This is a genomic window from Sporolactobacillus sp. THM19-2 (assembly GCF_004153195.1).
In the GTDB taxonomy this organism is placed as follows: Bacteria; Bacillota; Bacilli; order Bacillales; family Sporolactobacillaceae; genus Sporolactobacillus.
In genome coordinates this window covers 173015-230685 of record NZ_SEMC01000004.1, presented here as the reverse complement: position 1 = coordinate 230685, position 57671 = coordinate 173015, and the positions used below count along the sequence as shown (strand labels likewise).

The window sequence follows — 57671 nt, the reverse complement described above, 5'->3', positions numbered from 1 at the left end:
AAAAAAGAAGTGGTCGAATATGCCTGGGATGATAAAGATCTTAAGGATGCGATAAAACGGGTCGGTAAGGGCTACACCATTCAGCGCTACAAAGGTCTTGGTGAAATGAATCCCGATCAGCTCTGGGAAACGACCATGAATCCGGCTTCCCGTACGCTGATTCGAGTGAAAATTGATGATCAGGCCTATGCAGAAAGACGTGTCACCACCCTGATGGGAGATAAGGTCGAACCCAGGCGGAAATGGATCGAATCACATGTGGCTTTTGGTCTGGATGAGGAGACGAATATTCTTGAGAATGAGAACCTGACAGTTGTGAAAGGTGATGATCAATGATGCCGGAACGGGAAAAACTGCTTGATCTGCCGCTTGAAGAGATCATCGGCGATCGATTCGGTATATACAGCAAATATATTATTCAGGAACGGGCCCTTCCGGATGTGCGCGACGGTTTAAAACCTGTTCAGAGACGTATTTTATATGCTATGTTCCGTGAAGGTAACACCAGTGACAAACCCTTCCGTAAATCGGCGAAAACAGTCGGTAATGTGATCGGTAATTACCATCCGCACGGAGATTCTTCAGTTTACGAAGCCATGGTACGGATGAGTCAGGATTGGAAAGTCAGGATGCCGCTCATTGAGATGCATGGAAATAACGGAAGCGTTGACGGTGACCCTCCAGCAGCCATGCGTTATACTGAAGCACGCCTGTCAAAAATTTCAGCTGAACTGACTCGTGATCTTGATGCTAAGACTGTAGACTTTGTTCCAAACTTTGATGATTCACTCGAAGAGCCTATCGTTTTTCCAGCCAAATTTCCTAACCTGCTTGTCAACGGATCGACAGGTATTTCGGCAGGTTATGCGACGGAAATCCCGCCACATGCACTGGATGAAATTATTGATGCAACAATTATGCTGATGGAAAAACCATCCAGCACTGTCGAGGATCTGATGACGGTGGTGAAAGGACCGGATTTTCCTTCAGGAGGTATTGTACAGGGGATCGACGGTATCAAAAAAGCGTACCGCACCGGAAAAGGGAAAATCATGGTTCGTGCCCGCACCCGGATAGAGACCCTCCGTACGGGGAGAAAGCAGATTATCATCACCGAACTGCCCTATGAAGTCAACAAAGCGTTACTGATTAAAAAAATGGATGAGCTTCGTCTGGATCATAAAGTGGAAGGTGTCGCAGAAGTCCGTGATGAGACCGATCGAACCGGCATGCGGATGGTTATTGAGCTGAAGAAGGGAGCAGACGCCCAGGGTGTTCTGAATTACTATTACAAAAACACGGATCTGCAGATCTCATATAATTTCAATATGGTGGCCATCGATCACAAGACCCCGCGTCTGCTTGGCCTCAAGGAAATTCTTGAAGCTTATATCGAACATCAAAAAGAAGTGATCACCAGACGAAGTCAGTATGAACTTCAGAAGAGCAGAAACCGCCAGCATATTGTTCAGGGGCTGATCAAGGCGGTTTCCATCCTCGACGAAGTGATTCGTGTGATCCGGGCGTCAAAGGACAAGAAAAACGCCAAAGAAAATCTGATTGAATCATTCGGATTTACGGAGCCTCAGTCAGAGGCCATCGTCAATCTGCAGCTCTACCGGCTGACCAACACAGATGTTCTGACGCTCAGAAAAGAAGAAGAGGAACTGATGCGGACCATTAAGCGCCTGGAAGGGATCCTTTCATCAGAGAAGAAACTGATTGGTGTTATTCGCAGAGAATTAACAGAAATCAGGAAAAAATATTCGGATCACAGGCGAACCACTATTGAGGATAAAATTGAAGAAATTAAAATTGATCTGGAAGTCATGGTGGCATCAGAAGATGTGATGGTCTCATTAACCAAACATGGCTACATAAAGCGTTCAAGCCTCAGGTCGTACAACGCGAGCAGTGGTGATGATGTTGCAATGAAAGAAACAGATCATGTTTTATTTCAGCAGCGAATGAATACAACCGATACCTTACTGGTTTTCACTGATAAGGGGAGGTATTTGTATCTACCCGTTCATGAGATTCAGGATAAACGGTGGAAGGATCTGGGGCAGCACGTAGCCAGTCTTGTTCCGATTGATCCTGATGAAGAACTCATTGGCGCTGTCCCCGTTCATGATTTCGATCAGGAAGCACGTTTCCTCACCTTTATTACCCGGAAGGGCATGGTGAAAAGAACAGAACTTGCTGAATATCAGGCGCAGCGTCGATCCAAACCATTAAGTGCGCTCCGTTTAAAAAAGGAAGATGTCTGTCTGAAGGTCTTTCTCACAGGGGGAAAGACGGATATTCTGGTGGCGACCCGGGCCGGATACGGTCTCCGTTTCGCAGCAGAAGAGGCTGGATCAGTTGGTTTAAGAGCAACTGGTGTGAAAGCGATACAGCTGAAACCAGATGATGAGGTTGTTGGAGCAATCGCTGTGGATACCGATCGTTCACCGGATCTTTTCATCGCAACAGACAGAGGATCAGTGAAAAAAATGCGGATTGAACAGCAACTTGAACAAAGCACCCGTGCCAGACGTGGTCTTGTGATGCTTCGTGAGCTGAAGACAAAGCCGCATCGGATTGCCGGTATTGAGCAGGTCACAGACCAGGATATCATCTGGCTGTCTACAGATAAGGGAAAGGTCGTCTCTATAAAGTCATCAGATATTCGTGAATCGGATCGGTACAATAATGGTTCCTTTATATTTGATCAGGATGAAGATGGGACAGTTACCGAAATCTGGAAGGATCTTGCAGCCCGGCAGGAGGACCAGGATTAACCTCGCCTGCTCTGCTTTGGATGAAGCAGTAATGATACAGCATCGTCAGACTGAGCACAAAAAGATAGACGACCAGTGAGTAATACATTTGATAACCGTTCCGGTAGTGATACACTTTTGCGTGCCAGGACAGGGCTTCAGCAAACAATGAGAAAACAGCCCATACCAGAATATAGATCATCGCGGTCCACCGTCTTTTTTTAATCAGTGAATAACCATAATTAAAGAAATAAGCAAAGGGTGCGTACATCACATGTGAGAGAAAATCCCAAGGTCCATGCTGGCCTGAATCATTAACGTCGTAGTAATTGAACGGCTCAATACAAAGCGTGTAATCAAACAGGGACACGAAATAAACACTAATAAGGAGCATCACCAGTGTCTGAGGTCGCGTAAAGCGTTTGGGCAGAAGAAAGAAAATGAGATAAGCGGTTATACCGGTGATTAATATAAACCACTCGTTCGAAGTCAACAGGTGTCCCTTCATTTTACTGACTTCTTCCCGGTATTTGTATGGGCTCCGGTCTCAGAGTCAGACAGAACTCTGAAACTTTTCAGTAAGAAATAAAGCAGCAATAAATATGCTGAGAAAAAAAGGACCAGAATGACGACAGGAACATCGCGAATGACCGTATGCTCTTTTTCCATGAGTGTATACACAGTGAAACCAGCGACAGAGACGGCGTACCAGATAATCCGTGAGCGGAAACGAATCAGCAATTGGCTGATATTCAATATTAAAAGCGTTGACAGTGGATAAATCATATTTCGATTCAAAAAAAACGGGAAAAATTCCTGAAGTGAAAATGGCTTTTGGCGGATATCAAGGTATCTGTCATTGGCCATGGGTATTATGATCGTCATCAGCAAAAGAGAGCTTGTCAGAAATATAAAAAGTATCTCCTCTCTGGTCATTTTTTTGGGAATAAAAATGAATACATTGATGAGAAGCCATAAGAAACACAGGTTTGTCGCCAGAATCATGGTTGGATCATTCCTTATCACTAGATATAGCCTTTTTTATCATGGTCTATTTTTGTGAAATTAATCATCGTACAGACGGGTACCTGGTTCACCGATATGTGATTGTTGTTGTTGCCTCTTTTGAATATAAGGCAGTACAGTGGTATCCACCTGTAAACTTGTTTAAAATGTAAATGAGATAAATTAAACGAAATGAAGGTTTCATTTCCAGTGGAGGGGTCATATTGTCAGAACGTGATGATCTTTTTGATATAACAATAATCGGAGGAGGACCAACCGGCCTGTTTGCCGCTTTTTATGCCGGGCTGAGACAGATGAAAGTCAAAATTATCGAAAGCCTCCCTCAGCTTGGCGGACAATTGGGCACACTCTATCCTGAAAAAGATATATTTGATGTTGCCGGCTTTCCAAAAATAAAAGCAAAGGAACTCGTGAAAAAACTTGAAGTTCAGGTACGCCATTTTCATCCGGAAATTGTTCTGGATGAACGGGTAACCGATCTGAAACGTCAGAGTGACGGGACACTTGTTCTCGAGACGGAGTCGGGAACCCCTCATTTATCGCGTACGGTGCTGATAACGGCAGGCGTCGGTGCCTTTGCACCCAGACCGCTCAAAGTGAATGGGGCAGATAAATATGTTGATAAAAATCTCCATTATTATGTGAATGATATACAGATCTTTAAGGATAAGCGTGTGGTCATCCTTGGTGGTGGAGATTCAGCTGTAGATTGGGCGAATACACTCGAACCGGTTGCAAAAAAAATTACCATAGTTCACCGGAGAAACCAGTTTCGTGCGCATGAAACCAGCGTAAAGCAGATGAAACAGTCTTCTGTTCAAATTGTGACTCCTTTTACTGCAAAGTCACTGGTCGGCAACGAGCATGCCATTGAAAAGCTGGTTGTTCAGGAAGTCAGAGGGGATCGTGAACTCGAATTGCCTCTGGATGACTTGATTGTCAATTATGGTTTTATTTCTAATATTGGCCCCATTAAAAACTGGGGAATGGAGCTGGAAAAGAATTCGATTGTGGTCAATACGAAGATGGAGACAAGCATTCCCGGTGTTTATGCTGCAGGTGATATCAGCTCTTATCCTGGAAAAATTAAATTAATTGCAACGGGATTTGGTGAAGCGCCAACAGCAGTAAATAATGCGAAACACTTCATTGACCCGGATGCCCGAACTCAGCCAATGCACAGTTCGAGTTCCGGAGAACTGTTCTCAAAATAACCGGTCATTGATTTTTGATCCGATATGGCCCGACATTTGTTAACAAAAAATAATGCCGGGCCATTTTTATTTTTATTGAGAATAAACATGATGCCGAGCTGGCATTGTTCTAATTATGGCTGCTAAACATGAGCGGCGTTGATATGCCTCTGTTATCGGTCATCAGCTTATTTGAATGAGAAGGAGACTCACTAATGTGTAACCGGGAACAATTATATTCACAGACATGGGACAATGCGCTGCTGACCGTTGTTCATCTCATCGAACAAGAGAAAGTGGCTTATACTCTGATTGGTGAAAGTGCACTGGTTATTCAGGGGATCCGTCCCGATCCGATCTGTGGTAAGATTGAAGTTTCAGTACAGTGGGATGCTTTTGCAAGAATTCGTGAAGTTTTTACGGCTTATATGCCTGAAACGACAGTAAAGCGAAAAAGAACAGCTTCTTTTACGTTCACAATCGATGCTGTTCAAATAGAGATCAGCTGTCATTTTGGGACTGTGATCCGTACTGATCCTGACCGTATATTCATATTACGGGGGGATCAGAAGATTTTTGTGAAATCACCGGATGCCTATCTTCGCAGTTTCAGTCCGACACACCGTTTTTACAAGGCAACAAAAAAATATTTATGTAAACTTCAAAATTCTGATTCGGGATTAAATCGTCAGGCGTGGAACGAGGAAGCCTACCAGGCATGGATAGGCCGTTTTGGAACACCGGAAGAAGCAGCTGCCAGGATTCGCAGAGATCCGGAAGGACGTCTGCTGCGTCTTATCCCATATTTTGATTCAAAAAGGATCAAAGGTAAAAAGGTGATGAACCTGCTGGGTTCGCATGGAGAAAAGGCGCTGGCACTGACGCTTCTTGGAGCTGAAGTGACTGTGGCAGACATTTCTCAGGAAAACGCCACATATGCCAGACGGACTGCTGAAGCACTCGGCGTTACCATTCAGTATGTGGTTTCTGATGTATTACGTCTTCCGGAACAAATCAGACGTCCTGTATACGACATCGTACTTATGGAATTTGGGGTTCTTCATTATTTTGTTGATCTTGCCCCGCTTGCACAGCTCGTTTATGACCTGCTAAAGCCGGGAGGACGTCTGATTCTGCAGGAGTTCCATCCGATATCAACAAAACTTGTAACCACCAGGGGAAAGCGTCAGATTGTATTTGGTAATTATTTTGACAAGTCCTTCAGGGAGAGAGAAGTTGCCTATGGGAAACACCTGCCCTCGGACGATCAGGTGACCTTACGAAAAAGAGTGACCCTGAGAGAATGGACACTGGGGGAAACAGTCACAGCATTTGCCTCGACCGGACTGCGTGTGGAGCGTCTGGATGAAGCGCCAAATACGAAGATCAGTGATATTGGCCTCCCCAAAACATTTACTCTGCTTTGTTCAAAAAATGTTGAATAAAAAGTTCAGCTCACGGAACTATGAAAGTGCATGATGCCTGCAGTAACAGCCGGTACATGGATACGAGGAAGTACAATCCTCAAAAACTTTGGTATGCTTAAGTCTTATAATTCTTGGTAAGCGCTGTCACCACCTTAACTGGGCGGATTTGAATTTAGAAAGGTAAACGGTGAGAAAAGAGTACGTGTATCGGATGCTCCTGGGCTACGGTTATTTCAGAAAATTCATCATATCATTGATTAACTGACATTTTTACACGAAATGGATCATGAAGAAGGTGAAACTGTGAAGGAAAAGTCAGCGGATCATTATTCTGAAAAACGGAAAAAGACCGGACTGGAACTGTGGATGACGTTATCACAGATCTACCATATTCAGGCAAATGCTTATGGCAGATTTCTTCAGAAATGGGGAATATCACTCCCTCAATACGAACTTCTGGTTCAGATTGAGAGGAAACAGCGCCTGTCCCAGAAAGAACTTGCCGCACAACTGTCTGTATCAAAAGGGAATATTACACAGCTACTTGGCCGACTGGAGAAATTGGGTTATGTCACACGTGAAAAGGAATGGAAAACAAAATATGTTTCACTGACTGAAAAAGGCCATGCACTGTATGCATCAATTATTCCCGAACAACGGGTTTTCCTTGCCTCTCAATTTCATACCCTGTCAAGAAAAGATCAAAAAGCACTGATAAAATTATTAAAAAATATTAAAGGGGCCAGCGATGAGGATACAATAAAATAAGGAGAATATATGTGTTAAATAAACGTATGTTTAATGTATAAGTTCTCCTTTTTTAACGGGATTCCTCTATGTTCTGAAAATGGACTGGATTTATTTACAGATTTCTAAATGATGAACCAGGTTTTGTACCTGGTTTTTTGTGCTGTCCGGACTGGAAGGGAGATGAATCTTTCTGGCTGGCAGTGGCAGGAAAGGTCAAATTTGTCTGTCAAATGATCACGGAATGAGTTCTTATTTTGAGACAGTGACTCATTTGACTGCTTTACTTTGCCCTTTTTTTCTGTTGATATTTTTCAGGCAGGCACCCACCAATGTAAGGGAATCATCGATTTAAAAAGTTTGTTCTACCGATTTTTTCAGTGATTCAGACAACTCGAACCCCGTTCATAAACTTCCCTTCAGGGTGAGTGTGTTCACTCTATTACAGAAATCTGATCAGGTGACCGGCTTTTCCCCCGATCTATAAATCTCTTAAATATCCCCGGATTTAAAATCTAAGTGCAACACATCAAGATTACACAAATAGGCCATGGAGACCTAAACTTAAAGTGCCAAAACTCTAAAGACAGGAAATCTCCATGAGAAAATCTCCATGACCCAATCTAAGAATAGCACTGCCGAGCATTACCAACAACTCACACCAGAAGAAAGAGGCGTAATTGAAGCGTATTTGAACGCTGGTCAGTCAAAAGCCGAAATCAGCCGTCTGCTTCATCGCAGTCGCAGTAGCATCTCTCGCGAAATCAGACGGGGCAGGGTTCAACAGCGTAATTATGACTACCTCTTTGTTTATCGATACTACGCTGACACCAGCCAGCTCTTTCATGAACGGGCCCGTCAAAAGTGCCATTCTAAGGGCTTAGAAGAACGCTGCTGGTTGTTCTTCAAGATGTTCACAAAGGCGCTCGGCTATGCTAGCGCCGCCGAGCTTATTGTGACCGCGCTGGCGAGCTAGCTCACGGCCTGACTCCATGGTTGTTGCGTTTGATTTGGCATTCCGGGTCTCTTAAATCTCAATCATGATACGCATTTAAAGCTTAAGCCATATTATATATTCATAAAATGCTTATATATAATGAATAAATATATGTAGAACATACATGTATATTATTTTGTTTATACGTAGAAATCGTGTATATTTATATGTATAAGTTGAATATAACATTCTCGTGATGATAGGGGAGGGGCGATTCTTTTGCCAAATAAAACCATTTATGTACCCGATGTGGATTTACCTGTTTTTGATCAGGCACAGAATGTTTCTGGAAAGAATTTATCAGCAACAATTGTTCAGGCCCTTCGTTATTTTGTAAAAATTGAAGAGGGAAAAGGTTTTGTACAAGTAGAAGTGTCAGAAGGAGAAAATGGATTTTACACCCGAAAGCGTTTTATTGGCAGAGAGCTGGCATCATCCTGTGTCAGTGATCAGAATGCATTAATCACGACGAATTATGTCGTTTATGAAACGGTTCACGGTCGGTATGCCGTACTGATCACTACTGAAAAGAAACTGCCGCTTGAACAATCCATTGAAAGAGAACTGGAAAGAAGAATCATGGAGCGTCTTACAGGAAGAAATAAAGGAAATTTGCAGCTTTTGGCTGAAGAGGAGGATGTACCGACTACGAAAAGGCTTGAAATCTATGATTCAATTGACAGACTTTCCGGCCATATTCCCGGGGATCTGTTCCGTGCACTTCATGAAGTGCGTGACAGTGAATTTCTGGATATTTAATGTCCGGATCTGGTTTTGAAAAATGGAAGAAGGTATTTTATGATACGTATTTTAGCCAAAAAGAAGGACAGCATCACTGATCAAGTCACCCTGCCTGAATTAAGAAAAGAAGCAGCGTGGTATTGGCTGGATATCTGCGAACCGGATGATAAAGAACGTGAAACCATCAGCAGATATTATCCGTTTATGCATCAGCAATTAAAAGATGAACATCGTTATAGAAAACGTCCGCATATAAAAATCTATCAGGATTACTTTATTCTGTCGATGCAGGCTGTGAACCCCAGTACCCTAAAACCTCATGAACTGCACTTGTTTTGCGGGAAAAGTTTTCTGATTACCCGTCATTCAGATAATCTGAAATCGATTAATGATGTCTGGCATGACTGCCGGAAAGATGGAAATCTATCATCGTCGGATTCGCAAAGAGTTATTCTGCGTCGTCTAATCGAGCGGCTGATTGAACAATATTATATGGTTGGTAATCTGCTGGAGGATCAGGTTGACGCATTAAACGTAAAATCGAAACGGGTTTCTGTAAATAAATTAAACAGCCGCGTGTATCAGATTCGCAGTGAATTGCTTGGTTTCCGCCGTGCTGTCATGCCTCTTCAGGACATTTTCGAACGGATAATTAGTTCGACTTATATCAGGACAGACGATGAAGAAGAGATTTACCTGCATAATATCAATGAAAGCCTGGACAGATTGACACATATGATTGAATCTAATATGGAAATGACATCAGACATTCGTGACAGTTATCTTGCACTGACGACATATCGAACAAACAGCATTATGCAGACTCTGACCGTTATCACCACTATTTTTATGCCACTTAGCTTTATAGCAGGCATTTACGGAATGAATTTTCAGTATATGCCTGAACTGAAATGGCGGGGTGGCTATTTTCTTGTTCTCGGTTTAATGCTCGGTATTGCCATCATTATGACTTTCTGGTTCAGAAAAAAAGGGTGGTTTGAAAAATAAAAGTGTGGCAAGATGTTATTATAAACATGCTAAGCTGCTGACCAGGGAGTGGAGAAAAAGAAATGGAAGAGTTGAAAAACAGGATTCGAAAGGAAGGGAAGGTGATTGACGAAGAAATTCTAAAAGTCGATCACTTTCTTAATCACCAGATTGATCCCATATTGATGTGTAAGATAGGGGAACAATTTGCCCGTATTTTCAAAGAAACAGAGGTAACAAAAGTCATTACACTCGAATCTTCCGGAATTGCACCTGCCCTGATGACAGGATTCATTATGAAACTTCCGGTTATTTTTGCAAGAAAGAAAAAGCCGGTGACCGCAAATGAGGATATGCTGAGCACGGAGGTCTATTCTTTTACAAAAAAAGTAACGAATACGATCAGCCTTGAAAAAAGCCTGCTCAGTCCAGAAGACCGGGTGCTAGTTATTGATGACTTTCTGGCCAATGGTGCTGCCTCGCTCGGCTTGACGAAACTGATAAAAACAGCCGGGGCTAAGGTAGCAGGTATTGGCATTGTTATTGAAAAGTCGTTCCAGGAAGGGCGCAGACGACTGGAAGAAGCCGGCTATTCTGTCTGCTCACTTGCACGTATCGCGTCACTGAAAGAAAATCATGTCTCATTTCTGGATGAATGAGAATAAAGTGTACATAACAAATATTATGTAAACATACATGTCATGCCTTATTCTTTGTTCTTTTCAAAATGATCATCCATATGGTCAACCGCCCGTTTTAATTCATCATTGGATAGATGGGTATAAATCATGGTTGTCTGAATAGAAGAATGACCAAGCTGTCGTCTCAGTTTAGGAATATCATTATTTTCCGCCTGATAACGGGTCGCAAATGAGTGCCTGAGTTTATGGACGGAGAGAGAGGGTTTTCCGAAGGCGACAGCATATTTTTTTACGAGATTCTCGACAGCCCGTGGACTCAGTCTTCTTGTCGTTCCTTTGGGTCCCATCGGTGCAGATACAAACAGGGCTTTAACAGAGGGCTCCAGACCATATCTCTTTACCCGAACATGGATATAATCTTCAAGATCCAGTCCTGCCTGTTCACTGAAAAAGACATATTGTTCTTTGTTGCCTTTACGAATGACACGAACCATTCGTTTTTTAAAATCAATATCACTTAGATCCAGCCCGACGACTTCGGAAAGACGCAGTCCGGAACCGAGAATCAGTGAAACAATTGCCGTATCCCGTTCAGCGTTCTGTTTATGGAAATTAAGCAGTTTCTTGTTATCTTTAACGGTCTGACAATAATCTTTGGCAACGAACTGTCGGAACTGTTCATATTCATCATTCCAGAGAATCTTACCTGACATTTTCTGAGCAATAGTCTCTTGATCCTCTTTAATCTTATTTAATGCAATTTTTGCCATCACATTGCGGATAAGATATGGTTTTAATTCATCGGTTTCAGCGACATTCGTCAAATAATGAAATAACGATTTCAGAGAAGAAAGCTTCCGGTTAATCGTGAATTTGTCATTACGCAGTCTGACCTGGAGATACGAAAGAAAATTTTCAATAGTCTGTGGTTTCAGGGATTCCAGACAGCTGAGGGGGACATCCTGAGCTTTTCCGTTAAAAAGACCTTCTGCTGTCAGCCAGTTGAAGAAGATCAGGTAGTCATGACAATAATTCAGGAGCGAACGGGGCGACATGGTTCGCATTTTTTTATCAACAAATTCCCGGACATACCAGGGCAGCTGTTCAGTTTTATCATCAATCCGGTCGTAAAGATGCTGTCTGCGTTCATCCATAGCAGGGAAGCCTCCATTTAGCTATCTAGTGGGATGGATAATTTTTACATTTATAAGTATATACCCGCACGGGGAGGATGTCAAATATTTTACGAAGTATTCATGATCCGGATTTAAAATGAATAAAGTTTGTCGTATGTGATGTGTGATTTATGTTATACTAAGAAAGGAATGTGACATGTTCGTGAAAAATTAACTTTATCATGTGTAACTGGCGTAACATGGGAAACCATGGGGGAGCGCATGAATGATAAACAGCCGTACGCCTGGGCAAAGTATTTGGGAGATGACATCAACCAAGTACTTTTTTATTTACGACAACCCGATACGGAGGCGGTTTTGTTGGGTAAATTATTGAAAACAAAAGAACTGGCCGGTCAGATTGAAGCCGAGATTAAGGGTGATGTGAGACATTTAAAGGAGAGGGGGATCTATCCGGCCATTTCCGTCCTCCTTGTGAAGGGAGATCCTGCTTCAGCATACTATGCGAAGGCAAAGGAGAAATTAGCTCGAAAACTGGGTATTCGCTTTCTCTTAACTTCATTTCACCAATCAGTGACTGAAAGGGAACTCTTAGAAAAAATAAACGGGCTGAATCATTGCCCCTCAGTTCACGGAATCATGCTTGAATTGCCCCTTCCAAAACATCTTGATGCGAATAAATTATCTTCTGCAGTATCTCCGGAAAAAGATGTTGACGGACTGACCCCATCAAATCAATTTTCCTGTATGAACGGCACCCGGGGTCTGTATCCGGCAACGCCTCAATCATGTATTCGTATACTGAAATATTTTGGCTATTCTCTGAAAGGAAAACGGGTTGTTCTGATCGGTCATGGAAAAACAGTCGGCAGGCCCCTTGTGCACATGTTACTGCGTGAAAATGCGACACTGACAGTCTGCGATGAGTTTACGACTAAATTGAAACCACATATCGATCAGGCGGATATTTTGATTTCCGCAGTTGGCAAAGCAAATCTGATTATGCCGGAGATGGTGCACCCGGAACTGGTGATTATTGATGCCGGGATCAATGATACACCTGATGGTATTACCGGAGATGTGAATGCAGAGGTAGCAGAAAGCATCCGGGCCATGACGCCTGTTCCAGGCGGTGTAGGGAAAATCACAACAATGGTTTTGTTTCAGAACCTGATACGAGCAGTATCACTTCAAACCAATGAAAGTGTGGTCGGTTATTATGAAAGTCTTTGATCAGACTTTAAGACAGTTTATTGAAGCTTCAGGATCAAAATCACCTGTTCCAGGCGGTGGAAGTGTTGCAGCGGTCAGTGCCGCATTAGGTGCATCGATGGGGGCGATGGTTGCCCGTTTGACGTCTGGTCTGAAGTATCATTCAGTTTCAGAGCGGATGAATGAGATCATCCGGCAGATGGAGGCAGCCATTCAAACTTTTGAGCATTTCGCAGCCGAGGATATGGATTCTTTTAAGGCGTTCATGGATGCTCTGCATCTGCCAAAGGTAACAGATGAACAACGTGCCGATCGAACTTCAGCATTGCAAAAGGCCGCCATTCATGCGGCTGAAATCCCGATCAGCCTGATGACAGAGTGTCGGGATACGGCGCAGATACTTGCAGCATCAGCAGAACTGTTCAATAAAAATGTGAAATCAGATCTTGGAGTTGCAGTGATTCTATTGGAAGCTTCGGCACAATCTGCCTGGCTGACGGCTCAAATTAACTTTAAATATATAAAAGATCTGTCTTTACGAAATAAATTACAGGAACAGGGAAACGGAACATTAAAACACATTCAGAAAACGAAAGAGCAGATTCTGAATATCATCAGCTAAAAAAGAGAGGCTGATAAGCTTTAAAAATAAATTTTAGACATTACTTCGTCAAAATTATATTTTACGCAGTAATCTACAGATCCATAACAGCCCTTCTCTTTTTCATTTTATCCTTAAAATGACGGTCAATTCTCTTATTAAAAATACTTGTTGTTCAGTCTTAAGGTCGACTCCCTGTCTTTGCGTCACAAAATTGAAGTAAATGAAACGACACATGCGGGAACCTTCCTTATTGTAAAACAAGCATTCTTCTTGTCCCTGTGTTTGTGCCGTCAGACAATATAACAGCTGCGTGTTCCTTGATTCCATATGCAACTTTACAGGGATAAGTCAGGATGCACAGACTGTTGATCGGGTGCTTTTTTTTCTGTAGTACCGGATTTCGTCTGATGAAACCACCACGAATGATCGGAACGTTTTTTTATTTTTTCCCGTTTCCATTCCGAAAGTTTCTCCAGTTCATATGGGTTGATCATATCTTATCCCCTCTCCTTCTTGTTTACAGTTACAGCTTACTCTATAAACAATGGAAACGAATCCACAGGGAGAATGATCTTTTACTCATACCCTGGTCTGATTTGTTGTCAGACACACTTCAGTACAACCCTGATATTCGATGGATCTCTGACCAGAAAGGATTGTCCGAATTTAACAGCAGAATAACCCATGACCCCAATTCGGGTTATTGTTTCAGTACGTGCACTTCCATTTGGAAACTTCAGAACAAAGTTTTTTTCATGCCAACTACAGTGTTATCCGGGGGCGGCTTCCCTTTACCTGTCCATTATGTAAAAAATATATAAGCTGTACATGAGAATGTCCAATAGTTATTCCTGTAAACAAATATAAAATACCGGATTCATCCGGTATTCTGAGGATTTAGAACCAATAACCCCACATCAGGACGACACCGGCATAAACCAGGCCGACCCACAGCATGGGAATAACGAGATAGCCCATAATGTCCTTGAGCCTTAATTTAGACAGGGCAAGCGCCGGGAGAATCCAAAAGGGCTGAATCAGGTCATTCCAGGCGCATCCGAGCATCACGCTCATGGACGTCTGACTCAGTGAAGCGTTTAACGCTTTGGCAGCATCAATCATAAATGGGCCCTGAACTACCCAGTGTCCTCCTCCGGAAGGCACGAAAAAATTTATTACAAACGAGCTGATCAGCCCCCAGAAAGGTAAAGATTCGACTGAAGACAGGTTTACAAACACCATGGCGATTGTGGTCACGAGCCCGGATCCGATCATGATTGCCATGATACCGGCATAAAACGGGAACTGAAGAAGAATTCCGGATATTGTTTTAATACCCTGAGAAAGGCTTGAGACGTAACGGGCCGGGGTACCAAGCAGCAGAATACCGAGAAAAAGAATAATAAAGTTAACGATGTTAAGATTCAATGCGTTGCCATGGAAAAAGTAGATGAATATATAGACGAGTCCGGCAATCCCAATAGTATAAGAAAGCAGATGACTGTTATTCAGCCGGCTGGCCGGAGTATGTTCTTCCCCTCCTGCCTCTACGTGTTTTTTCTCGTGCAGTGATCGGTCAATTTCAATAATATCTGATTTCTTTTTTGGATGCAGAATCGCATTTAATAGAGGCAAAGTGATCAATAAAATGCCGGTTGTAATTAGGATTGGCGGTGCAAAGATGGTGTCATTGAGTGAAACCAGTCCCATTGCTTTTTCAAGTGGATGACCGGGGGTAGAAATTAACAGTGGGATACTTGCAGAAAGTCCGAGTCCGTAAAACGTGAAACCGCTGTAAGCGGCAGCAATAATCAGTGGATAATGAATCCCCTTCACATGCAGTGCCAGCTTCTTTGCAATCACCCCGCCAATAACAAGACCAAACCCCCAGTTCAGATAACAGCCGATACTCCCGGCCACTGTTGCGATGATCACCGCGGTTTTGGGTGTTTTGATCCGCATCACGATTTTATCCAGAAGCCTGTCGACTGCAGGAGCTGACGCCAGAACGTAGCCCATGGCCAGAATAACAGCCATCTGAGTTGTAAACTCCAGCAGGCTCCAGAATCCACTTCCCCAGTGATTAATCATGGAAACCGGGCTCTGCTTTTCAACAACGACAGCCAGCAACATGGTCAGAAGTGTCAGGCCGATTGCAAAGACAAACGGATCCGGCAGGTAACGCTTCATCAGTTTTGTAAAAAAACGTGTGGCGTGATCCACTTTACATCCACCTCTCATAATCAGGTCAGGCGATCACGTCCAATCAACCCGTTGCCAGTGATCGCCTGATAAATGGTTGAAATCAGCTGTTAGAAAGAAGCCCGGGATCTATCTGAAAGTGTGCCTCGGTCTTCTCTGTGATTTCTTCTACTGTAGATCCAGGTTGAAGCTCAACCAGTCGCAATCCCTGATCGCTCAAATGAAAGACGGCTAAATCGGTTATCAGGCAGTCAACGACACCTTTTCCGGTCAGTGGAAGGGTGCATGTTCTTTTCACTTTTGATTCACCATGTTTATTGACATGATCCATAATCACAACTATTCGTTTCGCTCCCTGGACCAGATCCATCGCCCCGCCCATCCCCTTAACCATTTTTCCGGGGATCATCCAGTTGGCAAGATCACCCTCTTCTGACACTTCCATACCGCCCAGTATAGCCAGGTCGATGTGACCGCCACGAATCATGGCAAATGACTCGGAACTGTCGAAATAAGCAGCCCCCTGGATTGCCGTAACGGTTTCTTTTCCGGCATTTATCAAATCGGGATCCACCTTTTCCGGTGCAGGGTAGGCACCGATACCCAGGAGCCCGTTTTCCGACTGCAGCATCACATGGATATCATCCGGAATCCTGTCGGCAATCAGGGTCGGCATTCCGATCCCGAGGTTGACATACATCCCGTCCCGCATCTCCTTCAGAGCGCGATCAAGAATGAACTGTCTGTTTACTCGCATATGGCCCCCTCCTATCAGTTTTTAGCAATAATCAGTCGCTCGATCCGTTTTTCATAATTCGTTCCCTGATAAACAGACTGGACATAGAGACTCGGCGTGTGGACCAGATCCGGATCAAGTGCACCGGTCGGCACTAGTTCTTCAACTTCAGCAAATGTGATTTTTCCAGCCTGAGCGGCGATCGGGTTAAAATTGCGGGCTGTTTTTCTGTAAATCAGATTACCGTAAGGATCCGCTTTCCACGCTTTGATCAGGGCAAAGTCACCGGTAATGGCTTCTTCCATGATATAGGTCTTTCCGTTGAAGACCTTCTCTTCTTTGCCTTCGGCGATAACCGTGCCAACGCCTGTAGCTGTATAGAATGCCGGAATACCCGCCCCTCCCGCTCTCAGGCGCTCAGCAAGTGTCCCCTGAGGAACCAGCTCAACTTCGAGTTCGCCGTTGAGAAATTGCTGTTCAAACCGCTTATTCTCCCCTACATAAGAGGCAATCATTTTCCTGATTTGTTTGTTTTCCAGAAGAAGCCCCAGTCCCCAGTCATCTATGCCGCAATTATTACTGACAACTGTCAGATCTTTCACCCCGCTCTCACGCAAGGCATAGATCATTTTTTCTGGTATGCCGCAAAGACCAAAACCACCAACAATCAGCGTTGCACCGTCGTGAATTTGATCAGTCATTGCTTCAACAGACGATAGAACCTTGTTCATGACCTCATACCTCCTGTTCAGATAATGAATATTTGCCGCCGACCGACAGGCTACAGGCACCGCCAGAGGAAAGCAGCAAACGTTTACGTTATATTTCTGAAATCATTCTCCACGATCATCGAAGCCCCCTGCCGATGCAGAACGAGGCCAGGCAATGAACCTGGTTCACTTTAATCCATACAGCATGCATCCCGTACAGGACTCCGGCAAATAAACTAATCAGCGTCCAGGCTGTTCCAACAATCATGGCTTCAATCATCGCGTTCTCTCCCTTTACCACCAGTCTGTATGCGTAGGAATGTTCTTCCTGCCTACCGGCCTGCGGGCAGATGACGGGATGTACAGGATGATACATTGTATTTCCCCGCAAAGACGATTATGTAACTATTTTTTGTACTAATTCTATTTTCTTTCTCTATACATTTAGTAAGCCCATTCCGCTTTGAGCGTGAATGGGTGACAGCATTTCTGTAAATGCATGCTGATACTGAAAGGAAAGCACAGGTGACTCTGTCAGGCAGGGACGGAACAGCCATCTGACAAGCCGCAGACACCCTCTTCCTGGCAAGTGATGCGGCGCGTGGTGTTACAGGACAGGCGGTCGTTCTGGACGGAGGGTATACTCGCGTCACCTGTCCCCCGGCTCGTGCGGCCCGGTCACTTTTTCACATCCATAGCCTCAAAACCTTCTAAGGAAATGACCTGGCAGCCAGTTAATTTTTTGTAAATAGTGTAACCCCCCCTGTTATTTATCAACTGTAACTTTTTCTATGAAAAACAGGAAAAAATGTCTAACTTCTCCCCCCTCGTTCATAGATTAATAGAGTAGCAGGATATTTCGATAACAGGAGGGACAAGTTTGATAAAATTTCCTACCCCGCAGCCCATACAACCTTCATCCCAGATCCTTTCACGCTATATCTTCCTGATGGTTCTCACCTACGGACTTGCCATCCTGATTGTTCTGGGACATGTAAAAGCAGGATTTATTGAACGAGTGATGCAGGAATCGAACCTTCCGGCAGAAATGCTTCTTCCGGAGACATTCGGTAATGAAAATGTGATCTATAATCATGCCATAAAAGCGAAAGATCGACCGAAGAATGCGTATCATTTTCTCTTTGAAATGCTGACGGACCTGCGATTTGATGATATGCGAAGCCTTTTCGGCTCAGAACTTCCTGGATTTACGATTTACAATACGAAAATCTTTGTTGCCGGCGAAGGGATGGATTATACCAGCCTTCCTCAGGACAATCCTCCTCCCCCGGAAATCAGTCTTGAGACGCCTGAACCACTTCCGCCGGCGAAACCATCTGAGAAAAATGAAAAATTGAAAAAGACTGTCCTGATTTATCATACACATTACTGGGAAGCCTATAAACCTGCAAATAAAGGGAAAGACGCCACTATGGATCCGGGAGTGAGTGTACTTAAGGGCGGTGAGAAAATCAGCCGGATTCTGGAAGACAATGGCATAGGCTCCGTTCATGATCGGCAAAGAGACTGGAACGCCGGAGATGACGCGTATCAAAAATCACGTATCGCTGTAAAAAATGCCTTAAAAAAAGAGCCTTCACTTGATTACCTGATCGATATTCACCGTGATTCCCTTGGTCGATCAAAGACAACCCTGGAGCGGGACGGCGTCTCCTACGCCCGGATCAGCTTCATCATTGGTGAAGAAAATCCCAATTATTCAGCAAACCTCTATCTGGCGAAACAATTAAAGAACCGGATAGATAGAAAGCAGCCTGGTCTCGTCAGAGGTATTGTTGGAAAAACGAAATTTGTCGGTAACGGTGTTTATAATCAGGACTTATCAGAGAAGGCGATACTGATCGAACTCGGCGGCGTGGATAATACCCTTGATGAGGTCGAACGAAGCGCAACAATCTTAGCTGAAGCACTCAGTGATTATATTGATCAGCAGAAAAAATAAGTTGCATAATTTAGGACCTGATATTAATATGTAGTTATAAATCGGTCTGAGGTTCTGCCCTTCGAATCCGAAATGATTTTAAAGGAGACGTGATCGTTTGAATTTAAAAGATCTGATTGCACCGGAGCGATACAATCTGACGAGCGAAATTGACCAGTACGATTCTGATAAAACAGCCTTGCTCTGGGAGAATGATTCAGGTGAAAAAGAATCGATCAGCTACCACGATCTGATTGAACGATCAAAACAATTTGCCCATGCCCTTTCGAAACTTGGCATTGGCAAGGGTGACAAGATCATGGCTGTGGTGCCGAGAATCATTGATGCCTATGTTATCTATCTTGGTGCCCTGAGGTCCGGAGTTGCCGTTATACCCGGATCGGAAATGCTCCGTTCCGCAGACATCAGTTATCGAATCAACCAGGGTGAAGCGAAGGCCATTATTGCCTATTTTGAATACAGCGGGCAGATTGACCAGATTCAGGAGGAAATGCCTACTCTGAAATATAAAATTTCTGCTGGAGGACAGACAAAAGGATGGCTGTCCATGGATGAACTGATCTGTCACGCCTCATCGGATTTTACGACTGTTCCTACACACCGTGACGACATGGCCTTTCTGACCTACACATCAGGGACAACGGGGACACCAAAAGGAGTGGTGCATACTCATGCATGGGCATATGCTCATCTGAGAATTGCTCCGTCCCGCTGGCTTGATGTGCATGCAGGGGACACAGTCTGGGCAACAGCCGGACCAGGCTGGCAGAAATGGGTTTGGAGTCCTTTTCTCTCTGTGCTTGGTAAAGGGGTAACCGGATTTATTTATTTCGGACGTTTTCACCCGGAGAAGCAGCTGCAGTTACTGCAGGATTATCAGATTAATGTGCTTTGCTGTACACCAACCGAGTACAGACTGATGGCTAAAGTCGACCATCTCGGGGATTATGATCTTTCTCACCTGCGTGCTGCATGTTCAGCCGGCGAAGCCTTGAATCGCGGTGTTATGGATACCTTCAAACAAACGTTTCATATCCAGCTGAGAGACGGCTACGGACAGACGGAAAGTACATTACTGATCGGAACCATGGTTGACACCGAGATCCGTCCGGGATCTATGGGGCAGCCTGTAATCAATGATTTTATTACAGTTGTTGATGAAGACGGCGATCCGGTTCCCAAAGGCGTTATTGGTAATATTGCCGTTCGACGTGACTTTCCAGCCCTTTCCAAAGGTTATTATAAACAGCCGGATCTTTATAAATCATCAGTTGTCGGCAATTATTTTCTTACCGGGGACCGCGCGGCAAGAGACAAGGATAATTACTTCTGGTTTCACGGACGGCGCGATGATGTGATTATCAGCTCCGGGTACACCATCGGACCCGTTGAAGTCGAGGATGCCCTGCTGAAGCATCCAGCTGTCAAAGACTGCGCGGTCGTCGCAAGCCCCCATCCGGTTCGCGGTAATATTGTAAAAGCTTTTATTATCCTGAAAGAGGGCTTCACGGGTAATCGGGAAAGAGTAAAAGAACTTCAGGACTTCGTTAAAAATGAAACGGCGCCCTATAAATATCCGCGGGAAATTGAATTTGTAAAAGACCTGCCGAAGACCGTTTCCGGAAAAATCAAACGCTCAGCATTGCGTGATCTGGAAATAGAGCGTGCAAAAGAAAAAGGACTGGTTGTTAACGAAACAAGATGAAAAAACGCTTCTCCGGCTGGAGAGGCGTTTTTTCATATGAACCAGGCCTTGTGCGTCTCTTCAATGATCAGACTGCTCAATACCCTTCCATCACATCCGTATACGGCGTCAGGGGCAGCCACTGAGAAAAAAAGAAGCCGGAACCCACTGCGACGACCAAAATGATAGCGAAGATTACATCATACCGGCTCCAGCCGATCTCGTAATAAAACGTTCGTTTTCCTTTCAGCGAAAATCTCTTTGCTTCCATCGCCACTGCGGTACGTTGCGCTCTTCGAATAGACTGGACCAGCATAGTCAGTGCATATCTCTTCATTCTTTCGTAGACTGCCCTGACTCCCTTCTGATTCGTCATTCCCCGGACCTTCATGGCCTGACGGATATGGATAAATTCCTCACCCATCATCGGCAGCATACGAAAGGCTGCCAGGCAGCCATATGCGTATCGGACAGGCATGCGCAGCTGCTGCATTAACGAATAGAAAAAGCGGACGGGTTCAGTGGTTGAAGCAAAGATCAGACCAATCATGCTGAATGTAAAAGAACGGAGTCCAAGTAAAACGCCTTTTGTCAGGCTCTCTACACTGATCGATACAAGTCCCCAGCGGAAAAGCACCTGATTCCCTTCACTGAAAAAGATGATCGCAGAGGCACTGAAGAAGGATACGATAAAAGTAAAAAGAATAAACCAGAAGGAAAATCTGGCTGAAAACCCGCCGACACACAGATAAATCACGGTAAAAATCAGGGTGGCCCAGATCATGGTGTTCAGGTTTTGTACAAAAAGATACACAATAAATAGTGAGGCAATACCCGTAAATTTAAGTGCAGGATTAATCTTAAAAAACCATTTGTCCGTGTCCGTCCAGATATGGTCCATCCGCTTCACCTTCCCTCCCCCGTGGTTTATCGGTCTGCAGCCGGTCGCTGACCAGCCGGCCCTCGTGAATCTCCAGCACACGCGTCGCAAAATGGCGGACGATTTCCATCTCATGGGTGACCATGATAATCGTTGTACCTGATTCCCTGAGTTTCTGAAAGACATCAAGCAGGGCAAATGTATTTCTGGCGTCCTGTCCGAATGTCGGTTCATCCAAAATGACCACTTTTGGACGCGTGATCAGAGCTGAAGCAACGCTCAGCCGCTTTTTCTGCCCCACAGAGAGCTGAAAGGGATTCTGCCTGCGCTGGTCTGTCAGAGAAAACCGGTCCAGGGAGTCGTTGACGGATTCTTCTACGACTTCCGGAGGAGTTCCCCTCAGGACCAGACTGAATCCCATCTCATCATCCGTCCGGTCAGTGACAAACTGATATTCCGGATTCTGAAAGACGAAGGCAATCTCGTCTTCCGGATGATCCAAATGCCAGCGAACATGGCCGCTGCAGGGTATCAGACCCATTATGCCTTCGACCATAGTACTCTTTCCGGCCCCGTTCTCACCAATTATGGCAATCCATTCCCCTTGCCGGATCTTCAATTCTGCAAGAGAAAAAGTCACCGCTTTATTCCGATAGACACAAAACTGATCAAGATCGAGAAGCGGATCATGAAACTTGCTTCTGGCGGCATGACCTGACCGTTCTTTTTCATATGACGGCCAGGCTCCCGGGTACCAGATACCATCGTCATCCAGTTCTTTTTCATGATTCCGAATCACTTCGGATTTCGGTCCATCGGCAATAATTTCTCCGGAAGTATTGAATAAAACGACACGGTCAATAAAATCCAGGACGTGATTAATTTTGTGTTCCACAATGATCAGTGTCCTCTTATGACTGACTTCTCTTACCGTTTCCCAGAGCGCTCTTGTTCCATCCGGATCAAGCAGAGCAGTTGGCTCATCAAGAAACAGGACTTCAGGCTCAAGTGCCAGCACACTTGCGATCGCAAGCCTTTGTTTCATACCCCCTGACAGGGTTCGGATCAGGCGATGTGAATCGGGAAAAAAGAGTCCGACCATTCTGAGATAATGGTTGATCAGATCCGGCATTTTGCTGCGTTCAATCTGCTGATTCTCCAGGACGAAAGCGATTTCTTCATCTACATAGGGCATACAGAACTGTGTCTCCGGGTCCTGAAAGATGAATCCCCAGTTATCCGGAAGGCTGATTCTGTCGGTACGCATGGGAAGTTCGACGCTGCCTGGAATCAGACCTGAAAGCACCTGCAGAAGAGTGGATTTCCCGCATCCGGAAGGACCAAGGAACAGAATTTTTTCACCTTCCTGATAATGAAAAGTAAGATCTTTGAAAAACATTGATTCTTTTTTCGGGAAAGCAAGCCTCAGATTGGTAACCCCCCAGGTCCTTTGCTCATTTTTTGAGGACATCATAGTCTTCCTTCGAAACAGGACGCAGAATTTGTGTAACCCCCGTCTTCTCAAGCGCTTTAACAAGAACGTAAGCAAATCCACCGGCAATCAATGCGGAACTGATTAAACGGAATATCACATATAGTGTCAGATTCCATCCGGCAAGACCGGTCATATAGCCATAGGCATAATCCAGAATAAATGATCCGATGGCAGCAGAAAATCCGGACAGCATAGCAACAGAAACAGTAAAACGCCGGTAGAGCCAGAGGGCAAAGATCAGTTCAGAAAAACCTCCCTGTATCAATCCATAATAAAGATTCTGTATGCCGCCGCTTCCTGCAAAAAGCACTTCGGCAAGCGCTGCTGCTGTTTCAGCCAGTAGAGCAACACCCGGTTTCCGTATCAAGAGTGCTGCAAACGGCCCGGCGATATACCAGATACCGTAAATCAGTTGCTCCAGATGCATACCGAATGGCTGAAGTAAATCATAAACCGGTCCCATGAGTCTGAAGACAAGTCCGAAGGCGAGTGCGACAACAATGGTCACGAGAATATCCGTAAGATTGAGTGCATATTTCTTTTTTTCTGTTTCCATTCTGATTTCCCCCTAAAATCATTTGTTGACCAGGGTGTAAATAAAAAAACCGCTTTCCCAGGGAACGGAGAAGCGGTATGGCATCTTCAGCAACATCAGCCACTTCCCTACGCTGGTATTATCCAGATCAGGTCCGAGGGTCAGAGTCAAAGCTCTTCTCAGCAAAAGCACCCCTAGTGTTCAAATGATTATTTTATTTTCATGATAAACATACTACAGCTGGGGTAAATGTTCAACAATTTTTAACATAAATCGTTTTCAATAATGACGGATCCGCCAGAATGGAGTGTTTATATGTTTCCTGCACCTCAATCACTGATTGTTCTTCTCCTGTTTATTTTGGGACCTTTTTCAGAAACGGATCAGGCGTTCCTCCGGCAAGACTCTCCTGACCAGATTATTCGATCACAACGGCCGGAGAACACCGCCGCACTTATTCAGTCTTCAGATCTTGTCATACAGGTTCATATTGATGGCCGAATCAGGCGCTGGGAAACCGGCTGGAAGCTGTCATCCGGACGCAGATTGGTCAATGCTTCACAGAAACTCTACCCGGTCAGTGTGCTGAAGGGAACCTTCTCAGCCCCTCCCCTGCTCCTGACAACGGGTATCGAACCCTTGCCGGTACCCGATGATCCCCTGAACCGGATATATACCGGGCCGCTGGCAGATGGTGAGTATCTTCTTTTCCTCCGAAGTTCTGCTGCTCCCCCTTTCTTCATATTAAATGGCGGGTTCAGCGGCGTGTATCCGATCTATTCGGGAAGTACGATTGCTCTTGATACAGACGGGTTCCCGGACCTTGGAAGGAAAACGATGGATCAGATTGCAACCATGATCCGGCGCATGGAATCCCGCACGCAGCGTTTTTTTAGCATAAGTGCTGTGGACAGGCCATATATTTTAATTAGAAACGAGAAAAAAACCGGAGGCAGAAATTATGGAAAAATTCATTACAGCCACAAATAAAAGACCCACAGCGCTAAATGATCGCTTTCAGAATGGGATCCGCCGAATTGAACAGCTGTCTGTCGAAGACTGCTTTGAAGCCATGACCCGGATCATGTACCGGATCATTATTTTTTGCGGCATTCCCTATTTTTTATTCGTCCTTTGGTCCTTTATCAGAATGCAGGGCGAATAGTGAGAAACAAGTTAACCCTGATCCACTCGCAGGTCTTCGAGTATATTATCCAGAACGTAATCGATGGATTTGATCATCTCCAGAAAACGTCGCCGGCGCGTGTCCTTTTGAAAAGCGGTAACGCATATAATCGAAAGGTTATCATACGTATCCTTTATTTGAATGGGATAAACATATTCCGGATGGTCTTCACGCACCCATGTTTCTGCAAGCGGGCGCCAGCTGTCAATCAGGTGCTGGACGTGATCTGCAAAGGGTTTGACTTCACCGAAGAAATCAACGGAATAGTCAGGCCGGCGGGTCCGGTCTGTAAATTGCGCTTTTGCCTTTCTATTATATAATTTCAGTTCGCAGGTCATCTCTTTCAACCTTGCTTTTTCATTCTCTGCCATGAAACACACCTCTAAAGTCCTGTTCATATCCAGTTTAACATGAATCATGAAGGGAGCGCATGAAAACGATGTTTGAGCATGTGCTCCCCTGCCACCTCCTCTTGTTGCGTGCTGGCCGGACCGGTCGGGTGGATCACAGATTCATTGATCATGATCATCTCTTTTTCTTCGTACAGCAGTTTTTCCCGACACTCAGATAATTGATGATCAATGAGGTCAGACGTTCGTCGCATCACTTTATTTTCCAGCTGTTCCATCATCAGAAAAAGCCTGTCCATTTTATTTTCAAGGGACTGGAGCGACAGACCATTTTTTTTATTATCCGCAGCCAGTGTGTGCAAAATATCCCTTCTTCCCTTTTCATGTTTACTCTTAAACTTCTATAGAGCAGCTGCTTTCCCCTCTGCAGGCGACAAAACTGGTACCCGTGCGACAAAACTCGTATTTTAAACCCATGTGTCTTTAAATAGCTTCATAAATGCTGTTCTTTTGTGAAACAGTCACAAAGGATGCGCCATTTTATTTCCGAGCATGGCTCATTTTGGTATACTGTGGTATGTTAATAGCAATCTGTCAAAGAGAGGCTACGAGATATGACCATCTATTATCCAAACGGACAGCCTTACAGGAAAAAAGGAGAAGAAGCACCTCATGAGGATCAGCGGCAGGTGAAATACGGTCATCGGGGGATGACGCTGGAGGAAGATCTTAATGTCAGCAATCAGTATTACCTCCATTCCGACCAGGCAGTGATTTATAAAAAGCCGACGCCGGTTCAGATTGTCCATGTTGATTATCCGCGGCGAAGTGCTGCAAAAATTACTGAAGCTTATTTCCGTAAAGCTTCCACGACAGATTATAATGGTGTATTCAAGGGGAAATATGTTGATTTTGAGGCAAAGGAGACGACACATGCCAATTATATTCCTTTGAAGAACTTCCATGAACATCAGGTGACGCACATGGACCGGATCAGAAGGCACGGCGGCATCGGATTTATCATTGTTAAATTTAAAAAAAGCAATGAGGTCTTTTTGCTTGACGCGTCTGTTCTTTCTGAATGCTGGCGAGCCTCTCTGAAACATGGCGGAAGAAAATCCATGTCCCGAACTTTATTTCTGAAAAAGGGGCATTTGATTCCGCAGCATTTTATGCCGCGGCTGGATTATCTTCGCGTGGTCCGGGATGTTTACTTTAATTAGTCATAATCCGCAGAGAAAAGCGAATAGTATTAGGAAGTAAACCATGGGCAGGCTGTTGAGAAAGGTAGGATAGAATCATGGTTGAATATCATACGAGAATGGAGAGGCGCCGTGCCGCAGAACTTGAGCGGAAACGTGCGAACGACTCCCCTTCTCATAAACACAGAAAACCTTCCGGAGGTGGCGGTAAAAAAAGAGGCTGGTTTAAACGAGTAATGATCATTCTTTCTCTGATTATCCTCTTCATGATACTCGCAGGTGCGGTAACCGTATTTGCAATAATAAAAAATGCTCCGGCTTTAAATGAACAAGAACTGAAGAACCCGGCATCCTCTGTTATATATGATCAGAACGATAAAGAAGCGATGATAATAGATGCCGGAGAGAATCGTGAATATATGCCGATAGAATCGATTCCGGCAGTTGTTCAGGACGCGTATATTTCAACCGAGGATGTTCGATTTTACCGGCATTTCGGAGTTGATCCAATACGTATTATGGGTGCAGGGGTTGCTCAGTTCACGAAGGGTTTTAAATCTGAAGGTGCGAGTACCATTACGCAGCAGGTGGTCCGCAATGCTATGCTGAGTCAGAATAAGACGTTTACCCGAAAAATACAGGAAGCGTATCTGGCGATTCAGCTTGAGAAGCAGTACACAAAAAAACAGATACTTGAAATGTACCTGAATCAGATTTACCTGGGTTCAGGTCCGACTTATGGTGTTGCCGCAGCTTCTCAGCACTATTTTGGTACGGAGCTGAAAAATATTACACTCCCTCAGGCGGCGATGCTGGCTGCGATGACGCGAAATCCGGGTTACTACGATCCGATTACCCACCCGGATCGGGCAAAGCAGCGTCGTGATCTGGTACTGGATCTCATGGTGAGCAATAAAGCGATTACCCCTGAGCAGGCAGCCCATGCCAAGAGCGTTTCGATGAAGGAAATGACTGCTAAGCATAAAGAGAATAAACCCGTTAATCGAAAGTACGGTGCGTTTCTTGACTACATTCGCCGCGTCCTGGTGGATCAGGAAAAAGTCATCAGCGAACAGGAATTCACTTCAGGCGGACTGAAAATATATACAACTCTTGATCCGAAGATACAGAAACGTACTGAAGATATTCTCAACAATGAAAAGAATTATCCTAATGTACAAAAAAACTTCAACGGTGCCGTGTCGGTCATTGACACCCAGACCGGTGCGATTCGTGCGCTGGGAGGCGGGAGAAATTATCAGTACTCGAATACAAACAGAGCCTTCATGGATGGACGAAGTATTGGATCCACTTCCAAACCGTTAATGGATTACGGCCCGGCGATTGAATACTTGAAATGGCCGACGGATTATATGGTTGATGACAAGCAAGGAACGACCTATTCCGGTTCGAATCAAGAAGTCGGCAACTGGGACGGCAAGTTTATGGGTCCCATGACGATTCGTAAAGCTCTGTATCTGTCACGAAATGTTCCTGCTTTACGGACGATGCAGGAATTCATTCAAACTAAAGGATCATCGAAACCCATTCGGACATTTGCCCGTAATCTGGGCATTCGTGGCGAAGTTGTGGATCCGACACAGCCCTTCCAGGAATCTTACGCTATTGGCTCCTTCTCATCTACACCGCTGCAAATGGCCGGTGCATATGCGGCTTTTGGCAACAATGGTGTATATAATGAGCCCTATGGTGTGCGAAAGATTGTCAAACCGGACGGAGAAATTATTCAACTTGATCACCAGAGACGTGTCGCCATGCATGACTATACGGCATATATGATTACTGATATGCTGAAGGATGTCATGACTAAGGGAACGGGTACATGGGCCAATATTCCGGGTACAGCTCTGGCAGGGAAAACGGGCACCCAAAATATTGATGATGATTTTGCAGCACAGCATCACATTTCTAAATATGATCAGGATCACGGTGCTACCGCAGCGTGGTTTGTCGGGTATACCAGCCGTCTGACAACAGCAGTATGGACGGGCTATTCAGGCGTTAAGAGTGATTCAGTCAGTTCAAAGGATTTCGGAACTTTTCTTGGCACCGGTGAACAGCGCTACTCCATGACGATCTTTAAAAATATCATGACACCGTTCATGCCGGGAGCACCCGATTTTGTTCAGCCCGATTCAGTGATCCATATTGGCGGAGGAGAACTGGCGGTAAAAAATGCAGATGTAAAGAATCATTCTAATCAGGAGAAGGATGAAGGAAATCAGCAGGGCGATAACTCCAGTTCGAGCATGCCGTCTTCTTCAAGCTCGTCCGCTCCTGCCAGCAGTTCGCAGCCACCGGCGACAGGCAGTTCAGTTTCTTCCTCTTCGTCACAAAGTTCTTCCTCTTCTTCAGCATCAACAGGAGGAGGACAAGGAAACGGTAACGGTAATAACGGTAACGGTAATAATGGTTCACCGGATAATAGCTCGAATAGTGGCACAACCAATTCTGCGACCACACCGGATCAGCCATCTTCTCCTTCCTCATCCTCATCAACTTCAACTCCAACTTCTTCAACTTCGACTTCGACTTCAACCCCATAATACAGACGTACAAAAAGAAAACGGGCAAATGCCCGTTTTCTTTTTGTGATCTAATGAAGACTAAATAAATGTTTCAGAATAACTAAGCTTCTGGTGGTGTCAAAGGCTTGCCGGCCGGCAGGCTTTTTTTCATCCGATGGTACACGGCAAGTTTTTTTGTCAGTTCTTCCTGAAGGCTGTCCAGCTGAATAAATGATATATAGCGGTCGGGCTGCCGGAAAATATACTTGAGTCTCTCCTGAAGATTAAGCGGCGCAAAGGGCAGCGCCTGAAGTTCTGAAGTCAACTCTACCGGAGACAGTGTTCGTACAGGACGATTCGCTGTCCAGACCATGTGATCAATAAATGCAGATACAGCATGTAACATCAGCCCTTTTGCCTGTTCAGATTGCCTGCGATGAAAAGCTGTTCTGATCTGCTGGCGCTCTTCCCATAAGTATGGAAGAACGGGATCCTTTTCCTGCCATGGCCAGGTCGCCAGTAACGAAGAATCACCCTTAAATAACATGTCGTAGAAGAAAGGAATGCGCATCCTTTCTTCCCTATTTTTCGGCATGGATAGTTCAGATCTGTGCTGATAAAAAGGAGCTTGTCGGAATTCTTCCGGAATTCTAAGCATGACCGATCACATCGTTCTTTGCCTGATTTGTCCTTTTCATCCGTTTTCTGCCTTCCCGGCACAGGTCGAGAAGCGGGCATTCGGGACAGTTCGGGTGTTGTGCTTTACAGTGATAACGTCCGAAAAAAATCAACCGGTGATGCGTTTCTGACCATTTCTCTTTCGGAACCCGCTTCATCAGAGTTTTCTCTACCTCAAAGACACTGTCCTTCCATCTGCAGATGCCAAGTCTCTTGGTCACCCGTTCGACATGCGTATCGACAGCGATTGCAGGTACACCGAATGCCACGGAGAGAATCACATTTGCGGTTTTTCTCCCGATCCCCGGAAGTTTGATCAACTCTTCCATTGAATCCGGGATCCTGCCGTCATATTCCTCAATCAGTCGGGCACACATCTGACGGATATGTCGGGCTTTATTCCGATAAAGGCCGATTGAGCGGATGTCATGCTGCAGTTCTTCCAGTGGAACAGCCAGATAGTCTTCCGGCTCATGATACTTATGAAATAATGACGGAGTAACCCGATTTACAAGAGCATCTGTACACTGTGCCGAAAGCATGACGGCAATGGTCAGTTCAAAAGGATTACGGTGATTGAGTTCACAATGTGCGTTGGGAAACATCTGACCGATTGTCTCCAGAACATAATTAATCTGTTTCTGGTTTAATATGACCGCCAGCTCCTTTCATTCATGATCCAGCCAGTCATATGCCGGCTTCTGCGGTGCCTTGCCCCTTACGCTTCCCTTATTGGCATGATGGGACTGCTGAAGATGCCGGATCTGGTCTCCATGTTCTTTTGCCTGATCCAAAGTCTTTATACCGTTCTTCTTCCACTCAAATAAAATTCGGTCTATATAACGGAAATTCAGCTTTCCTGAAACAACAGCTTCACGCAAAGCGGCTTTGATCATCGCCGGAGACTGGTGATCTTCGTCAATCCACATCGCGAGTGTTTCACATTCAATCGGAGACAACGGTCTGCTGAATTCATTCTCAAAGAGTGTATACAGCGCTTCTTCATTTCCCTGAAGTGCCGCCTTACTTTCCTGACGAACAGCATATTGCAGCAACTTTTCCCATAAGGGTGTAAGTGAGTAAGCTTCAGAATAGACATCGTTCTCCGTCTTCTGAACAATGGACAGAAATCCACGCTGAACCAGCGTTCGCAGCATATCGGCACACGCCGTCTCATCGAGCGTCATTCTCCGGGACAGATCAGTAAACGTCGGAAAGTCATCCCCTTTTATGATAAACGAATGAACCTGAATCAAGAGCATACATTCCTGTTCATTCAGACCAATGTCATGATAATGTTTGATCAGTAAAGAGGGAATACTGACACTGCTATCTGTCATCAGATGCAACATAAATTTTGTATCCATATTTTTGACACCTCATGAGTTATTATAACATTGCCTGTCTGGACGAACGGTCCTGAATCAATAATAAAAAGGACAGGCATCCTGAGAAATGCCCGTCCATCTGCTTCTATCATCTGATTTGACCGTTACGGATAAATCCTGTTCAGGAGTCTTGGGAACGGGATTGTCTCACGGATATGGTCAAGTCCGCAGATCCATGCCACTGCGCGTTCCAGACCGAGACCAAAACCGGAATGCGGAACGGATCCGTATTGACGAAGTTCCAGATACCATTTATAGGATGGGTCTGTCAGATGATACTGCTGATATCGTTTCTTCATCAATTCGAGATCATCAATTCGCTGACTCCCGCCTATAATTTCTCCATACCCTTCGGGGGCAAGCAGATCAGCACACAGAACAACTTCCTCCCTGCCCGGGACAGGTTTCATATAGAAAGCCTTTGCTTTTGTCGGATATTCCGTAACAAAAACAGGTACATCAAAATGTTCAGCGATGGCTGTTTCATGCGGTGAACCGAAATCATCACCCCATTCTATATCATCAAATCCCTGCTGTTTTAAAAAGTCAACGGCCTGATCATAAGTTATTCTCGGAAACGGGGGTTTAATTTTTTCCAGTTTTGAAGTATCCCTTCCAATGGTCTTCAACTCATTCTGACAGTTTTTCAGTACCCGGCGGACAAGGAAGGTTATGTAGTCTTCCTGAATCTTCAGGTTTTGCTCATGATCACAGAATGCCATTTCGGGTTCAATCATCCAAAATTCAATCAGATGGCGTCTGGTCTTTGATTTTTCTGCCCGAAAGGCCGGACCAAAAGAGAATACATTTCTGAATGCCATGGCCGCCGCTTCCATGTACAGCTGACCGCTCTGGGATAGATAGGCGTCCTGATTAAAATATTTTGTGTGGAACAGATCTGTTGTTCCTTCTGCTGAACTCCCTGTCAGTATCGGCGGATCCACTTTAATAAAACCATTATTGTTAAAGAAATCATATGTTGCCTTAATTAACTCGTTACGGATTCTGAGGATGGCATGCTGACGGCTGGAACGCAGCCATAAATGACGATGATCCATTAGAAATTCCACACCGTGTTCTTTATTTGTGATGGGGTAGTCCTGAGCAATCTGAATGATTTCAATTGAAGAAACCGTCAGTTCGAAACCGGATGGCGCGCGTTTGTCCTCTCTTACGGTACCGGAAACATACAGTGAACTTTCCTGAGTGAGTTCTTTAGCTTCCTCCCAGCTTTTATCGTCGACCGCATTTTTCAGAACAACCCCCTGAATATAACCGGTACCATCTCTTAATTCAAGGAATTGTATCTTGCCGCTTGATCGTTTATTTGCCAGCCACGCTCCAATGGTGACTTCTTCTCCAACATGTTGATTAATTTCTGAAACGGTTGCTTTCATGTTTCAAAGACCCCCAATAATAAAGTGAAACGTCAATCAGTGGGAGTTTGCCTTGTCCCCCACTGACTGTTCGTTGAACCCATCGGGCTGATATCCCCCACCTGGGTCTGTTCGTTTACCCTCATGACCCTGAGGTAGTATAAGCCCGTTCATGTGGGATAAACCTCATCTGTTTATTTTGTGTGTTTGCGAATAAAATGCTCTATTCTGTCCAGAGCAGTTTCAAATTTCTCGAGCGAAGTCGCATATGAAAGTCGGATATGTTCCGGGGCACCGAATCCTGCACCGGGAACAACGGCTACTTTTTCTTCGTCAAGTAATGCGGCAACCCAGTCTGAAACTGAGCTGAATCCGCAAGAAACAGCTGCTTTACTGATATCAGGAAATAAGTAAAATGCCCCCTGAGGCTTCAGACAGTCAACACCCGGCAGTGCGATCAGCCGGTTATAAACGGTATTAAGCCGTTTCTCGAATGCCTGGCGCATCTGTTCCACGCTTTCCTGCGGACCATTATAGGCAGCAATTGCTGCATACTGAGAAGCAGAAGCAGGGTTAGAGGTACTGTGACTCGCTACATTGGTCATCGCTTTAATCAATTTCGCGTCACCTGCTGCGTAACCTATTCGCCAGCCGGTCATCGCATGCGATTTAGAAACTCCGTTGATGACGATGGTGTTTGCTTTCACCTCATCTGAGATCTGAGCGATGGAAAAAAAGGCATTCCCGTTATAGATCAGCTTCTCATAGATCTCATCTGATACGATCAGTATGCCATGTTTAAGACAATATTCAGCAACAGGTTCCAGCTCCTCCCGACGATAAATCATGCCAGTCGGATTACTTGGCGAATTGAGAATCAAAGCCTTCGTTTTATTAGTCGCTGTTTTTTCCAGATCATCGACCGAGATTTTAAAAGCCCGGTCTTGCGTTGTCTTTATGGGTACCGGGACCCCTCCGGCAAGTTTAACTTGTTCCGGATAGCTGACCCAGTAAGGTGCGGGAATAAGGACTTCATCTCCAGGATTAAGAAGTGCCTGAAAAAGCAGGTACAGAACGTGCTTTGCTCCGTTACCGACAATGATCTGTGAGGGATCATACAAAAATCCCTGATCACGCTTTAGTTTTCCGATAATTGCCTGCTTCAGTTCAGGAAGCCCGGCTGTCGGTGTATATTTTGTATGTCCGGCTTTCAGCGCTTTTGTAGCCGCATCAATAATAAAATCCGGTGTGTTGAAATCAGGCTGTCCGGCACCGAGGCCAATAACGTCGTAGCCCTGAGCAGCCAGTTCACCGGCTTTCGCAGTTATTGCCAAAGTACTTGAAGGTGTAATTGTTGCAACACGATCTGCTAATTGCATGATATTTCCTCCCTGTAATCGAAAAGGATATGTGACCGAAATTCAGACATTCAGAATCCTCTGGGCTTCTTTGCCGTTATCAAAGTATATGGCAACATAATTATAGTTGTTTCTGCTGTTCAGAAAAGTAATCATCCAGACCGGCTGGTTATGAATGGCACCCAGCCGGACAGACTGGATCTTCTTTACATCAAGTTTCATGTCTGAAAGTGCATGGAGAGCCTGTTTTTCTGTAATTCCCTTATTGGCATCTCTGACGATAAAGTCAGCCTGCCCAGGCTGGTCCGGTACCCAGATATAAATTCTTCGGCCGTTTCTTGTCCCGTTGACGACCTGGTAGGCGTCGCTCCCATGATAGTAGGTGACGGATAAAACGTTTTGAATCCCGTACTGCTGTTTTGCTTTTTCAGCTGCGGTACCGGCAGCATGATCCAAGTCATTCATATTATGACTGTAAATCTGATAGAAGCCCAGGACGGGCAGAACGAGAATGCACAGGATGCCTGCTATAATCCAGTTTTTCAAAGGATCACCTTTTGCTTTATTATGTAGGTGCGGCAAAATCCGGGAAGGAATTTGTCACATAATTACCATTTAACGGTAGATTAAGCGTAAGCATTCTCTGACCGTAATGCAAGGTTTCTTCACAGACAGGGGCAGCAGGTTCTATCATCTGTCCGGCAAGTTCTCCGCTGATGATCATCCGGATCATCTGATTTTGCTGGTGAGCAGCAGGACGACAGTCTTCAGCACCATGCCGGACCCGGGTTTATGACAGATCCGCGGTATTCGCCGTGATATTATCAATCAGGCGGGCCTGGCGATAGTTAATGGCACACGCAAGAATGAACGGGCCGGAAATGGGATCCTTCCTTCTGGTCAGTTCCGGATAACTCAGGAGATCAACATAGTCCACAGTACCCAGAACGAGATGACTCGAGTAATAGGACATCACCGCGTCGATAATCTGATCCCTCCGGCGCTCTCCATTCTTCATGGATAAAAGTCCGGCCTGAAGTCCGCGATACACTTCCGGAGCTTCCTGACGTTCATCGGGCGTCAGGCGAAGGTTCCTGGAACTGCGGGCGAGCCCGTCAGACTCTCTATTGATCGGACACAAATGCATCTGAATTGAATAATGAAATGAATGGATCAGACTGGAAATGATCGCTGCCTGCTGGGCATCTTTCATACCAAAATAGACATGATCCGGCTGAATGATATTAAATAATTTTGTCAGCACGGTGGCGACGCCTTCAAAATGACCAGGCCGACTGACACCGCAGAGTACATCCGTTTTTGTATGGACACGGACAGTGAAATCCATCCCACTCGGATAGATCGATTGTTCATCAGGCGTAAAAAGTGCATGAACACCTGCTTTCTCCGCTATCATGAAGTCTTGATCCAGATGATGAGGGTAATGCTCGAAATCCTCACGATCACCAAACTGCGCCGGGTTCACAAAAATACTGGCAATCACACAATCACTGGTTTCGACTGCTTTTCTGAACAGAGACGCGTGACCTTCATGAAGTGAGCCCATGGTTGGAACGAATCCAACTGTTTTCCCTACGGCCTTCTGTTCCCGTACATAACGGGATATAGAGGCAGGATCGGAAAAAATCTTCAGAATCCCTTTTTTTACCCTTACCATTCTTTTATTTCCTCCTATTGTCCATAGGAAGATTGAGCCACCGGCCGGTTGATAAGAAACCTCACCGGAGGCTTTCCTCCGTCCACGTCCAGTGCGGATCGTGGCAGACTGTTTGTGATAAAAGATTGCGGGTGCTGTTTTCCCTTCAGAAAATATAGCCCGTCATCGCAACCCGTATGCAATATTTATTATAGCAAAATCAACCGGCCTTTTCGCCTTGAAAGGCTAAAAGTTTTCTGAGTTATCCTGCCTAGTTCCATTCAATATCAGCGGAGTAAACCGGTACAATCTGCTGATCGTCCTGCTGAAGAAGTAAAATTCCTTCATCATTAATACCAAGCGCCTTACCACAGAGTACCACTCCGCCCGGGCGGCGGATCCGAATGGGTTTTCCAAGACTGATTGCCCTTTTTTCCCACAATGGTTTGATCGCAATGAATCCCTCACTGAGAAATAACTGGTATAAAGATTCAAAGATCTCCCAGAATATTCTGGTGAACCGAGACAAATCATATTTCCTGCCTGTGATTGAAAAGAGGGAACCTGCCTGTCCACGCAAGTCTTCCGGGAAGGCATCAGCTTCAGTATTGACATTGATCCCTATGCCCATCACAACCGCTTTGACGAAATTTGCCTCAGCCTGAAGCTCTGTCAGAATCCCGACCAGTTTTTGTCCCTGCCAGAGTATATCGTTCGGCCATTTAATGCCGCAGGAGAAACCCGCCTCTTTCTCGATTGTCTCTGCCGCGGCAACGGCTGCAACAAGTGTCAGCTGCGGCGTTTTTTCAATGGAAAGACCGGGTCTGAGTATCAGGCTCATGGCGATATTTTTACCACGCTGTGACTGCCAGTTGTGACCAAGACGTCCTCTTCCGGCAGTCTGTTCATTAGTGATCACAACAGTTCCGTCTTCTGCTCCTTCATCTGCCAGACGGAGTGCCTCTTTTTGTGTGGATCCGATTGAATCATAAAATCGAATATGACGGCCAATTTTCCGGGTATGGAGATCGACAGACAGGGCCGCCTCATTCAGGCCTTCAGGAGCTCCGGCCAGTTTGTATCCGCTCTTCTGAACAGCTTCAATGGTATATCCCTCATGGATCAGTTCGCGAATATGTTTCCATATTGCTGTACGTGAACAGCCAATCTCTTCTGATATACGCTGACCGGACAGAAAGCGGTTACGGTTTTTATACAGCATCATCAGAATCGCTTTTTTAGTTTTGCCTGCCATGTTCTGAACCATGATTCGATCGCCTCCCGATCATTCGCTATTCTACCGGTCACGACATTTTGCTCAATTTGATCGAGCGCTTCTTTCATCCAGGGCCCCTGCCTGGCATCCGACCAGGTGAGCAGGTCTCTGCCATTTACAGCGAGTTCACTCCTGCTGTGAATCCGGCAGGAAGCCCAGATCCTGTTGATACGGTCCAGACTTTCACTGAGCCTGTCTCTCCTGATTCGCCCGAAAGCACACAGTAAGCGTTCAACCGACTGGGCATTTCTGAGACCGGCAATGTAAATGGATAACTGGCTCCAGGGTTCTCTTTTTCGCTGCTCAAAATAGTACTGCAGCCGGGCTACCGCTTTCCGTCGTGCGCCCGGCCATTTCCACTCCCGGGCAAATTCTGCAATATCCCTGAACCCAAGCACAAGAAGGAAAGCGGTCCATCGCTCATCATTTGTCGCAAGTACTGAGAAATCAACCTGATTCGGCTCCACAGCGGCAGTTTTGTTTTTTATGAGTGGTAAGGCATACAGGCACCCGGTCGTAAACAGAAGTTTTATCGCTTTTGCTCTTGCCGGTCCGTCAAGCAGTCTGGTCATTTCCTGTTCAATTCGTTCGACAGAGATCTTCCGGAGAAGCGTGGCCTTTTCGGAAAAGGCGGCTTGTTCATCTGAGCCCAAATTGAAATTGAGTTCAGAGACAAAACGGATGCCACGCATGATACGCAGCGGGTCTTCTGTGATACGTTCGGCAGGACTGCCGACCATCCGAATTCTTTTTAAAGACATATCTTCTGTCCCGCCAAAAAGATCAATGATGCGTCCTGTCCGTTCCATAGCCAGTGCATTGATCGTGAAATCACGGCGCATCAGATCCTTGTCCAGAGAAGTTTCAAATGTTACCTTGCCTGGATGACGAAAATCGTAATAATCAGCTTCTGACCGAAACGTCGTGACTTCATAACTGCGCTTTCTGTAAATCACAGTGATGGTTCCGTGCCTGATTCCTGTCGGTACCGTCCTTTTAAACAGTGAGATGACATCATCCGGATGAGCTGAGGTGGCTATATCAACATCATGAACCGGCCGGCCAAGCAGGTAATCACGAACCGCTCCTCCGACCACGTATGCTTCATATCCATGTGAAGTCAGTGTATCCAGAAGGAAGGCGGCGTCAGTAAATGGAAATTCCAAGTCAACACCTCATTCAATTGCCATGGGTTAATTTAAGATCAGTTACGCACCCTGTCCGTTATTTTTTGCATGAACCAGTTCACGCCAGTGAAATTCGCCACGTCTGAGTGCATGCATCATAATCTCAGCGGATGCCATATTTGTTGCAAGAGGAATTCTATAGACATCACTGAGCCTCAGCAACGCATTGACATCGGGTTCATGCGGTTGTGCTGTCAGGGGATCGCGCAGAAAAATCACTAAATCCATTTCGTTGGAAGCGATCATTGCGCCGATCTGCTGATCACCTCCGAGAGGACCGGACTGAAAGCGATGTACCTGAAGCCCGGTGGCTTCCATGACTTTCGTACCGGTTGTACCTGTTGCAAAGAGCTTATGCTGTTCAAGCACCGGTTTGTAAGCCATAGTGAATTGGATCATTTCCGGCTTCTTTTTGTCATGCGCAATTAAAGCAATATTCATCATGTCACCTTCTCTCTTAAGCCCTTCTGTGCAGAGCCTGTTAATCCAGCAGATTTTCCAGACCATAAACCAGTGTGTTGAGCGACATGACGGTACGGACAGCATAGGTGACACCGGTCATGAATGAAGCCCGGTCCATGGAGTCATGACGCAGCGTGAGCAGTTCGCCTTTGCTGCCGAAGAGCACTTCCTGATGGGCTACAAGACCAGGCAGGCGAACACTGTGAATGCGCATGCCATCAAAATCGGCTCCCCTTGCCCCTTTTAACGTTTCACGTTCATCAGGTGCACCCTGTTTCTTCGGTTTCCTGCTTTTTTCAATCAGCTCGGCTGTTTTAACCGCAGTTCCCGACGGTGCATCTTTCTTTTCGTCATGATGCAGTTCAATAATTTCTACATCAGGAAAATACTTTGCCGCCATCTGGCTGAATTTCATGACCAGGACGGCACCAATGGCGAAATTGGGAGCAATGATCCCGCCAAGCTTTTTTTCATCCATTTGTCTCCTGTAATCAGAGACTTCTTCATTGGAAAAACCGGATGTCCCGATTACTGGCCGTACGCCAAAATCAATTGCCGCCTGAAGATTTCTTTTTCCCGCCTCCGGATTGGTAAAATCAATCAGGACATCGGGTTGCTCGGCAGACAGACACTTTTCTATATCATCATACACCCGTGCATGCAAGTCCGGAATACCAAGAAGATGTCCCGCATCCTCTCCGTCATGCCCGTCATCCGCCCCTGCGATCAGTTCAAATTCGGGCGTGTTGGAGATCATCCGTACGGTTTCTGAACCCATTCTGCCTCTCAGTCCTGCAACAACAATTCGAATCTTTTTTTCTTCCACCATGATTTATCGTTTCCCTTCATCACTGATTCGTGTCCAGCGATTTTTATCACGTGTGTTGAATTTAGTCAGCACACGCTCTAAAGCTGTATCCAGACCAATATGTAAACGGTTAGCCATACAAATGACAACAAACATCAGATCGCCAAGTTCTTCTTCGACCGTTTTCTCCGGTTCCGACGGCTTTTTCTTCTTCTCACCGTAATAATGGTTCACTTCCCGTGCCAGTTCGCCAAGTTCTTCTGTCAGCCGCGCCAGAAGAGCTAGCGGTGAGAAATAACCTTCTTTAAACTGTCTGATGTATCCGTCCACATCCTGCTGTAATTCTTTCATCGATTTATCCGGCAATCCGCATCCCCACTCTCTATAATCTCACTATATTCTATCGAATTGTTCGTCCGGAATCAAAGAACTTTACGGGAGAAGCAGAAAAAAGGTACAATATTCTGACCTGATCGTTCAGCTTTCAAAGATGATGTTGAACGTAAACGCTCTTACGATTATGATTATAGAGGTTATATGTACGGAAAGGTGTGACCTCATTGAATCTACAGTTAAAAACAAAAAATATCCTTTTCATCCTGGCAGGTGCAGCGATTTATGCTTTCGGACTCGTGAACTTTAACATGAAAAACCAGCTGGCCGAAGGTGGCGTCACTGGTGTGACGCTCATTTTGTATAATTTATTTTCCATTGACCCCGGCATCAGTAACATTGTTCTTAACCTGCCTCTGTTTCTTGCAGGATGGAAGTTTTTCAGACGGGATGAATTTATCTATACATTGATTGGAACATTTTCACTGTCTTTTTTTCTATTTGTCTTTCAGTACTGGATCACATTTGATTTCTCACTGAAGCACGATTTGTTTCTCGCTGCACTTTTTGCCGGTGCATTCATTGGCGGTGGACTGGGCATCATTTTCCGATATGGAGGCACAACAGGCGGTTCAGACATTGTCGCCCGGGTCACCCACAAGAAATTTGGCTGGACCATGAGTAAAACGATGCTGGTCATTGATGTTTCCGTCATCATTCTCTCACTTATTTATCTCGATTACCGGCAAATGATGTATACACTCGTCGGTGTTTTTGTTGGTGCACGGATGATTGATGTGATTCAGCGCGGCGCGTACGCAGGAAAAGCCATGTTGATTTTTTCGCGGAAGAGTGATGACATTGCCGGCAAAATCATTTCTCAGCTGAACCGCAGTGTGACGCTGCTTTATGGAAAGGGAGGTTATACCAGGCAACACATCAGGGTCCTCTATTGTGTCGTCAGCCGCAACGAAGTGTTTCGTTTAAAAAATCTGATTCTGGAAGTGGACCCGGACGCTTTTGTTACAATAAATGATGTTCACGAGGTCTTCGGTGAAGGATTTACGCTTGATAAATCAAATCTTGATCAGTTTCTCGGAAAAGATGAATTAAACAAAGACTAATTTAGATCTGCAGATTATTCCACAGTCTAACTTTCTGTCTGATTCAATGACCGCTGCATCAGAAGAGCGCCAACCGCGCCGCTGAACTGGCCGTTTTCCGGGATAATCGGTTCTGCATGACAAAATCTGCTATAGTTCCTGACCAACCTGTGGAGAAGCGGGTTCCCGCTGAACGCCCCGCCGATATAGACAATCCGGTGTACCTGCTCTTTTTCAGCCGCCAGCACGCTCAGTGTTGTGATCGTTTCGGCTACAAGCCCGATTACAGAAGCGATAAGATCTGCGTTTGCGGTTGCAGATTTTTTCACTTTTTCACTGACATTTCCAAAATTACTGGCTGTCAGATCCCCCGGAATCGGAGGCGTGTGCCCTCTGTAAACAGTCGCCACAGTCAGGTCAATATGTGCCCGCTTCCCCTGGAGGGACAGCTCCATCAGCCTGGAAAAGTCATGTATCCCTGTCAAAAGTGCAGACAGGCCGAGAATGGTGCCCCCGCCAACACCGGTTCCAGTCAGCCGTTGATTTTTCTCACCTTTAACCAGATGCAGTGAAGTCCCAGTCCCCACGTTAGTAAGGATAAACGGATCTGCCCTGCCTCGCTCCTGGTGCAGCAGATATTGCACGCCGGTACAGGATGCCTGAAATTCCGGGACGATCTGTATCTGTCGTTCCGGCAGCTGAGCTGCGAGGCAGGACGCGCCGCCTCCCGTCATGCTGATGAATCCTTCAGGGTAATTTCTGTGCAGCCACTCAAGAAAGTGCTCTTTTTCCCTCTCAGGGAAAGCTTTCAGGGTCAGCTTTTTCCCATCGCTGATCGCAATTTTAATCATTGTTCCGCCAGCATCTATTCCGGCAATTTGTTGAACTGTCACATAAATCCCTTCACTTTCTGCCATCATTCTATCCGGTGCCGGATTTACATTAAAAAATACTTTTGTTCAAAAGCCACGATACCCTGTGTTCACTGCACTTACATTCACTGCGTAAAGATGAAACCTTCTTCATGGTGCCTGTTGCCTTTTGTCTGTCTTATGTATATTCAGGATGACGTAACGGCCGCTTGAACAATCAGGATCGCCTGCAACGCCCTGCTGCTGACCGAAAGCGGTGTTTTAACAACTGTCTCCCTGCCGTTCTTGTACAGGGGCACAGTGTAATGATCATGACCGACTTTATTCAGTATATCACACCGGCCTGATCACGTATCATCGGAATCCGGCCAGCAGTGCACCGTTTACATCTGCTCCGTTCATTGCCTTTCATTTCGTCTGGCCTGCCCTTCTTTTCTTCACGTGCTTCGGCACATCACGATCCGTCTGCATGACAGGTGAACAACCGAAAGTATTGAAAAAAGCGCTGCTAGGCGCTTCTTCAATACCTCCTGTTAAGATTCAGAAAATAGAGGAACCAGACCGCATGCAGCTGTTCATCTCTGGAAAAATTGCATTCCATTCACCGGTGATCGCAGACCGGAGCCGATCAGGCGACTGCTCATCACTTTCGGCCGACATGCCCGGCGTCTCCCTGAAGCTGTTCACGATGATCACTCTCTTTCTTCATGTTCTCATGCCACTTTATGTGGAACATCAGAAGAGGTACCCAAAAAAATCGTGTTTACAGCCCGGGAGCCATGCGATGCTTTGTTGCCTGTTCAAATGCAAAGGCGAGTTCAATCAGTCTGGGTTCACTGAATGCGAGTCCGGTAAAAGTGATGCCGACCGGTTCGCCATCGTGTGTATAACCGGCGGGAACCGTAATTGAAGGATAGCCGGCTTTGGCAGCAATATCACATCCCTGAGCATTAGCAAAAACCAGTGCGTCCAGATGCTGTGCTTTGATGACCGCGTCTAACCCTTCCTTTCGGGAAAGACGTAAATCGTCCGCGCGATCAATCAGATATTCGCGTTCACCAAGATCACCGCTTGTCTGTTCGGACTTCTCAAGAACAGCTTGCCCGTACTTTAAGGCTTTATCCGCATGCTCCCTGTTAAAAGCGATCAGATCAGCCAGACTGTGGACAGGAATCTGCTGATCAAGTTTTCCAAAATAACGGTTGATATCCCATTTAAATTCGTGATACAGGACAGATGATCGTCTGTTTTCGAGAGTCTCTGATGACGGGATGATGACGGGATCAATGACATGAGCCCCTTTTTCTTTCATTACTTTAAGGGCCTTGTTAATCAGTTCGACCTTCTCTCTACTCAGGTCTTTCAGATAATGCCGGTCAATACCAATACGGGCATTTTTAAGTCCATTACGCTTCAGGTAAACCCTATAATCTTTTTGCACGTCTCCCCTGCTCCAGACGGTTTCTTCATCATCTTCATCTACGCCGGTCATGGCATTCAGCAGCAGGACGGCATCACGGACGGTCCGGGCCATCGGGCCGGCTGTATCCTGGCTGTGAGCAAGAGGAATTATGCCACTGCGACTGAGAACACCAATTGTCGGTTTAATCCCGACCAGGGCATTCGACGATGCCGGACTGAGAATGGAACCGGATGTTTCCGTACCGATGCCTGCAGCAGCAAGGTTAGCCGCAACTGCGGAGGCTGTTCCTGAACTGGAACCGCCGACATCAAATGCAGCACCATATGGATTGAGTACCTGTCCGCCCAGAGAGCTGTATCCGTTCGGCATTTTATCCGAAATAAAATTAGCAAATTCAGTCAGATTTGCCTTGCCGAGAATGATGGCGCCGGCCGCTTTCAACTTTTTGATGATAAACGCATCCTGACTGGCCTGATGGTTCTTCAGCGCAATAGAACCTGCAGTCGTATGCATGTTCCCTGCTGTTTCGATATTATCTTTAACAATAATCGGTATGCCGAAGAGCGGGCCGACATCCGGCTGAACGGTTCTTTTCACATCACAGGCTTCCGCTTCATGTATTGCTTCAGGGTTGATTTCGCGCACAGCGTTCAAAAACGGCCCCTGCTGATTCAACTTTTGAATACGATCCAGGTACTGACGGACAAGCTCTTTAGAAGTTGTCTGTCCCAGCCTGATCGCTTTCTGTATCTCATCGATGGTTGTTTCTTCTATCGAAAACGGCTTTCGTTTTGCTACTTCCCGGCGGATAAAAAGTCCGGCCGTGACTGCGGCAGCTGTTGCTCCGGTGAAGGCAGCAGCAAGAGCAAATTTTTTCTTTCTGGACATCATAGCTCACCTCAATAATAGACAACCTGAAATTATCATTATCTTACAGGTATCAGTGAAAACTTGCAAATAAAAAAATGTGGCTGACAAATCGCAGGCGGCTGAGCCATAAATGCGTTTAAACGATAATCTGTAAATAGAAAAAAGCTCAAGAGAAATAACCTCTCGAGCCTGATCTGTTTTCGATCAGTCAAAACATTTATAATCGTGATCATGGTCATGATCATGATCGTTTCGCGGATCGAAAGCATCTCCGAATGATTTGATGGCAACAACATCATCGAGACAAATATCAATGGTTGATACTCTGCGTTTTTCGCAATCAAAGAGAGTCAAAATATTTTTGGATACACCTGCAAAAAAACCTTCAACAGGACGCGAATTTTTCAGAAAGACTTTGATAAAGTCATTCTTGGAAATTCCTTTCAGCAGGTCGCGGCCATCACAGCCTCTGCGGTCAAAAGCCGGGCTGATCTTCCGGCCATAACCATTATCATAGGCCGGGCTGATCCCCCGACCGTTGTAACAGTTCTGCCCATACATCAGGTTATCCCATCCCATAAGGGAACACCTCCTTCATCTGTTTCTTGGTCTTACATTGATAGAATATGGCTTTCATTCATTACTGACAGGGACAAAGTATCTGCATCAATCGTCTGTTTTTCTGACAATCCACAACGCACGAAAAAAAGGAAAACGACCATTACATCTCGAAATGATGAATAGGGTCGTTCCAGTAAAAAAATTAATCAACCAGAGGTGTAAAGCATGAAAATTGAAGAGGGTCAGGACAGATATTTTGTTTATAATGACTCAGGTCAGGAGATTGGTGAAATTACCTATTCACATCCTTATAAAGACGTTCTCAGTATCGATCATACCTATGTTGACCCGGCATTCCGCGGCCATCATTTGGCCGGGAAACTGCTTCAGGCAGTCGTTGATAAGGCGGTTAAAGAGCATAAAAAGATCATTCCTGCCTGTTCTTACGCGAAAATTCAGTTTGAAAGAAAAAAGGAATATCAGGATATTCAATACTTTGAGTGATTGAATACAGAAGGAGCCTGAACGGCCCCTTCTTTTTTTTTCAGTTTTAAAGGCGTCTGCAACTTGCCAGCCGCCGTTTTTCTTTAAAACAGGTCCAATAATTCGGTTAATCCCAGGAATCCGAACATCATGATACATCCAATCAGTACCGCATTGGTCAGCCATCTGTTCCGTGCATCCCGGTCTACTTTCTTCGAGTTAAGAAGGATGGTCAATGTGATCGCGAGAAAGGGCATAAAGAGTGAACCGAGGACACCATAAAGGATAATCAGCTCAACCGGTTTACCAAAGAAGTACATAATCATTGGAGGAAAGGTCAGCCAGAACAGATACAGGCGGTACATGGGATCCTTTTCCGTAACCGGTTTGTCAGCCAGCTCTTTATTCTTCTTCATACGTATGGTGCGTACAAAATCAGCAAATAAATAAGGGACACCGTTCCAGACGCCAAGAAGCGAACTGAAAACAGCTGACCAGAAAGCAAGTAGAAGTGTCCATCTCATGGGTTCGCCAAACTGGTCGGCCAGCATGTTAGACATCGTAACGAATCCCTGATCGCCACGAATTTCAACATTCGTACCATAGAGGAATTGTGCACCGATGATCAGGGCAGAAATGCAGAACACCCCGGTGATAATATAGCCGACTTTCGCGTCAGTTTTCATCATTGGAATCCACGACTTCCCGGTCCAGTTTTTTTCTTTAATCCAATAACCGTAGGAAGCCATGGTAATGGTGCCGCCGACGCCGCCAATCAGTCCGAGTACAAGGTATAACGACCCGTCCGGAACGGTCGGAACAAGTCCCCAGGATAATTCTTTTAATCCCGGAAGAAAAAAACAGGCCAGACCGACGATGGTCAGGAACATCAGGCCGACGAGAAATGTCATCACTTGTTCAAACAGCTTATATTTTCCTGTGTAAACAAGCAGGAAACCGGCAACGGCGTGGATAATCGCCCAACCCCAGATCGGCAGGACAGGCCACATTGCGTTCATGGCCATACCTGATGCCATTGCTGCCGTTGCTCCATAGACGAAGCCCCAGATGACAGCATATACACCGAAGTAACCTGTTGCCCATCTGCCAAGAGATCGCCAACCTTCCAGAATGGTTGTTCCGGTAGCCAGATGCCATCGCCCGACCCCTTCATTTAAATAGTATTTAATAATTGTTCCAATAATAATTGCCCATAAAAAAGTCATACCGTAAGATTGACCGACAACAATGGAGGCAAGTAAATCCGGCGCACCAATACTGGTTGCGGCAACGACAAATCCAGGGCCGACCTTGATCATGCGTTCTTTCAGTGTCTGCGGCGGGAGTGAGGGGACAGTTGTTTCTAACTTGGCCATTTTAATCCTCCTTTTTGGGTGTAATCGCTTACATTATATATTATGCTGAAACATAGGCAAATATCCTGCCTCAGCACGAACCAATCCTGTGATGTAATTACAGATTTTTACAGATAAGTTACGATTTCTCAGCCAGCTTTTTACGTCCGATAAAACGTGAGAAAAAATTGTTCTTTTTTACACCTGCTTCGCTGGCTTCTCTCAGCCGATTGACCAGCTCTCTGTCTCTTCGCTCGATCCTGCGCTCCATTTCCCTGTCGTACCGCTCAATAACGTTCTCAGCTGTTTTTTCAGCTGCTGTGGCAGCAACTTGTTCAATCATCAGGCGAAACTGTTCGGCAGAGAAAGAAATCTCCGTCTCAGGAAGTTTCAAAGTACCGGACCCAGAAGAATGGAGTGCTGCCTTTGTAAGCTCTGCCTGAGGTAAACCGGCAGGCCCTCCACATAACTCTGCTGCAGCATAGTCAATGGTCTTCCCCTTCTTCATTTCCAGCATCAATTGTGAAATCATCTGTACATTCTGCTCAAAATAAATCCGCTGATTGGATTTTTTTCGGGGGAAGTGATATCCATGCTTCTCCAACGCCAGAGTCAGTCTTCTCAATTTACTCCGTGTGACTTTCAGTTTCTCGACAACTTGCCTGGTAGAGTATCCATAATTGCCCTTTCCCGTACTCATCCGATCACACTCCGTTAATTATATAGGTAGATGCTACTTATATAATTTGACAGTGTGGCCCCGGATTCCTTTAAAAAAATAACAGTAGAGCATCCGGATATCTTCTGTTGCAACATCCTTAGAGCCAACAAGGACCGGGAAGAGAAAAGACGACATATTATCTATTTATATTCTATGTATCTGCACCACCAGACATAAGTTAACATAAATAATTTTACGTTATATTAGTGATCCCGGTTTCACATTTTATTCAGGTATATCAGAGGAAAAAACGCCCTGGCAGATCGTCTATCTGTTCACTCTTTTCTTTTGTGAAAAATGGTTTATAGTAATCTTAGATTTATGAAAATACCTGGAAAGGAGATCACTTATGGCCCTGTCCATGCAGGATACCCTGACATTGAATAATGGCGTTAAAATGCCTTGTGAAGGCTTTGGCCTTTTTTCGATGACTGATGAAGATATCTTTATAAGTTCGCTCGAAGCAGCCGTAGACGCCGGATACCGTCTGTTTGATACGGCTGCACAGTATGGAAATGAACATCTTCTCGGAGACTTTCTGAAGGATTCAGGACTGGAGCGCAGCGAGTATTTTATTACTTCTAAAGTGCAGAACCGCGATCAGGGTTACGAAAAAACATTAAAGGCATTCGATACTTCCTTAAAAGCATTACAGCTGGATTATCTTGACCTCTATCTTGTTCACTGGCCTTTGAAGGATCCTTTCTTTGAAACATGGAAGGCCATGGAACACCTGTACAGTGAAGGATTTGTCCGGGCGATCGGTGTCAGTAATTTTGAGAGCCATCACCTGGATCGTTTACTGTCACGCGCAAATTTTGTTCCAGCTGTGGATCAGCTGGAGACGCATCCTCACTTCTCCAACCACGTCATGCGTGACTATCTGAAATCACTTGGTATGGTACATCAGGCATGGGGCCCACTAGGTCGAGGAGCGGATCTTGATGATCCTGTGATCTGTGACATAGCAGAAAAACATGGAAAATCACCTGCTCAGATCATCTTGAGGTGGCACCGGCAGCATGGCGTCGCGATTATTCCAAAATCGCAGACCCTCTCACGGATCAGGGATAACGCAGATATCTACGACTTTATGCTGACACCTGTCGAGATGAAAAAAATCGATCTTCAGAATAAAGGAGAACGTTTTGGCCAGGCCCCGGATGCCGTTTATGTAAAGGACTGATACTGATCGCAAGGCAGGATGCGTCCCCCATTTATTTTTGGCGCCCCAATGGATTTCGGTAAGGTCACAAACATGGCCATGTATTCTGAAAAAGGAGGAACATCTGGGAAATCATGCCGCCGTCCCTGAATAAGATGCTCATAAAATCGGATTATGTTATTCTTTTATCAGGAGGTGCGGCGTACATTCATGAAATGACTTCGTCCATAGACGACTGGCCCGTATCGTTATCCCGACACATTTTTCCCGCTCTTTACCATTCTACAGATCCATTTTCATGCATTTTTATGACAATAATAGGCTGTGCAGGAAATATGAATGTTTAATGGGAGGTGATTTCAGATGGCAGCGAAATCAATTGACAATCTCTATGAAGTAGAATGTCAGATCTTCAAAAGAATTAATTGCTACTTTGAACATAGAGGCTTGTATATCTACTTTCGTCTGGTTACGAGTGTCGGTGGCGCTGTGACAGAAATACTGGCAGTCCTGCTGATACTGTTTTTTGCAGAGGGGACTTTGCACCGGACAGCGGTCGCTTGTGCCATATCTCTGACAGGAAGTCATATTATCGTACAGGTTCTGAAGAGACTTTTTCCAAGAAATCGTCCCTATCTGGCTCTTGCCGGGGCAAAGGTCATGAAGAATCCACTCACCGATCATTCCTTTCCATCCGGGCATGCAACAGCCGTTTTTTCAGTGATTATTCCGTTAATTCTGTATCAGCCGATGCTCGTTTTTCTTCTGCTGCCTCTTGCTCTGAGTGTGGCAACGTCGCGCATTTTCCTTGGGCTGCACTATCCGAGCGACGTGCTTGCCGGAATCAGTCTCGGAACCCTTACCGGACTTATCACATATTTTCAGATGATGTCCTGAAGTAATTAGTCATTTCCCAACCCAGGTCTTCCGGTATCGCCCCGTTCATCTGATATAAAACAACGCCGGATCAGACCCCGATAAAAAGGTCTGATCCGGCTCTTATTCATATATGAACAGCTGATCGGTCTGATGAACTTCAGCCTGATACAGACTTTTTTAGCTGACTCTGAACAGGCCGTTTTTGATCCATATGTCTGTCAATAAAGTTAAATATTTTCATAAAGTATTCTTCTGGTGCAACAATGGCTGATGAGGCATGTGGTGCTTTATCCACAATCAGAAGTTCCTTTTCAACCGGAGCGGCATCATAGACTTTATGAACCATCTCTGTGGGAACATAGGTGTCATCAGACCCGTGAATAAACAGGATGGGCACTCTTGCCTTCTTTAGTTGTTCGACTGAAGACGCTTCATAAATGCTGAATCCTGCCTGCGATCTGACTGCCCGGTCAGCCAGCTGCATAACAGGGAAGCTGGGAAGATTAAACAGGTTTTTCAGTTCGTAGGCGAATTCATCTGCAACAGAAGTGTAACCACAGTCCTCGATAATCGCAGTGACGTTGTCCGGAAGATTTTCTCCGGCGGTCATCATCGCCGTTGCTCCGCCCATGGATACACCATGAATAACAATTTTCGCAGCCGGATCACGCTGAATCAGTTTATTGATCCATCTCAGGATGTCTTTACGATCCACCCAGCCCATGCCAACGTAATCCCCTTCACTCTTTCCGGAACCACGCAGATCCGGGCTGAGAATATTAAACCCGTGCTGAGAAAAATCCGGTGCATAATAAAACATACCGCTGCCTTCATTCATGTACCCGTGAACCAGGATGGCCCATCGATGACTGTCCGGATGCGGCAGGAACAAATAGCCATGCAACTTCAGGTTATCTTCCGATTGGATAAAGACATCCTGAGGCGGATAAGTTTCAACAAACTTATCTTTCGAGGCTTTTATCACCTCCAGCCTTTCTTTGATCAACTGAGGCAGTTCATCTACGGGAATCTTCTGACTTAAATGATCGAGGAGCTCCGTTTTATCATTCCGTTCGATAGCAAGTTTATAGAAATGTTTGCCTACTGCGTCCCCCGCTACTTTCAGAAAAGCAGCTGTGCTGGATAGAATCACCGATGAAAGAATGATCCCCTTTTTCATAAACCATTTTCTTTTTTCGGGTTTCCGCAATTTATCCTGATCCTCCGTAAACCTCAATCCCAATTTGCTCACCTCTCTTACATTCAGGTCACCATCAATATCATCATTTTTAAATGATTACCCTTTACTATATGATCAATTCGCCCAGATGTAAATGCGTCACTCCAACCATTCTGTAAAATGTTTTCGTCAGCTCTAAAGCTCCAATGTCCGTATCTCCAGAACATCCCTGTCTGCGATTCATGTTCCTGCCGGAATAAAGTGTGGAAACATTCCAAATACTTTCATATTATATCACATTCTTCCATCAGATCATTAGACTCTTTTTCCTCCCGATGCTACACTGAAGGTAAAAATGCAAGGAGAGATGCACATGAGTTCTGATATTCCGACTATCACGTTAAACGATGGATTGACACTGCCGGCGATAGGATTTGGTACATATAAACTGAATGGCGCAGATGGCGTACAAAAGATTCTAAGTGCAATTGATACAGGATACCGATTGCTTGATTCGGCTTTTAACTACGAGAATGAGGGCACGGTTGGCGAAGCAGTACGTCGCAGCTCAGTTCCCCGGGAAGAACTGCGTATTACATCAAAGTTACCTGGAAGGCATCATAAATATCAGGAGGCCCTTCAGACCATTCAGGAGTCGCTGTTCCGTGCCGGCCTCGATTATTACGATCTGTATCTGATCCACTGGCCGAATCCGAGTAAAGATCAGTATGTGGAAGCCTGGCAGGCACTTATTGATGCGAAAAAATGGGGACTGATCCGTTCGATTGGCGTCTCCAATTTCCTGCCGGAACATCTGCAGCGGCTTATCAGTGAGACGGGGGTGACCCCGAGTGTGAACCAGGTAGAACTTCACCCTTATTTTAATCAGGAAAAACAAAGGGCATGGGATAAGGAAAACGGTATTGTTACTGAGTCATGGAGCCCGCTGGGGCGTGCAAATCATCTTCTGCAGGATAAGACATTAAAAAAGATTGCTGCCGATCACGACATCTCGATTGCGCAGGTGATTCTTCGCTGGCATGTGCAGCTGGGTGCTCTACCGCTTCCAAAGTCTTCTTCCCCTGCTCGACAGCTGGAGAATCTGTCACTCTTCAATTTTTCATTAACTGATGATGAAATGAAGATCATTTCATCACTGAGCCGTCCTGACGGGCGTACGTTTGGTCAGGATCCGGCGAAATATGAAGAGTTCTAAATCGTAACAACCAGGCAGGCCGACCGAAAATAGGTCAGCCTGCTTTTTTTGTACGCGATAAAAAGTAAATATTTACTATAAATTTCAAACCCTCTGGAATGTCTGCGATACGCCAGCCGGCAAGTCTTTCTTTAATTCTCTGGTCTTCACATGCTGTCATAAATCCGCTTTTTCAAAAATAAAATAGATGAAGATAAACAAGCCTGGTCTGAAAGCAGGTGATCATTGTACCCTTAATTTCAGATCAGGAAGCAGGCTCACTGAATCATCACGTTTTAACCTCCGGAACTTCATCCCGGACAGACCCTGTTTCTCCAGAATGGTCCAGAGTAAATGGTTCTCTTCACCAGAGTCCATCTTCTTCCCTCCTGCTTCCAGCTGTCCCCTCGCAGATATCTGTTTATCAGATACATCAAACAGCCAGACGAGCTTTGCCAGCTTTTGCTCGTAACTTCGCTCATGCTCCCTCTTAAGGTGAAGAATCTGCCCTGAATGAATGAGATCCGATTGGAGCTGGTTAATTCTTCTGATCTGAGCAACCGTAACACCCGTGCGAAGTGAAATTTCTGAAAGCGTGTCACCTTTCTGTACAAGATAAGTTGATTTTTTCTTGCTTTCTGGGTGTGCGGACTTCACCCCTTCATTATGGAATTCCTTGCCGGGTATCTGTTTTTGTGAACGGGCGTTCCGGCCATGAGAGCTTATTTGCAGACGCCGGCCGGTAACGAATCTGGGTTCCCAGTATTTTGCCGCCCCGTCTCCGAAAATCTGTGTTTCCTGAACACCTGTGCGTTCGTTTTCCGAACTGATCATTCGACCGCCATCGATATAAATGCCAACGTGTGAGATGCCGTGACCGTAAGTATTAAAGAAGACCAGATCACCGGAGCGCAGATTTTTCTTTGCGACTGGTACTCCATAGCGGGCCTGGAGCGCGGAATGATGTGGTAAGCGAATGCCGAAACGAGCAAAAACTTTTTTGGTAAACCCGGAACAATCATTCTCTCCCCACTGGTAAGATGTATTCAGGTGCTTGCGCGCTATAGTGACAGGATGATCAGCCAGCGCCCGATGAGCCGGCAACGATCCGGCAACAATGACACCGCCTGCCAGTGCAATTGGCAGGATTGATTTTTTCATGCAGCCTGCGCCTCCTGTGTAAATGATACCGATGATGAGAACCGAACACTTATATAAAATAAATGACGGCATCCGCCGTCTTATCACTCAATGGATGATTTGTTTTCTGATTGTAACATAATGAAAAGAAACAGAACCGTAATTCAGGCGTTACGATCCATCAAAATGATCGCCTTAGTGATCTTTTCATTAATGTTTCCGGCCAGTACATCTGGTACATCATCAAGCTTCAGCCTGTGAGTAATCAGCCGCTCGGCATCAACCGTCTTATCCGAGAGAATCCGGATCGCGTCACGCATCGCATAGGGGTTGATAAAAGCTCCCTTAATGGTCAGCTCGTTGAAATAAACATCATAGGCATTGAGTGAAATGGTGTCATTCGGGCCTGCAACGCCGAACATCAGAATCTGACCGCCGCGTCGTGCAGACTGAATCGCCTGCTCCTGAGTAACAGGAAGGCCAACGCATTCGATGATTACATCATATTTCTCATCGTGCCTGGTTTCCTCAGGATTGAAAACCACATCCGCCCCAAGTGTTTTCAGGAGGTTAACTTTCTTCGGATTGTGCCCGCTGACGTCCACTTTCTTCAACCCGCGCTTTGCCAGAAGTTCAAGAAAAACCTGTCCCATAAATCCGTCACCAATGACCAGTACTGACTGACTGGGTCGAATATCAAGTGAACGAAGGCCATGTACCGCGCAGCTCACCGGCTCCGCCATGGCAGCAGCCCCAAAACTGAGATTATCCGGAATTTTATAAACATTTGTTTCCGGTACATAAACATATTCTGCCATTCCGCCATTTCTTGTGACACCAATCGCTTCATTATTTTCACATAGCTGTGGCTTATCTTCATGACAAAAGTCGCAGTACCCGCAGGGAATATTGGGGTCGATGGTTACCCGGTCACCGGGTTTGAAATCACTCTTTACTTCCGGTCCGATTGCCGTCACAATGCCGGAATTTTCGTGTCCGAGGACAATCGGAGGATCAGCCTGAGCAGATCCAGGCAATCCCTGGAACAGGTGCTTGTCTGTTCCGCATATACCGCATGCCATAACTTTTACTTTGACTTCATTGCTTGTTACAGGCTTATCAGAGATCTCCTGTTTTTTCATTTGTCTCGTTCCAGTTAAAACAAGGGCTTTCATATAAAACTAACTCCTTTCAGTATCACTTATTAGTCACCGTCTGAGTTATCGTCCTTCGCGCGTCTTTCCTCTTCTCTTTTAAGCATCCCATACATTTTTCGGGAATTGATGACCAGTTTCCTGGCATCTTCTAAATCCTGTCGTGCCTGTTCCTGCTTCAGCTGCAATTGGAGATCCGTATACTGGGACAGTTTTTCCTGAATCTCAAGCGTCTGATTATAACTTTTTTTGACAATACCATACGTGAATCTCCCTGCCCCGGTGACCCCGTGACCAATGGACTTGCCAGATGGCTGTTTACTGAATTCGACTAGTCCTGATATCAGACGATCGCTGAGAGATTTATCCCAGAAAGTGATCAGCGGACCGGCAAAGAATGAAATAATAATCGTGGCAAGACCAATCGGGCCTCCGAAAAACAGTGCTGCCACCATAAATCCGATATCCTGAGCAACACGGCAGAAACGATACTTGATATGAAGACGGGTTGAAGCAATTGGGGCGAGAGCGTCATAAGGGGCAACTCCGAGATTCGTGCTCATATACAGGGACGTACCCAGAGTGAATAAAAGCAGACCGAGAATTCCGTTCACAACACTTGTCAGCATGGAAGGCTCAAAATGAAAGATGGAACTGTATAATCCGGAAAACCAGTCGATCATGAATCCCGCTCCCACCATGTTAATTACCGTACCGATACCAATCTTCTTACGATCCAGTAAAATCACGAAGATCATGATAAAGGCGTTTGCAATCAGCTGATACAATCCCAAACTCATGTTCAGTTTATGTGAAATACCTATATTTACAGCAGTAAAAGGGTCAAGGCCGATATTGCCCACTTTGCATAGAGTTGCGCCAAGTGCCAGGATAGCAACTCCTATAAATGAAAAAATCGATTTTAAAAAAATTTCCAACCAGTGATGCTTGTTCTCCAAGCTCTCCGACATACAGTCAACCTCCGTAATAAAATAATTTTACATAAAAAGTATCTGAAATAAAAAAATGTTTCTCTTACTATTGTAACAGAACTTAGCCTATTATGTTTTTTGAATTTTGAATAAAAAAGAACAAACTGCTCTGCATTTATCAATTACCTGCAGAATAGCTTGTTCACGTTATCACTTTTTCATTCAGTTAAGAACCTCTTTTCATAAGACAGCAGCTTTGTGAGTTTGATGATTGATTTCTGATTTCTGCTCCTTATAGGGTCCGCTTTCCGTAAGCCTCCCCGCTCACGTCTTTACTGAGAGGTCGATTCTGACCCGGCTTCCCGCAGGAGCAGCGTATTTCTTGCTCCGGTCAGCATGAAGGATGAAGCTCGTTCATTTTTTTCATCATTAATTCTGCAGTTTCCTCATATCAACGATAATGGACAGCACTTTCTGTCTTCTGTTCATGATGGCGTATTGAACCAGGCAGACACTGATCAAAATAATGAGTACCGTTAATATGGCTGTCTCAAAGGCGTCAGGGAGCGAATCAGGACTTCTTAATGAGGCAATGACGACAGCTATCGCAGACAGGACAACTGCAGCAAATGGAAAGATTGTTCTTTTTGCCTGATTCAGCTGTCTTCTTAGCCTGTCCTCCAGATAATCTATTCGTGTATAATCCTTATGCTCATTGACGGGAAGAAAAAGAAAATCAGCTTTATCCATTTCTCGCCGGATGATTCGCATTCTGAGATTCACATCCGTTTTCGCGTTTGCAAAAAGATAAATGGAATAAAGATAAAGGTGCGCTGCTTTGATCGAAAAGGACCCTCTCAGTGATCTGATATAGCGTTTTCTATGATGTTTGAACCGATAGACGATCCACAACTGATTCAGTTTACTTATCAGAAAGCACAGTCCCGCAAGACAGACTATGCTTGTGGCAATGATCAATTGATCCATAATCACGAATCATCCTTTTCCCGATGAGTACTGAAGCGCTTTATTGACTCATCTCATATAACAATAAGGTGCTGCAAAACCGGCTCAGAACCAGGTCCTTGTAAATAGCGATAACCTTCTGACAGCTTGTCTAAAGGGTCAGCCGGATTCCCGGAAGTCCGGTACTTCATTGCCGATATCGTTTACGTATGTATCGTATCATATTTCTACTCCAGTTCGTGGAAATAACTCATATTTTTTAACGAGCACGGATGGAAAGTATAAAAATCCTATGGATTATTGTGTAACGGCAACCAGGACCCATCCTGCGCCTGAAGTCCTGGCTCCGGAGAGTTTTCTCATACCTTTTTCCGTCCAATTTTTTACTTTCTTAAAACACAAAAAAAGCAGGGCATCTGATCCCCCGCGAAATGCTTATGGATGATGTTCTGTTTTTTCAGTATCCGGCACAATCAGGCTAATGCTAAATTCTGTTACACATCATGGGATATACCCGACGATGCTGCTTTTTTCGACTCAGGATGATGATGTCGAAACTGGAATTCAAGTTGTTCAAGTGAATGTCCGCTCGTTTCCGGAAGACATATTTTGACAAACGTGATAGCGCAAACTCCAAAGATGACAAAGACAAAGAAAGTGAGAGACAAGCCAATGGCATGAAGCAAAATTGGGAAACTGAATCCAACAAAAAAGTTAGTGATCCAGCTGCAGAACACGCTGATACCCATTGCAGCTCCCCGGAGCCGGAGCGGAAAGATCTCCGACAGCATCAGCCAGGTAACCGGTGACACAGCGCCCTGCTGGAAAGCCAGAAAGGTTACAGTGAGTGTCAACACTATATAAGGCAATACGGATGTGCCCTGAAGTAAAAACACAAAGATGCCGATCAGGAAAAGAACAGACGTTGTCCCGATCACCCCGGTCAGAAGCATGGGCCGGCGTCCGACCCGGCCGAGCAGCCAGATACCGACAAAAGTGGCGAGAACCGAAATCACTCCATTTGCTATATTGCCGATTAACGCCGCTTCTGTACCGAAACCCGCGTCTTTAAGAATTTCCGTTCCATAATACATAATTGAATTGACTCCTGTGATTTGCTGAACAACTCCGATTCCGATTCCGATCAGAAGCAGACGGCGGATCCAGGGAACCAGGAAGTCTTTTGAGGTGACTTTTTTATCTTCTGAGGCCGCATGCAGTGAAGCACGAATTTCATTCAGTTCGGACCTGGCATACTGTTTTTCACGGATTTGATGCAATACGCGCAGCGCATCTGCAACCTTTCCCTTTGACGTAAGCCAACGCGGGCTTTCCGGAACGATCAGCATGCCGAACCAGAGAATCACAGCAGGAAGTGTCGCGACCACAAGCATATAACGCCAGATGTGTGCATGCTCTCCGCCCACATTCCCAAGAATGGCGTTAACTGTAAAAGCGAGCAGCTGTCCGGTCACGATCATTAATTCATTCTGAGTGACTATTCTTCCCCGCCGGTTTGCAGGAGACATTTCCGCAAGATATGCAGGTACAGTTACAGACGCTCCTCCGACAGCGAGTCCAAGCAGGACGCGGAATATGATCATCCATGTGGCATCCGGTGAAAAGGTACATCCCAGTGTTGTGATAAAAAAAAGAACGGCAAGACCCATTATCGTTTTACGTCGGCCAAACCGGTCAGCCAGCCTGCCGCCGGACAGTGCGCCGAATGCTGCTCCAAGAAGAAGTGAACTTGTAACAAGACCGGTCAGCAGCGGGCTGAGATTCAGCTGGTCCTTTTGTGACATATATGGCAGTGCACCATTTATCACACCGGTGTCATAACCAAACAGCAGCCCGCCAAATGTGGAGACAATGGTAATAAAACGGAGAAAAGCATTTGAGGATCGTGATTTATCCTTCATGGAGAAGCCTCCTTCCCTCTGTTCTGAGATCGGCTGCTTCTCCACTGACAGATCTGTAACCTGGTTTAAATAAAAATGGTGGATCGATAACGGAAATAAAATGGCGACGCTTCACATGTGACTGAATTGCAGGTGTCTTAATCATTACGGGTGTTCGGCAGATTAATGAGCGGATGGAAAACGAAGGCTCAGTCGGGCTTTCGACGACAAGAACACAACTTAAAGCAATTTCCTCTTTGGGTAAAATAACATCACCACTCCTTTATGATGAGTTGCAGTAAGC

Annotated in this window: 55 protein-coding genes, 2 pseudogenes and 2 riboswitches (1 of these 59 cut by a window edge); of the genes and pseudogenes, 23 read left to right on the top strand and 34 right to left on the bottom strand. The window is 45.4% G+C overall.

What is annotated here, in order from left to right:
- Positions 1-336: the final stretch of a DNA topoisomerase IV subunit B gene (gene parE, locus EWH91_RS05745; protein WP_165364251.1), read on the top strand. 1656 nt of this gene lie to the left of the window's left edge; the window shows 336 of its 1992 coding nt (coding positions 1657-1992); its start codon lies off the left edge, out of view; it ends in the stop codon at positions 334-336.
- A complete protein-coding gene (gene parC / locus EWH91_RS05740; protein WP_129929065.1) occupies positions 336-2783 on the top strand; it encodes a DNA topoisomerase IV subunit A in 2448 nt (815 codons plus the stop codon). Before parE ends, parC begins: the two co-directional genes overlap by 1 nt.
- Here the strand turns inward: parC and EWH91_RS05735 are convergent.
- Positions 2734-3255 carry a hypothetical protein gene (locus EWH91_RS05735; RefSeq protein WP_206184285.1) on the bottom strand — a complete coding sequence of 174 codons (522 nt, stop codon included), beginning with the start codon at positions 3253-3255 and terminating at the stop codon, positions 2734-2736. The two genes, parC and EWH91_RS05735, sit on opposite strands and share 50 nt — an antisense overlap.
- A gap of 736 nt (positions 3256-3991) precedes the next feature.
- Here EWH91_RS05735 and EWH91_RS05730 point away from each other — a divergent pair.
- The 7 genes and pseudogenes from EWH91_RS05730 to EWH91_RS05700 all read left to right on the top strand — a co-directional run bounded on the left by EWH91_RS05730 (position 3992) and on the right by EWH91_RS05700 (position 10539).
- The gene (locus tag EWH91_RS05730; RefSeq protein WP_129929064.1) at positions 3992-5002 is read left to right on the top strand and encodes an NAD(P)/FAD-dependent oxidoreductase; all 1011 of its coding nucleotides are present in this window, start codon (positions 3992-3994) and stop codon (positions 5000-5002) included.
- Positions 5003-5196: 194 nt separating this feature from the next.
- Positions 5197-6426 carry a class I SAM-dependent methyltransferase gene (locus EWH91_RS05725; protein ID WP_129929063.1) on the top strand — a complete coding sequence of 410 codons (1230 nt, stop codon included), beginning with the start codon at positions 5197-5199 and terminating at the stop codon, positions 6424-6426.
- A 285-nt stretch (positions 6427-6711) separates the two neighbouring features.
- Positions 6712-7176, top strand: coding sequence for a MarR family winged helix-turn-helix transcriptional regulator (locus tag EWH91_RS05720; RefSeq protein ID WP_240697267.1), 465 nt, complete (start codon positions 6712-6714; stop codon positions 7174-7176).
- 592 nt (positions 7177-7768) lie between these two features.
- A pseudogene (locus EWH91_RS05715) lies at positions 7769-8083 on the top strand (helix-turn-helix domain-containing protein); the annotation flags it as partial.
- A 288-nt stretch (positions 8084-8371) separates the two neighbouring features.
- Positions 8372-8911, top strand: coding sequence for an EXLDI protein (locus EWH91_RS05710; RefSeq protein WP_129929061.1), 540 nt, complete (start codon positions 8372-8374; stop codon positions 8909-8911).
- Positions 8912-8950: 39 nt separating this feature from the next.
- Complete coding sequence (corA, locus tag EWH91_RS05705) at positions 8951-9901, top strand: magnesium/cobalt transporter CorA (RefSeq protein ID WP_129929060.1); 951 nt, start codon at positions 8951-8953, stop codon at positions 9899-9901.
- 62 nt (positions 9902-9963) lie between these two features.
- The gene (locus tag EWH91_RS05700; RefSeq protein WP_129929059.1) at positions 9964-10539 is read left to right on the top strand and encodes a xanthine phosphoribosyltransferase; all 576 of its coding nucleotides are present in this window, start codon (positions 9964-9966) and stop codon (positions 10537-10539) included.
- Positions 10540-10586: 47 nt separating this feature from the next.
- Here EWH91_RS05700 and xerS read toward each other — a convergent pair whose 3' ends face one another.
- Entirely contained in the window at positions 10587-11675 is a 1089-nt protein-coding gene (gene xerS / locus EWH91_RS05695; RefSeq protein WP_129929058.1) for a tyrosine recombinase XerS, read from the bottom strand.
- A 197-nt stretch (positions 11676-11872) separates the two neighbouring features.
- A riboswitch (ZMP/ZTP riboswitch) is annotated at positions 11873-11954 on the top strand.
- A gap of 63 nt (positions 11955-12017) precedes the next feature.
- Between xerS and EWH91_RS05690 the strand changes: the two genes are divergently transcribed.
- Both EWH91_RS05690 and EWH91_RS05685 read left to right on the top strand, forming a co-directional pair.
- Positions 12018-12890, top strand: a complete 873-nt coding sequence (locus EWH91_RS05690; RefSeq protein WP_129929057.1) for a bifunctional 5,10-methylenetetrahydrofolate dehydrogenase/5,10-methenyltetrahydrofolate cyclohydrolase — start codon at positions 12018-12020, stop codon at positions 12888-12890.
- Positions 12877-13491 carry a cyclodeaminase/cyclohydrolase family protein gene (locus EWH91_RS05685; RefSeq protein WP_165364250.1) on the top strand — a complete coding sequence of 205 codons (615 nt, stop codon included), beginning with the start codon at positions 12877-12879 and terminating at the stop codon, positions 13489-13491. Before EWH91_RS05690 ends, EWH91_RS05685 begins: the two co-directional genes overlap by 14 nt.
- Before the next feature lie 879 nt (positions 13492-14370).
- On the opposite strand, the gene EWH91_RS05680 is transcribed toward EWH91_RS05685, so the two are convergent.
- The 4 genes from EWH91_RS05680 to EWH91_RS05665 all read right to left on the bottom strand — a co-directional run bounded on the left by EWH91_RS05680 (position 14371) and on the right by EWH91_RS05665 (position 17497).
- The gene (locus EWH91_RS05680) at positions 14371-15696 is read right to left on the bottom strand and encodes a short-chain fatty acid transporter (RefSeq protein ID WP_165364249.1); all 1326 of its coding nucleotides are present in this window, start codon (positions 15694-15696) and stop codon (positions 14371-14373) included.
- Positions 15697-15778: 82 nt separating this feature from the next.
- Positions 15779-16432 (bottom strand): 3-oxoacid CoA-transferase subunit B, encoded by a 654-nt coding sequence (locus EWH91_RS05675; protein WP_129929054.1) that lies wholly within the window; start codon positions 16430-16432, stop codon positions 15779-15781.
- Between the two features lie 14 nt (positions 16433-16446).
- Positions 16447-17142, bottom strand: a complete 696-nt coding sequence (locus EWH91_RS05670) for a CoA transferase subunit A (RefSeq protein WP_129929053.1) — start codon at positions 17140-17142, stop codon at positions 16447-16449.
- 115 nt (positions 17143-17257) lie between these two features.
- Positions 17258-17497 (bottom strand): hypothetical protein, encoded by a 240-nt coding sequence (locus EWH91_RS05665; protein WP_129929052.1) that lies wholly within the window; start codon positions 17495-17497, stop codon positions 17258-17260.
- Positions 17498-17694: 197 nt separating this feature from the next.
- On the opposite strand from EWH91_RS05665, the pseudogene EWH91_RS14730 reads away from it, so the two are divergent.
- The 3 genes and pseudogenes from EWH91_RS14730 to mbcS all read left to right on the top strand — a co-directional run.
- Positions 17695-17766, top strand: a pseudogene (locus tag EWH91_RS14730) (SDR family oxidoreductase); the annotation flags it as partial.
- Between the two features lie 235 nt (positions 17767-18001).
- Entirely contained in the window at positions 18002-19084 is a 1083-nt protein-coding gene (spoIIP, locus tag EWH91_RS05655; RefSeq protein WP_240697266.1) for a stage II sporulation protein P, read from the top strand.
- Positions 19085-19181: 97 nt separating this feature from the next.
- Positions 19182-20789, top strand: coding sequence for an acyl-CoA synthetase MbcS (gene mbcS / locus EWH91_RS05650; RefSeq protein ID WP_129929051.1), 1608 nt, complete (start codon positions 19182-19184; stop codon positions 20787-20789).
- Between the two features lie 76 nt (positions 20790-20865).
- Here the strand turns inward: mbcS and EWH91_RS05645 are convergent, their stop codons facing one another.
- Genes EWH91_RS05645 through EWH91_RS05635 form a run of 3 tightly spaced genes read right to left on the bottom strand, consistent with a single transcriptional unit; the run spans position 20866 to position 23699 of the window.
- The gene (locus tag EWH91_RS05645) at positions 20866-21669 is read right to left on the bottom strand and encodes an energy-coupling factor transporter transmembrane component T family protein (RefSeq protein ID WP_129929050.1); all 804 of its coding nucleotides are present in this window, start codon (positions 21667-21669) and stop codon (positions 20866-20868) included.
- Complete coding sequence (locus EWH91_RS05640) at positions 21629-23119, bottom strand: ABC transporter ATP-binding protein (RefSeq protein ID WP_326407523.1); 1491 nt, start codon at positions 23117-23119, stop codon at positions 21629-21631. The genes EWH91_RS05645 and EWH91_RS05640 overlap by 41 nt, the downstream gene beginning before the upstream one ends.
- Positions 23103-23699, bottom strand: coding sequence for an ECF transporter S component (locus EWH91_RS05635; RefSeq protein ID WP_129929048.1), 597 nt, complete (start codon positions 23697-23699; stop codon positions 23103-23105). Before EWH91_RS05635 ends, EWH91_RS05640 begins: the two co-directional genes overlap by 17 nt.
- An 87-nt stretch (positions 23700-23786) precedes the next feature.
- Positions 23787-23884, bottom strand: a riboswitch (TPP riboswitch).
- 109 nt (positions 23885-23993) lie between these two features.
- On the opposite strand from EWH91_RS05635, the gene EWH91_RS05630 reads away from it, so the two are divergent.
- Together EWH91_RS05630 and EWH91_RS05625 are read left to right on the top strand one after the other, a co-directional pair.
- Positions 23994-24668, top strand: coding sequence for a hypothetical protein (locus tag EWH91_RS05630; protein ID WP_129929047.1), 675 nt, complete (start codon positions 23994-23996; stop codon positions 24666-24668).
- Positions 24640-24843, top strand: coding sequence for a hypothetical protein (locus EWH91_RS05625; protein WP_129929046.1), 204 nt, complete (start codon positions 24640-24642; stop codon positions 24841-24843). Before EWH91_RS05630 ends, EWH91_RS05625 begins: the two co-directional genes overlap by 29 nt.
- An 11-nt stretch (positions 24844-24854) precedes the next feature.
- Here the strand turns inward: EWH91_RS05625 and EWH91_RS05620 are convergent, their stop codons facing one another.
- On the bottom strand, positions 24855-25235 hold the full coding sequence (locus EWH91_RS05620) for a YppE family protein (protein WP_129929045.1): 381 nt from the start codon (positions 25233-25235) through the stop codon (positions 24855-24857).
- 44 nt (positions 25236-25279) lie between these two features.
- Positions 25280-25576 (bottom strand): hypothetical protein, encoded by a 297-nt coding sequence (locus EWH91_RS05615; RefSeq protein ID WP_129929044.1) that lies wholly within the window; start codon positions 25574-25576, stop codon positions 25280-25282.
- Between the two features lie 252 nt (positions 25577-25828).
- Between EWH91_RS05615 and recU the strand changes: the two genes are divergently transcribed.
- Together recU and EWH91_RS05605 are read left to right on the top strand one after the other, a co-directional pair.
- A complete protein-coding gene (gene recU / locus EWH91_RS05610) occupies positions 25829-26437 on the top strand; it encodes a Holliday junction resolvase RecU (RefSeq protein WP_129929043.1) in 609 nt (202 codons plus the stop codon).
- A 77-nt stretch (positions 26438-26514) separates the two neighbouring features.
- Entirely contained in the window at positions 26515-28983 is a 2469-nt protein-coding gene (locus EWH91_RS05605) for a transglycosylase domain-containing protein (protein ID WP_129929042.1), read from the top strand.
- An 82-nt stretch (positions 28984-29065) separates the two neighbouring features.
- Here the strand turns inward: EWH91_RS05605 and EWH91_RS05600 are convergent, their stop codons facing one another.
- From EWH91_RS05600 to EWH91_RS05545, 12 genes are all read right to left on the bottom strand, one after another.
- On the bottom strand, positions 29066-29515 hold the full coding sequence (locus tag EWH91_RS05600) for a YpoC family protein (RefSeq protein ID WP_129929041.1): 450 nt from the start codon (positions 29513-29515) through the stop codon (positions 29066-29068).
- A gap of 79 nt (positions 29516-29594) precedes the next feature.
- Positions 29595-30275 (bottom strand): endonuclease III, encoded by a 681-nt coding sequence (gene nth, locus EWH91_RS05595; protein ID WP_129929040.1) that lies wholly within the window; start codon positions 30273-30275, stop codon positions 29595-29597.
- Positions 30276-30290: 15 nt separating this feature from the next.
- Complete coding sequence (locus EWH91_RS05590; RefSeq protein ID WP_129929039.1) at positions 30291-30989, bottom strand: DnaD domain-containing protein; 699 nt, start codon at positions 30987-30989, stop codon at positions 30291-30293.
- A gap of 125 nt (positions 30990-31114) precedes the next feature.
- Positions 31115-32407 carry an asparagine--tRNA ligase gene (asnS, locus tag EWH91_RS05585; RefSeq protein WP_129929038.1) on the bottom strand — a complete coding sequence of 431 codons (1293 nt, stop codon included), beginning with the start codon at positions 32405-32407 and terminating at the stop codon, positions 31115-31117.
- Between the two features lie 173 nt (positions 32408-32580).
- Positions 32581-33765: a pyridoxal phosphate-dependent aminotransferase gene (locus EWH91_RS05580; RefSeq protein ID WP_129929037.1), complete on the bottom strand. Its 1185-nt coding sequence runs from the start codon at positions 33763-33765 to the stop codon at positions 32581-32583.
- A 42-nt stretch (positions 33766-33807) separates the two neighbouring features.
- On the bottom strand, positions 33808-34290 hold the full coding sequence (locus EWH91_RS05575; RefSeq protein ID WP_129929036.1) for a cell wall elongation regulator TseB-like domain-containing protein: 483 nt from the start codon (positions 34288-34290) through the stop codon (positions 33808-33810).
- Between the two features lie 244 nt (positions 34291-34534).
- Positions 34535-35422, bottom strand: coding sequence for a pantoate--beta-alanine ligase (panC, locus tag EWH91_RS05570; protein WP_129929035.1), 888 nt, complete (start codon positions 35420-35422; stop codon positions 34535-34537).
- A gap of 250 nt (positions 35423-35672) precedes the next feature.
- Positions 35673-36668, bottom strand: a complete 996-nt coding sequence (locus EWH91_RS05565) for a biotin--[acetyl-CoA-carboxylase] ligase (protein WP_129929034.1) — start codon at positions 36666-36668, stop codon at positions 35673-35675.
- Complete coding sequence (locus tag EWH91_RS05560; RefSeq protein ID WP_129929033.1) at positions 36626-37843, bottom strand: CCA tRNA nucleotidyltransferase; 1218 nt, start codon at positions 37841-37843, stop codon at positions 36626-36628. Before EWH91_RS05560 ends, EWH91_RS05565 begins: the two co-directional genes overlap by 43 nt.
- A gap of 42 nt (positions 37844-37885) precedes the next feature.
- A complete protein-coding gene (locus tag EWH91_RS05555) occupies positions 37886-38305 on the bottom strand; it encodes a methylglyoxal synthase (RefSeq protein WP_129929032.1) in 420 nt (139 codons plus the stop codon).
- A 40-nt stretch (positions 38306-38345) separates the two neighbouring features.
- Entirely contained in the window at positions 38346-39155 is an 810-nt protein-coding gene (dapB, locus tag EWH91_RS05550; protein WP_129929031.1) for a 4-hydroxy-tetrahydrodipicolinate reductase, read from the bottom strand.
- 3 nt (positions 39156-39158) lie between these two features.
- Complete coding sequence (locus EWH91_RS05545; protein WP_129929088.1) at positions 39159-39485, bottom strand: nucleotide pyrophosphohydrolase; 327 nt, start codon at positions 39483-39485, stop codon at positions 39159-39161.
- Between the two features lie 209 nt (positions 39486-39694).
- Between EWH91_RS05545 and EWH91_RS05540 the strand changes: the two genes are divergently transcribed.
- Positions 39695-40591, top strand: a complete 897-nt coding sequence (locus tag EWH91_RS05540; protein WP_129929030.1) for a YitT family protein — start codon at positions 39695-39697, stop codon at positions 40589-40591.
- A 26-nt stretch (positions 40592-40617) separates the two neighbouring features.
- Here the strand turns inward: EWH91_RS05540 and coaW are convergent, their stop codons facing one another.
- From coaW to EWH91_RS05525, 3 genes are all read right to left on the bottom strand, one after another.
- Complete coding sequence (coaW, locus tag EWH91_RS05535; RefSeq protein WP_129929029.1) at positions 40618-41463, bottom strand: type II pantothenate kinase; 846 nt, start codon at positions 41461-41463, stop codon at positions 40618-40620.
- 742 nt (positions 41464-42205) lie between these two features.
- Positions 42206-43753 (bottom strand): amidase family protein, encoded by a 1548-nt coding sequence (locus EWH91_RS05530; RefSeq protein ID WP_129929028.1) that lies wholly within the window; start codon positions 43751-43753, stop codon positions 42206-42208.
- 186 nt (positions 43754-43939) lie between these two features.
- Complete coding sequence (locus EWH91_RS05525) at positions 43940-44314, bottom strand: hypothetical protein (RefSeq protein ID WP_129929027.1); 375 nt, start codon at positions 44312-44314, stop codon at positions 43940-43942.
- Between the two features lie 207 nt (positions 44315-44521).
- Between EWH91_RS05525 and EWH91_RS05520 the strand changes: the two genes are divergently transcribed.
- On the top strand, positions 44522-44800 hold the full coding sequence (locus EWH91_RS05520; RefSeq protein ID WP_129929026.1) for a GNAT family N-acetyltransferase: 279 nt from the start codon (positions 44522-44524) through the stop codon (positions 44798-44800).
- An 83-nt stretch (positions 44801-44883) separates the two neighbouring features.
- On the opposite strand, the gene EWH91_RS05515 is transcribed toward EWH91_RS05520, so the two are convergent.
- Positions 44884-46155 carry an Nramp family divalent metal transporter gene (locus tag EWH91_RS05515; protein ID WP_206184283.1) on the bottom strand — a complete coding sequence of 424 codons (1272 nt, stop codon included), beginning with the start codon at positions 46153-46155 and terminating at the stop codon, positions 44884-44886.
- A gap of 118 nt (positions 46156-46273) precedes the next feature.
- A complete protein-coding gene (locus EWH91_RS05510; protein ID WP_129929025.1) occupies positions 46274-46834 on the bottom strand; it encodes a hypothetical protein in 561 nt (186 codons plus the stop codon).
- A gap of 370 nt (positions 46835-47204) precedes the next feature.
- Between EWH91_RS05510 and EWH91_RS05505 the strand changes: the two genes are divergently transcribed.
- Together EWH91_RS05505 and EWH91_RS05500 are read left to right on the top strand one after the other, a co-directional pair.
- The gene (locus EWH91_RS05505) at positions 47205-48041 is read left to right on the top strand and encodes an aldo/keto reductase (RefSeq protein ID WP_129929024.1); all 837 of its coding nucleotides are present in this window, start codon (positions 47205-47207) and stop codon (positions 48039-48041) included.
- Positions 48042-48383: 342 nt separating this feature from the next.
- Positions 48384-48917 carry a phosphatase PAP2 family protein gene (locus EWH91_RS05500; RefSeq protein WP_129929023.1) on the top strand — a complete coding sequence of 178 codons (534 nt, stop codon included), beginning with the start codon at positions 48384-48386 and terminating at the stop codon, positions 48915-48917.
- A 139-nt stretch (positions 48918-49056) separates the two neighbouring features.
- Here the strand turns inward: EWH91_RS05500 and EWH91_RS05495 are convergent, their stop codons facing one another.
- Complete coding sequence (locus EWH91_RS05495) at positions 49057-50142, bottom strand: alpha/beta hydrolase (protein ID WP_240697265.1); 1086 nt, start codon at positions 50140-50142, stop codon at positions 49057-49059.
- A gap of 310 nt (positions 50143-50452) precedes the next feature.
- Here EWH91_RS05495 and EWH91_RS05490 point away from each other — a divergent pair, with 310 nt between their 5' ends.
- Positions 50453-51295 carry an aldo/keto reductase gene (locus tag EWH91_RS05490; protein ID WP_129929022.1) on the top strand — a complete coding sequence of 281 codons (843 nt, stop codon included), beginning with the start codon at positions 50453-50455 and terminating at the stop codon, positions 51293-51295.
- A 222-nt stretch (positions 51296-51517) separates the two neighbouring features.
- On the opposite strand, the gene EWH91_RS05485 is transcribed toward EWH91_RS05490, so the two are convergent.
- The 5 genes from EWH91_RS05485 to EWH91_RS05465 form a co-directional block, all read right to left on the bottom strand.
- Positions 51518-52435, bottom strand: coding sequence for a C40 family peptidase (locus EWH91_RS05485; RefSeq protein ID WP_129929021.1), 918 nt, complete (start codon positions 52433-52435; stop codon positions 51518-51520).
- Positions 52436-52578: 143 nt separating this feature from the next.
- Positions 52579-53589: a zinc-dependent alcohol dehydrogenase family protein gene (locus tag EWH91_RS05480; protein WP_129929020.1), complete on the bottom strand. Its 1011-nt coding sequence runs from the start codon at positions 53587-53589 to the stop codon at positions 52579-52581.
- A 29-nt stretch (positions 53590-53618) separates the two neighbouring features.
- Positions 53619-54539: a YczE/YyaS/YitT family protein gene (locus EWH91_RS05475; protein ID WP_129929019.1), complete on the bottom strand. Its 921-nt coding sequence runs from the start codon at positions 54537-54539 to the stop codon at positions 53619-53621.
- 390 nt (positions 54540-54929) lie between these two features.
- Positions 54930-55487, bottom strand: coding sequence for a hypothetical protein (locus EWH91_RS05470; protein WP_129929018.1), 558 nt, complete (start codon positions 55485-55487; stop codon positions 54930-54932).
- Between the two features lie 473 nt (positions 55488-55960).
- Positions 55961-57388 carry a sugar porter family MFS transporter gene (locus EWH91_RS05465; protein WP_129929017.1) on the bottom strand — a complete coding sequence of 476 codons (1428 nt, stop codon included), beginning with the start codon at positions 57386-57388 and terminating at the stop codon, positions 55961-55963.
- Positions 57389-57671: the final 283 nt, after the last annotated feature.

Coding starts and splice junctions, on each gene's coding strand:
- parC (WP_129929065.1), top strand. CDS start 336: ATGCCGGAACGGGAAAAACTGCTTGATCTGCCGCTTGAAGAGATCATC.
- EWH91_RS05725 (WP_129929063.1), top strand. CDS start 5,197: ATGTGTAACCGGGAACAATTATATTCACAGACATGGGACAATGCGCTG.
- corA (WP_129929060.1), top strand. CDS start 8,951: ATGATACGTATTTTAGCCAAAAAGAAGGACAGCATCACTGATCAAGTC.
- EWH91_RS05700 (WP_129929059.1), top strand. CDS start 9,964: ATGGAAGAGTTGAAAAACAGGATTCGAAAGGAAGGGAAGGTGATTGAC.
- xerS (WP_129929058.1), bottom strand. CDS start 11,675: ATGGATGAACGCAGACAGCATCTTTACGACCGGATTGATGATAAAACT.
- EWH91_RS05685 (WP_165364250.1), top strand. CDS start 12,877: ATGAAAGTCTTTGATCAGACTTTAAGACAGTTTATTGAAGCTTCAGGA.
- EWH91_RS05675 (WP_129929054.1), bottom strand. CDS start 16,432: ATGCGAGTAAACAGACAGTTCATTCTTGATCGCGCTCTGAAGGAGATG.
- EWH91_RS05670 (WP_129929053.1), bottom strand. CDS start 17,142: ATGAACAAGGTTCTATCGTCTGTTGAAGCAATGACTGATCAAATTCAC.
- EWH91_RS05665 (WP_129929052.1), bottom strand. CDS start 17,497: ATGTATCATCCTGTACATCCCGTCATCTGCCCGCAGGCCGGTAGGCAG.
- EWH91_RS05645 (WP_129929050.1), bottom strand. CDS start 21,669: ATGGACCATATCTGGACGGACACGGACAAATGGTTTTTTAAGATTAAT.
- EWH91_RS05640 (WP_326407523.1), bottom strand. CDS start 23,119: ATGTCCTCAAAAAATGAGCAAAGGACCTGGGGGGTTACCAATCTGAGG.
- EWH91_RS05635 (WP_129929048.1), bottom strand. CDS start 23,699: ATGGAAACAGAAAAAAAGAAATATGCACTCAATCTTACGGATATTCTC.
- EWH91_RS05630 (WP_129929047.1), top strand. CDS start 23,994: ATGTTTCCTGCACCTCAATCACTGATTGTTCTTCTCCTGTTTATTTTG.
- EWH91_RS05625 (WP_129929046.1), top strand. CDS start 24,640: ATGGAAAAATTCATTACAGCCACAAATAAAAGACCCACAGCGCTAAAT.
- EWH91_RS05620 (WP_129929045.1), bottom strand. CDS start 25,235: ATGGCAGAGAATGAAAAAGCAAGGTTGAAAGAGATGACCTGCGAACTG.
- recU (WP_129929043.1), top strand. CDS start 25,829: ATGACCATCTATTATCCAAACGGACAGCCTTACAGGAAAAAAGGAGAA.
- EWH91_RS05605 (WP_129929042.1), top strand. CDS start 26,515: ATGGTTGAATATCATACGAGAATGGAGAGGCGCCGTGCCGCAGAACTT.
- EWH91_RS05600 (WP_129929041.1), bottom strand. CDS start 29,515: ATGCGCATTCCTTTCTTCTACGACATGTTATTTAAGGGTGATTCTTCG.
- EWH91_RS05590 (WP_129929039.1), bottom strand. CDS start 30,989: ATGGATACAAAATTTATGTTGCATCTGATGACAGATAGCAGTGTCAGT.
- asnS (WP_129929038.1), bottom strand. CDS start 32,407: ATGAAAGCAACCGTTTCAGAAATTAATCAACATGTTGGAGAAGAAGTC.
- EWH91_RS05580 (WP_129929037.1), bottom strand. CDS start 33,765: ATGCAATTAGCAGATCGTGTTGCAACAATTACACCTTCAAGTACTTTG.
- panC (WP_129929035.1), bottom strand. CDS start 35,422: ATGGTAAGGGTAAAAAAAGGGATTCTGAAGATTTTTTCCGATCCTGCC.
- EWH91_RS05565 (WP_129929034.1), bottom strand. CDS start 36,668: ATGGTTCAGAACATGGCAGGCAAAACTAAAAAAGCGATTCTGATGATG.
- EWH91_RS05555 (WP_129929032.1), bottom strand. CDS start 38,305: ATGAATATTGCTTTAATTGCGCATGACAAAAAGAAGCCGGAAATGATC.
- dapB (WP_129929031.1), bottom strand. CDS start 39,155: ATGGTGGAAGAAAAAAAGATTCGAATTGTTGTTGCAGGACTGAGAGGC.
- EWH91_RS05545 (WP_129929088.1), bottom strand. CDS start 39,485: ATGAAAGAATTACAGCAGGATGTGGACGGATACATCAGACAGTTTAAA.
- EWH91_RS05530 (WP_129929028.1), bottom strand. CDS start 43,753: ATGTCCAGAAAGAAAAAATTTGCTCTTGCTGCTGCCTTCACCGGAGCA.
- EWH91_RS05525 (WP_129929027.1), bottom strand. CDS start 44,314: ATGGGATGGGATAACCTGATGTATGGGCAGAACTGTTACAACGGTCGG.
- EWH91_RS05520 (WP_129929026.1), top strand. CDS start 44,522: ATGAAAATTGAAGAGGGTCAGGACAGATATTTTGTTTATAATGACTCA.
- EWH91_RS05515 (WP_206184283.1), bottom strand. CDS start 46,155: ATGGCCAAGTTAGAAACAACTGTCCCCTCACTCCCGCCGCAGACACTG.
- EWH91_RS05510 (WP_129929025.1), bottom strand. CDS start 46,834: ATGAGTACGGGAAAGGGCAATTATGGATACTCTACCAGGCAAGTTGTC.
- EWH91_RS05505 (WP_129929024.1), top strand. CDS start 47,205: ATGGCCCTGTCCATGCAGGATACCCTGACATTGAATAATGGCGTTAAA.
- EWH91_RS05500 (WP_129929023.1), top strand. CDS start 48,384: ATGGCAGCGAAATCAATTGACAATCTCTATGAAGTAGAATGTCAGATC.
- EWH91_RS05490 (WP_129929022.1), top strand. CDS start 50,453: ATGAGTTCTGATATTCCGACTATCACGTTAAACGATGGATTGACACTG.
- EWH91_RS05485 (WP_129929021.1), bottom strand. CDS start 52,435: ATGAAAAAATCAATCCTGCCAATTGCACTGGCAGGCGGTGTCATTGTT.
- EWH91_RS05480 (WP_129929020.1), bottom strand. CDS start 53,589: ATGAAAGCCCTTGTTTTAACTGGAACGAGACAAATGAAAAAACAGGAG.
- EWH91_RS05475 (WP_129929019.1), bottom strand. CDS start 54,539: ATGTCGGAGAGCTTGGAGAACAAGCATCACTGGTTGGAAATTTTTTTA.
- EWH91_RS05470 (WP_129929018.1), bottom strand. CDS start 55,487: ATGGATCAATTGATCATTGCCACAAGCATAGTCTGTCTTGCGGGACTG.
- EWH91_RS05465 (WP_129929017.1), bottom strand. CDS start 57,388: ATGAAGGATAAATCACGATCCTCAAATGCTTTTCTCCGTTTTATTACC.